This is a genomic window from Streptomyces deserti (assembly GCF_054782695.1).
In genome coordinates this window covers 53161-109497 of the sequence record NZ_BAAGRZ010000017.1, presented here as the reverse complement: position 1 = coordinate 109497, position 56337 = coordinate 53161, and the positions used below count along the sequence as shown (strand labels likewise).

Below are 56337 nucleotides of genomic sequence, written 5' to 3'. Positions count from 1 at the left end.
GCGACCGGCGGCAGCGCGCGCATCAGGTACTCGGTGTAGACGGTCCGGAACGGCGCCCACGTCGGGTGCGAGAACTCGCAGATCACGATGCGTCCGCCGGGCCGGGTCACCCGGTGCATCTCGCGCAGGGCGGCGTCCGTGTCCTGCACGTTGCGCAGCCCGAAGGAGATGGTGACGGCGTCGAAGACGTCGTCCTTGAAGGGCAGCCGGGTCGCGTCGCCCGCCGTGAGGGGCAGCCAGGCGTGCCGCCGCTTGCCGACCTGGAGCATGCCGAGGGAGAAGTCGCAGGGGACGACGTACGCGCCGGTGCGGGCGAAGGGCAGGGAGGACGTCGCCGTACCGGCGGCCAGGTCCAGCACCTTCTGTGCCGGGCGGGCGTCGACCGCCCTGGCGACCTCCTTGCGCCACAACCGGGCCTGCCCCAGGGACAGCACGTCGTTGGTCAGGTCGTACCGGTCCGCCACGTCGTCGAACATCGAGGCGACTTCGTGCGGCTGCTTGTCCAGGGATGCGCGGGTCACGGGCCCATTCTTGCAGCACACCTGGCCGAGGCCGCTCAGCGGCGGCGGTACACCAGGCGGCCGGCGACCACCGTGGCCACACACGTACCGGCGCCCCGCTCCGCCAGCTCGTCCTCGTCCCGTACGTCGAACACGGCGAACCGGGCGGCGGACCCGCGCTCCCTCGGGGCCGCGAACTCCACCGGCCGGCCGGAGGCGTACGGGTCCAGCGCGGGGACGCCGCCGGGACGCCCGAGCCGGCCCACGACCCCCAGGCCGGAGCGGCGCACCGCGTCCCGGACGGCGCGGTTGCGCAGTTCCTCGCAGGCCGCCGCGACCGTGCCGTGCGCCAGCATCCGCTGCACCCCGCGCCGGGCGCTCGCGCCCCAGCGTGCGTCGTCGAGGGCGAGCGCGGCCAGCGCGTCGCCGGTCAGCGGCTCGGTGCCCAGCTCGTCGGCCTCGCGCGGATCCGGGTGGTACGCCTGCTCCAGCAGCTCGTTGCCGTACAGGTTGATGATTCCGGGCGTGAGGATGCCGGGCCACCTGCGCACGCGCGCGTGCGGGTACGCGGCGACGAGGTCGTCCACCAGCCCGGCGCCCACGATCCACTCTCCCTCGACGGCGAGCGCCCGGCCCCTGGAGTCGGCGTGAATCGTCAGCATGGCCGCGTCAGTTGGAGGCGAGCAGCTTCAGCTCGGGGTGTGCCGTGCCGCCCTCGATCGCCGTCGAGGAGATGTGGGAGACCACGCGGTCGTCGACGGGGTCGTTGGCCGGGTCGTCGTGGACGACCAGGTGCTCGTACGTCGTCGAGCGCTGCGCCGGCACTCGCCCCGCCTTGCGGATCAGGTCGATGATCTCCAGCCGGTTGGAGCGGTGCTTGGCGCCGGCCGACGACACGACGTTCTCCTCCAGCATGATCGAACCGAGGTCGTCGGCGCCGTAGTGCAGGGAGAGCTGGCCGACCTCCTTGCCCGTGGTCAGCCAGGAGCCCTGGATGTGGGCCACGTTGTCGAGGAACAGCCGGGCGATCGCGATCATCCGCAGGTACTCGAAGAGGGTGGCCTGGGTGCGGCCCTTCAGGTGGTTGTTCTCGGGCTGGTAGGTGTACGGGATGAAGGCGCGGAAGCCGCCCGTGCGGTCCTGGACGTCGCGGATCATCCGCAGGTGCTCGATGCGCTCGGCGTTGGTCTCACCGGTGCCCATCAGCATGGTGGACGTCGACTCCACGCCCAGCCGGTGCGCGATCTCCATGATCTCCAGCCAGCGCTCGCCGGACTCCTTCAGCGGCGCGATGGCCTTGCGGGGCCGCTCGGGCAGGAGTTCGGCGCCGGCGCCGGCGAAGGAGTCCAGCCCGGCGTCGCGGATGCGGGTGATGGCCTCCTCGACGCTCACGCCGGAGATCCGGGCCATGTGCTCGACCTCGCTCGCCCCCAGGCTGTGGATGACGAGCTGCGGGAACTCCTTCTTGATGGCGGCGAAGTGCTTCTCGTAGTACTCGACGCCGAAGTCCGGGTGGTGGCCGCCCTGGAACATGATCTGGGTGCCGCCCAGCTCGACGGTCTCGGCGCAGCGGCGCAGGATGTCGTCCAGGTCGCGCGTCCAGCCCTTGGCGGTGTCCTTGGGGGCGGCGTAGAAGGCGCAGAACCTGCACGCCGTGACGCACACGTTCGTGTAGTTGATGTTGCGCTCGATGATGTACGTCGCGATGTGCTCGGTGCCCGCGTACCGGCGGCGGCGTACGGCGTCGGCGGCGGCGCCCAGCGCGTGCAGCGGGGCGTCGCGGTAGAGGACGAGAGCCTCTTCGGGGGTGATCCGCCCACCGGCGGCGGCACGGTCGAGGACGGGCTGAAGGTCGGCCTTCTCGGTCACCGGCGTCCCTTTCGCAGGATTCGTCAGGGCTGTGGACGGACCGAACCAGCCTACGCCAGCCGTTTTGCCGTACCGACGCGCGGTCACCGCTCCGGGGTGCGGAACTCCAGTGGGTCGCCGAGTCGCGCGAGTGACCCGGTCGCCCGTCGCAGGGCGGAGACACGCGCGCGTTCGCCGGGAAGCACGAATCCGAGGTCGCCGCTGATCCAGACGTCGGAGACGACGGGGTGTGGCTAGACGCCCGCGTACGCGCCGGCCAGGAGGCCGAGGTAGGCGCCCGCGATGAGGAACGGCCCGAACGGGATGGCCGTCTTGCGCCCGGCCTTGCGGGCGACGACGAGGGCGCCGCCGTACAGCGCCCCGAGCAGGAACCCGGCGAATGTGCCGAGCAGCACCGTCGGCCAGCCGTACCAGCCGAGCACGGCCCCGGCCCCGAGGGCGAGTTTCACGTCGCCGAAGCCCATGCCGGCGGGGTTGATGAGGAACAGCACGAAGTAGCCGGCGCCGAGGGCGAGGGCGCCCAGCAGGGCGGTCGTCCACTGCCCGGCGTGCTCGGGCACGAGCGCGGTGAGGCCGAGCAGGGCGAGCGCGGCGCCGGCGAGCGGGAGGGTCAGAGGGTCGGGCAGCCGTCGTACCCGGAAGTCGACGACCGTCAGCAGCACGCCGACGGGTGCCAGCAGCAGCCAGACGCCCAGTTCGGGCCGGGTTCCGGTGGCGGCGGCGAGGGCCGCGCAGACGAGGGCGGTGGCGGTGGCGAGCGGCCAGGCGCCGGGGCCGTACGCGGATCCCGGTGCCGCGCACCGGTCGCAACGGGCCGGCCCCAACCAGCCCTTGACGGCATGCCCGCCCGGGCACGCGTCCCGCCACGGCTCCCCGGACGGGGCGGAGAAGCGGTAGGCGGCACGGGGCAGCAGCGTGCCCGCCGCCGCGCCCCACAGCGCGGCGGCGACGATCAGCGGCAGGTCGCTCATCCCACGGCCGCGACGCCGTCGCGCCACGTGGGCAGCAGCTCGTCGAGCAGTGCCTCGGTGCGCGGCGGCAGACCGCGGGCCCCGCTGCGGCCGATGAGGTCGGCGGCGAGGGCGGTGAGCCGGGAGGTGTCGCCGGTGGCGTGGGTGGCGCGCAGCAGCTCGTTCCACAGGCGCTCGTCGGCGGGGGCCGTGCGCAGGGCCGCGTCGAGGGCCTCGATGGCCTTCTCCGCGCGGTTCTTCTCCATGTGGAACTCGGCGAGGGCGAGCCCGGTGTCCGCGACGAGCAGCGGGAGCTGGGCGTCGATGATCTCGTGGGTGAGCCACCGGTAGCGGCCCTCGGGCCGGTCGGCGAGCAGCGGCCCGCGGACGAGGACGAGCGCGTCCGTGAGCAACCGCCCCCGCACGGCACGGCTGTCGACGCCCTTGCCCTGGGTGGCCTCGTAGTACAGGGAGCGCAGCACGTCCAGGTCGGAGACGACGGACTTGGCGAGGGTGAGCCGCCCGGTGGCGTCGGCGCGGAGCCGGGGGCTGCCGTCGGGGTCGGTGCCCAGCCAGGCGCGCAGCCGGTCGAGGAGGGCGTCCCGTACGTCGTCGGTGACGCCGCGCGGCCACAGCGCGGAGGACAGCACGCGCGGGTGCACGCCCTCGCGGTGCAGCAGCAGCAGGGCGAGCGCCTCGTGGAGCAGCGCGCTGCGCTCCCCGTCCGGGGTGTCCAGCCCGATGATCTCGTACGGCCCGACCAGGCGGGCGTAGACGGCGGGCCGCCCCTGCTCGCTGATGTCGACGAGGAACGGCGGGGTGTTGACCGGCCCGTCGGGGCCCTGCTCGGGGTCGGCCTGGACGAACAGCTCGACCACGGCCCGCTGTTGGGCGGCGGGCAGCAGCTGGGCGTCGAGCTCCAGCCCGAGCAGGGGCGCGAGCAGCTTGCCCTCGCTGGTGATCTCCATCTCCCAGGCGGCGCCGGGCAGATCGCCGGTCTCGGTGCCGACGAGGTAGCCGATGCCGAGGCGGCTCGCGTCGGCGGCGAGTTCGGCGAGCTTGACGGCGTCCTCGGCGGAGGGCTGGGCGGCGAGCAGGACGAGGTGCGGGGCCCAACGGGTGTGCTGGGCCGGGCCGGTACGCCCGGTGAGCACGGAGTCGTGCCCGGCGGCCCCGAGCGCCCCGCGCCGCTGCCGCGTCTCGGCCTCCATGGTCTCGATGAGGGCCTCGGTGTCCTCCAGGTGCCGGATCCGGTTGGGGGCGAGCGGAGTCAGGTCCTGCCCGAAGCCGACGAGCGTGATGGTCATGCGGTCCGACCAGCCGTTGGTGGCCAACTCGGCGGCTACGGAGGCGAACACGGCGGCCCGGTCGGCCTCGCGCCCGGCGAGGGAGACGATCCCCGGCACCGACTCCAGGTTGAGCAGCAGTCGTGAGTCGTCCATGGTGCCGAGGCTGACGAGCCCGGGATACGGGGCCGCGGTGTCGACGTCCTCGTACCGCTCGGCGTCGGTCTTCGCGAGCATCCAGAACGTCTGGTCCTGGCCGAGCTGCCAGGGCGCGGGCGGCTTTCCGGCGGGCTGGGCGAGCTGGAGGTGCAGGTCGCCGTTGCTCAGCCATGCCGCGTACACGGTCGGCAGCGGCCGTGACTCGGCGGCGAGGGAGGCGGCGAGCCCGCGCAGCGACCGGTCGAGCAGGCGTACGCCCTCGGGGTCGGCGCCGACCAGCAGCGCGTCCTGGACGTCCTGGGCGTCCCCGGTCGGCCTGGGCGGTTCCATCCCGCGCCGGCCACCGCCGAACGACCCGAGCGCCGACTGCCACAGCGCCTGCCGGCGCCGGTGGCCGAGGGCGCCGAGGAGACCGGCGGCCAGCAGGGGCGCGCCGAGGAGGGCCTCGGGCAGCCCGAAGGAGTGGGACTCGCTCTGCTGGGACGTGGCGTGCTGGTGGCCGGTGTCGGGGGCGGGGCGCTGCTCGGGGAGGGAGACGTGGGAGGCGCCTCCGCCGGCGTGCTCGTGGCCGCCGCCGCCCTGGGCGCCGCCACCCTGGGCGCCACCGCCGCCCTGCGCGTGATCCCCGGTCTGGGCGTAGTCGTGGATCTGCTGCTGCACTTCGGGGGACACGTCGGGCGCCTCGTCGGGCATCTCCACGAGTTCCCCGCCGCGCGCGTCGCCCGGCATCTCCATGATCCAGCCGGGCCGGATGAGGCTGGCCTCGGACAGCCGGGACCCGTCCGGCTGGATCCGGTCCTTGTTGAGCTCGAAGATCTCCTTGTACCGGCGCCCGTCACCCAGGTGCCGCTCGGCGATCTCCCACAGGGAGTCGTGGTGGCGGCCCTCGGGCGGCTGGATCCGGTAGTACTTCGTGTCGCCCTTCTTGGCGGTGCTGCCGGCGTCGGCGTGGGCGGCCGCGTGGGAGGCCTGCTCGGCGAGGGCGGCGGCGGTGTCCGCGGCCTGTTCCTGCTGCTGCGCGAACAGGCCCGGGGTCTGCTGGGCCGCGGCGACGGCCGGCTTGTGGTTGGCGTCGTAGCCCTGCCCGAGCTGCGACAGCCCCGGCGCGAAACTGGCGGCCGTGGCGCCGACGAGCAGCAGCGCGGCGACGAGCTGCCGCGCGAGCAGCTGGCTGGGTCCGGCGCCCGGCACCCGCCCCGGCACGCCGACACCGGACAGCGCGGCCTTCATCTCGACGAGCACGCAGGCGGTGAACTGGGCCCAGGCGAACCAGACCACGACCGTGAGGGTGTTCAGGAACGTCTCGACGGTGACGGGCCGCTGGAGCCAGTCGAGACTCGGCGCCCCGCTCGGCAGCGGCCAGCCGATCTGCGTGGCCAGCGCGAGAGGCACACCGACGAGGAGAACGACCAGGGCGACGAAGGCGAGGAACGCCTTCACGAAGTCCCCGAACGAACGCCGCCGCACGCGCACCGGCTGCGGTGTCCGGTTCCTCGGGGCCGTCGTCCCCGTCGTGCTTCCCGTCGAGCTTGACGAGCTTGAGGTGCGGCGTCGCGGCATGGCGGGTGTCCTGGTCGTGTGTGGAGGAAGGTGAGCCGGGTGACTTCAGCGACTTCTGTGAGGGGTGTGCTGAGCCTACAGAGATCTTATTTACTCGTATGGACACCGTCGATGTCGCCCTGGACGCACCGGCTGCGCGGCAGGCGGGGGCCGGCTGGTCTCCGGCAAGTCGATGCAGGTGTCCCGGTAAATGCGCCAACTCCGGGCGCTGCCGCACCCGTTCGCTCACCACCCGCCGGATGAGTCCTCCCGGGACACCGGCCGTACGTCGAACTCGCACCACGACTCCGGCACCTTGATGGGGAGACCCCCGCGCTCGACCGTGAGCGGCTCTATGTGGCGGGCCATGACGCCGGACTCCCCCATCGACTCGATATCCCGTACCGAAACCGATCCGTTGTACGGTGCCGGTCAGCGCAGGAGAGACAGTCGGGGGACGGACAGATGGGCAAGGGCAAGAGCGACCTCTCACTGCCGCTGAGCGAGCTGGAGGGCTTCGGTCGGCGGCTGCGTTCCATCAAGACCCGTCTGAACCACACCAAGAAGATGTTCGAGTCGTACAGGGACGACATCGGTGACGGCAGCGTCAACGACGCCCTCGACGATTTCGAGTCCAACTGGGAGGACGGCCGTGAGGACATCACGCAGCAGCTCGACGCCCTCGCCGACATGTCGGATGCCGTCGTCCGCGAATTCACCAAGCTCGACGACGAACTCACCAAGAAGGTCAACGACGCGATGAAGACCGAGGACAAGCGGGGCGGCAAGGAAAGCAAGGGCGGCGGGAACAAGTGAAAGGCCCCGGATCCGGGGATCCGGGACCTACGGCACGTGTGTGATCAGTGCGTGGCGGCGGCGTGGAGGTGCACGTCCGCCGAGACGCCCGCGGGCGACACGGCGGCGCCGACACCGCCACCGACACAGAGGGCGCCGGCCTCGACGTAGAGACCGGCAGCGGCGGCCGCACCGGCGTCGATGCCGACGGCCCCGCCACCCGCCTGGCCGCCGGAAATGCTGTCCAGGTCAGCGTCGGAGATTTCGGTCGTTTCGACGTTGGGCACGAGGTTCATGGCGCGCCTTTCCCTTCGTATCAATCATTCGCGATGACGGCGGAGTTCACCTGATTCCCGGAAGCGGAATCATGACCGGCGATCTGCGCCCACCGATCAAAGCACGCAGGAGAACAGGCAGCCAGTCGCCCGATGCCCTATTGCGGTCTCCCGCCACCGCTGAATTCATCAGTGTGGAAACGTGGTCACCATCCGGGCCCGTTCCTTCACACGATCTGCCGGATTCGCAGTGCCGCAGAACCGTGGCCGGCGGGTTCCGATGCCGTCCCATCCCCGTACACCGGGCTGCGGACGACCACTCGGTGAACTGTGTGCAGGTCCGCAGGATTTTCCGGGTCGGCCGGGGACTGAACCCTCCTTGCGACCGCCTTCGGCGTCAGTTCGCCGGGGAACCGCGCGGTCGGGCGTCGTCGCTACCGAGCACCAGCACCCAGGGCTGTGCCCAGGGCCGACAGGAACGCGGTTCGGTCACGGGTGGCGATCGTCAGGGCCTCGCCCCGGCGCGTGGCGATGACGACGCTGTCCATGCCCATGGGGACGCTCCAACCTCCACCCACGAGGCGCGGGTTGCCGAGGTCGGTGGCGCGCAGACCCGGGAGCGGTGCGTCGATGGCTCCCGCAGAGGCCGCATAGCGCTGGGCTACGCCCGGTACGGCCTGCTGGGATGCCGCGTGGACGGACGTGGGATCGATGTCCGCGAGGGCAATCCGCTCCCGTCCGACCCGCAGGGTCTGGCTGTCGATCTGGACGCGGTTGAAGAAGTACTTCGACAGCGGGACCGCGTTGAAGGGCAGGTAGACCAAGACGAGGAACATGGCCGACAGGCCGAGCCAGAGACCGAACTCGTCGGGCAGGGTACCGACAGCCATGGCGGCGACACCGGCCACGTAGAGGACGGTCGTGATCGATATCCACCCCTTTGGGATCTTCTCTCCATAGAACATGGAGAAGTGGGTTCCTCTCGGATTCGGTTCAGCGATTCAGCGACTCGGCGTTCAGCGGTTCACCGACTGGATCTCCTGAACCGTCACGTCCTGCGTCGTGCCGAAGGTGCCGTCCGGGAGGTCGCCGCCCTCACCCGTCGTGCTCGTCCAGCTGATCTTCCAGGTGACCGTGGCCTTCAGCGGGTACGCGCCGTCGCCGTCGGTCGAGCGCAGGTAGGTCACCCCGCAGGGCGGGGTCCGGTCGGCCTTGCCCTTCGCGTACGGTTCGCCGATGCTGCCGTCGGCGTTGATCTCGCAGTCTCCGGACGCGGGGTAGGTCTCGGCGTAGCTCGTGCCCGGGTCGATGTGCAGGGAGACCGGCTCGGCGATGGTGGTCGCCGACAGGCCCGTACCGGGCAGGCTCGCCGTCACCGAGAGCTTCTTGAACCTGGCCCTGTCCAGCCAGATCCAGGTGGGCAGGTTGACGGTCGACGTGCCCGTCGGCGCCATCTCGATCTCCGTGTCGGGGACGGGGAGTTCGTCGTAGGCGTACTCGGCGAGCACCTGCGGGGTGAGGGCGAGGGGCTCGTCGGGGGTGTCGCCGTTGTCGACCCAGAAGGGGGGCTTGTCGCAGGAGTTGGCTTCGGGGTCGTCCTTGCGGTTCGGGTTCTTGACCGCTGCCCAGAACATTCCCTCGCCCTGCTTGTCGAGGTTGTAGTTCTTGTACGGGTGCCCGTCCTTGTAGCGGTGGTCCAGTGAGTCCCCGACCATGGCCCCGACTCCGGGCAGAACCCCATCGATACTCCGCAGGAGCTTCACCGTGGTCTCGATCTCCTTGGGGGAGAACGCGGGCTCGTACCAGCAGGCGGGTGGTGTCCAATTGCTGTTCGACGGTGACAGCGTTCCGGACTTGGACGAACGGGAGCCGCCGTCCATGGTGACCCTGACCTTGGTCTCCGCCCTGATGACACCGTCGTCGGCAGAGCCGTTCGCGTCACCCTCGTAGCCGCCGCTCTCCCCGCCGCCGCGTCCGCCACCAGCCGTCGCCGGGGTCGGTACGGCTGCCACGGCGACGGCGAGCGCCGACGCGGTGACGACACGCAGCACAGTCGTACGACGCATCACATGCACCTCTTGGCAGCCTCCGTGGACGTGACACTGGTGGTCTGCCACACGCCCTTGGCGTTCTTCTCCAGGAGGGTGTTGTAGAAGACGTAGTCGCTCGGGGACGCCTTGACCGACCTGTCGACCTTGCCGGTCTTACGGTCCTTCGGGTAGGTCTGCGTCGCGTCCATGCAGTACGTGACCGCGGCGGCACCGTCCTTGAGGAACGTGACCTCGCGGTCGTAGTAGCGGGTCTTGCCGGTGAAGCTTCGGCCGTCGTCGTAGAAGGACTTGATGTACGAGGCCGCCGACAGCAAGGCGTCGTCCTTGGAGTAGAACGCGAGGGCGGGGTGTTTCGGAGCGTCGACGGTGATCGCCTCGTCGATGGAGTTGATGCGCCTCTCGTTGTCGGCCAGGACCGCGTCCTTCTTCGCGTCACCGGTCTGCGTGTCCTCGAAGACGTTCACCACGTCCTTGGGCAGCTTGATCTCCGGCCGTTCAATGGTGTCGGCCGTGGCGGACGTCGACGGCTTGGCGGAGGACGAGCCGGTGTCCGCCCCGGCGATCTTGTCGGAGCCGGAGTCCTGGGAGTCGCCACCACCGCAGCCGGCCAGCAGCAGCGCCACCGCCGCGGTCAGGGCGGCCGTGGCCGCCGTGGTCGTGCGTGTGCGCATGGGGTTGTACCTCCGTGGGGGGAATACGTGCTGAGGGAAAGGGAGGAGAAGAGGGGTCCGGCGTCTCAGCCCACCTCGTTCTCCGCCACCGCCTGCCCGCGAACGACCACGTCCCCGCCGTAGAACATCCCGGTGAACACCGGCGAGTACGTCAGCTGGACCTCGACCTGTACCTGCTGGGCGTTCGCCGCCACGCAGTGGGTTCCCGCGATGTCCGCGCCGGACATGTCCATCTCACGGGCGAAGGCCTTCACCCGGGCGTCGCAGTTCTCGAAGTTGATCGGCGCGGGGCCGTTCTCGTTCTCGTAGAGGTCTTCCCGGTCGATGTCCTGGGCGGCGTACCGGGCCGCCTGTTCCGCGATGTCGGCGGCGCGCTCCCGCTTGGAGATGGACAGGCCGCCGTCGATCACGAACGCCGACAGGGAGAGGAAGACGAGCGCGAAGATGATGACCGCGCCGGCGCCCGAGCCGCGGTCGTCGAGACGGGCCCGGCGGGACTCCAGCCAGGTGCCCAGGACCGCGGCCATGGCAGGCCTTCTCATCTGCCTCACCCGGCCTTCCGCTTGTACGGATCCAGCGGAGCGGTGAACGACCCCGACATCCGCGTCCGGATGTCCAGGCCCAGCATCCCCAGGCCCCGCACCTCGCAGCTCACCTCGACCGTGAAGAGGTCGGCGTCGGCGAAGCCCGCGCTGGTCTTGGTCACGGACACCGGGCCGACGCAGACATCCGTCAAGTTGGCCTCGGCCGCCTTGCGCGCCTCCGCCATGGCGTTGCCGACGTCCCACTGGAGCGATCCGGCCCGGGCCGCGTCGCGTGCCGCGCCGTCGATCGCTCCGCGTCCGTCCACCATCTGGCCGAAGGCGACCAGGACGAGGATGAAGAGGATCATCACCGGGGCGAGGATCACGACCTCGATCGCGGACAGACCCCGGTCGTCGTCCCAGGATCGGCGCGACCGGCCCTCCTTCAACGACCGGCCCTCCTTCAGCGACCGGCGGACCTTCAGTGAGCAGCGGTCCCTCAGCGACCGGCCCTCCTCCAGCGACCGGCCGTCCTGCAACGACCAGCGGTCCCTCGGGAAGGACAGAGACATCAGTTCTCCCCCTCCCTCACGAACCTCTCCACCGGCCCCACCGACTGGGCGTGCACCGTCAGATCCAGCCCGGGGAACACCGTCGGCACCCGTGCCGTGATCTCCACGCCCACCGTGTTCTGCTCCGGCTGGAGCATCGCCACGTCCGGGGCCAGCACCAGCTTGGGGCCGAGCTGGTTGATGTAGCTGTCGACCACGTCCCGTGCCTCGCCCCGCCAGGCGCCCGGGTTCTCGTCGGCCATGGCACGGGCCTTGCGTGCGCCGGCCTGGGCCGCCGCCTGGGCGATGTGGTCGGCGAAGAAGTACAGCGCGAACTGCACCGTGGCGAAGATCATGAAGAACAGGACCGGGGTGAGCAGCACGAACTCGATCGCGGTCATGCCGGAGTCGCCGCGGGCGGCCGCCGCCTTCCGCGCGGCCTCCACCCTGCGGCGTGCCCATCTGCCGACGCCCACGTGCAACCCCGTCAACCCCGTTGTCCGTACGACGCTCAGCAGGTGCCGCTCTGGTTGGCGCCGTTGATGCAGTTCTCGACCTTCTCGGCGCCGCCCTCCAGGGCGCGGTTGATGATCGCGGCCACGACGCCGACGATCGCCACGACGACCGCGGAGATGATGACCCACTCGACCGCGGAGGCACCGCGGTCCAGTTCGCCGGAGCGGGCCCGCTCCACGCGGCCCTGCAGGAAGACGACCAGGAAGTCCACCGCCGGGATGCCGGTGTGGAAGTTCCGTCCGTTCATGGGAGTTGTCCTCTCGACTCAGCTGAGACTCGCTGAAGCGCGCTCAAACACGCTGGATTCTGGGCAGTCGGTACCGGAAGCAGCTGTCACACCTGGAACACCCGCATCGCCGCCGGGTAGATCAGGAACACCAGGAAGCCGGCGCACAGCAGCAGCTGGGCGACGAGCATCGACTGGGACTTCTCGCCCGCGCTGCCCTCGATCTCGGCGAGTTCGCGGTGCCGCATGGTCTCCGCGCGGGAGGCCAGCGACTCGCGGACCTTCGCACCGTCGTCGGCGACCAGGGCCAGGGAGGCGGAGAGGTCCTTGAGCTCCTCGACGCCCAGTTCCTCGCCGAGCTGCCCCAGCGCCTGCCACTGGCTGACGCCGGTGATGCGGGCGTCGGACAGGGCGTTCTTGATCCGCTGGTTCGCCCAGCCGTCGGAGATCTCGGCCGCCGCCATCAGGGCCTCGGGCAGGCCGCGGCCGCCGGCGAGGCTCATCGACACCAGGTCCAGGTACGCGCCGATCACCCGCCGCAGGTCGCGCCGCTTCTCGGCCGCGTCCCGCCGTACCTCCAGGTCGGGCAGGAAGAAGAAGAGGGCCGCGCACACCAGCGCCAGCCACACCGGGATGATCGGGCCGCTGCCGAAGCCCAGCGTCCACACGACCGCGAACAGCAACGGGCCGAAGAACAGGCCCGCCGCGCCCAGCAGCACCTTCGTCGCCAGGAAGTTCTCCCAGCTGCGTTCCAGCACCGCGAGGTCGGCGCGCAGCGAGCGCTGCTCCCAGCCCTGCTGGAGGTAGAACTCGGCGACCCGGGCGCCGACTTCGGCCCGCAGCGAGCCGAAGCGGCCGGTGTCCTTCGCCGTGCGCGCCGACTCGTACGCCGCCCCGCGCGCCCGCATCGCGTCGATACGGGCGACCTGCGCGATCGCGCTGCGCTTGCCGGGCATCAGGGCGCGGACGAGGACGTAGACGCCGAGGCCGATGATGGCGCCGACGACGACCGGCATCGTCAGGTCGTTCACCGTCGTACCCCTTCTTCATGCTGGACCGGCTGGGCCGGCGTACGGGGACGGACGAACCGGACCGCCGCCTCGTCCCGGACCAGGAAACGTTCGGGCGTCTCGATGGTGGACAGCTTGCGCAGCCACCAGAAGCCGAGTGCGAACAGGCCGCAGACACAGGCCAGGACGAGCTGGCCGACGGCGGTGCCGTACGGCTCCACGAACTCCCGGTTGAAGATGGACAGGCCGAGGACGAAGGCGACCGACACCGCGACCACGATCTGGACGGAGCGGCGCGTGGAGGCCCGCTGGGCCATCACGCGCTGGCGCATGTCGACCTCTTCACGCGCCGACTTGGCCAGCGCTCCGAGGACCTGGCGCAGACCCGGGCCACGCAGGCGGGCGTTGAGGATCAGCGCCGCGACGATGATGTCGGCGGACGCGTCGTCGATCTCGTCGGCGAGCTGCTGGAGCGCTTCGGGCAGCGGCGTACGGGCGCGCAGGCGGTCGACCAGGGCGTCCAGGTGCGGGCGCAGGACCGGGGCCGCCGCGCGGGCGGACGCCGGGATGGCCTGCTCCAGGCCCACCGCGCCGGCGATGGTGTCGCGCAGCGACTCCGTCCAGGAGGCCAGGGCCTCCACGCGGCGCATGGCGGCACGCTCCTCCGCGGCGCCGCCGAAGAGCCGGTCCCAGAAGAAGACGAGGACACCGGCCGCGATGCCGGCCACCGCCCAACGGGTGAGGAGCAGGACGACGAGCCCGACGATCGCCGCGAGCGAGCCGCGCTGCCCGGCGAACCGGATGAGCTCGCTCGCCCGCTCGGCCGCCTTCTGCTTCTCGTGCTCGGGCTTGGCCGGCAGGCCGCGTACGGCGACGATGAGCAGGGCGAGCCCGCCGCCCACGGCGACACCGCAGGCGAGCCCGTACAGGACCGTGGTGGAGAACAGGCCGCCCATGGAACCGAGCGAGCCGACCGCGGCGAGTGTCGTGGTCACCGGGTCACCCCCACGTTCCGCTGGGCCGGTAACCGTGTGCCATCAGGTCCTCCAGGCAGGCTAGGGGGGCGTGCGGCACCACCCGGCCGTCGGGCGTCTCCGCGAACACCTCGCTGGACAGCACGCGTCCGTCGACGCCGTTGACCTCGCGTACGGAGGTGACCATGCGCTGGAGGCGGCCGCCGCTCTGGTAGTTGTTGCGCCGCTGGATGAAGACGACGAAGTTCACCGCACCCGCGATCAGCATCTGGCTGGCCTCGATGGGCAGCCGCTCCGCCGCCTGCAGCGCGTACGTCGAAATGCGGTTGAAGACCTCGTGCGAGCTGTTGGCGTGGATCGTGGACAGCGAGCCGTCGTTGCCCTGCGACATCGCGTTCAGCATGGTCACGATCTCGTCGCCGAGCACCTCACCGACGATGACGCGGGAGGGGTTCATACGCAGGGAACGCCGCACCAGCTCCGCCATCGAAATGGCGCCTTGGCCCTCGGAGTTGGGCAGGCGTTCCTCGAAGGCGACGACGTTGGGGTGGAGGTCGGGGAAGGTGTCGAGCCCGAGCTCCAGCGCACGCTCCACGGTGATCAGACGCTCGTGCGGCGGGATCTCGTTGGCGAGGGCGCGGAGCAGGGTCGTCTTACCGGCGTTCGTGGCGCCCGCGATCATGATGTTCTTGCGGGCGCGGACCGCGCAGGCGAGGAAGTGCCCGAGCTCGGGCGTCAGGGTGCCGTTGCCGACGAGGTCGGAGATGAACACCTTGCCCATACGGGCCCGGCGGATGGAGAGCGCCGGTCGCCTGGCGACGTCCATGACGGCCGACAGACGCGAACCGTCCGGCAGCCGCAGGTCCAGCTGGGGGTTGGCGGAGTCGAAGGGCCGGGACGACAGACCCGAGTACGCGCCGAGCACCTGGATGAGCTCGATGAGCTCCTCGTCGGTCTCGGCGACGGGTTCGCCGCGGACCTCACGCCCGTCCGAATAGCCGACGAAGACCTGGTCGCACCCGTTGATGTCGATGTTCTCGACCTCGGGGTCGTCGAGCAGCGGCTGGAGGCGGCCGACCCCGAACAGCGCCGCGTGCACGGCGGCCGCGTACTGCTCCTCGGTCTCGGCGTCGAGGGGCGTACGGCCGGCGTTGATCTCGGCGCGTGCGTACTCCTCGAGTATCTGGGCTATGACGGCCCGCGCGTACTGCCGCTCGTCCTCCGTCGACATCGGCGTGACGCCGTTGACCTGGTCCAGGCGGCGCTGTTCGGCGATGCGGTCGCCGGCCTCCTGGCGGAACCGCTTGACCAGCTGGTGGTCGACAGCGGTCATGCGCCGGCCCCCGCGTGGCCGTTCATGTGGCCCTGCTGGGCCTGCGCGGACATGGTCCAGGCGGCGCCGTACTGCTGGTACAGGTCGGCGGTGACCTTGCGGGCCGAGCGGATGAGCAGCGACTTGTCGAGACGGCCGCGCTTGCGCCCGGCCAACTGGTCGGCGCCGGCGGGGTCGTCGGCGAGGGTGCCCACCACGCGTGCGCCGGTCTGGGCGTGCACGAGCATGTCGTTGACCTGGGAGGCGAGCTTGCCGGCGGTGCCCGGGTCGGCGATCAGGACGACGCCGATGAGCGGGGTCCCGAGGCTCGCGGCGCCGCGCGGGCCGCCGTGCAGCTTGTTGGCGAGCGCGGCGGCACGGTCGCGCACCCGCGCGATGGCCTCCGGCTCGGTACGCGAGATCAGCAGTACGAGGGCGGCGTGCGGGAACAGCTCCACGGCCGGGGTGTCCCCGCTGATGCGGCCGCAGTCGGCGATGACGTCGGCGGGCGCGTGCGGGGAGTCGGCGAGCGAGGCGAAGGCGTGGCCGAGGGTCGGCCACAGCCCGGCGAGCCCGGCGGCCTGCTCGGCGATACCGAGCCCGACGAGCACCTCCAGCCCGCCGCTGAGCGGCTGGACGTGGTCCCACAGCTGGTCGGGCACGAGCCCGCGCCGGGCGGTGGCGGCGATGGACAGCATCCCGGTGTTCGGGTTGAGCGGCCCGCCGTGCGCGGCGGCACTGCGGTAGACGAGGTCACCGCCCGCCGGGTCCGTCTCGGCGAGCAGGACGCGCCGCGGCCAGACCGCCGCGAGGGCGACGGCCGCGGTGGTGACGCCGGGGGAACCCTTGTCGGCGGCGAGAGCGATGAGCGCCATGGGTGTGTGGCTGCCTTCAGTTACTGGTGCCGGAGACGAGGACGATGCTCACTTCGCCGTTGGAGGCGGCCTGGGTCAGCTCGGCGGCCTTGTCGGCGTCGACGGTCAGCGTGATCCCCAGGTTCGTGCTGCTGACGAGCTCGTCGCCCTTCTCCGGCGGCACGTAGCTGACGCGCGCCTGGTCGACGATGAGCGCGTTGCCGCCGGACGCCGAGGAGGAGCTGCTGCCGGAGCTGGAGCCGGAGTTGGAGCTGGAGCCGGAGTCGCTGCTGACGCGGTAGGCGGCGACGACGTCCCCGATCTTCAGCCCGCTCGGGTACTGACCGGCCTTGAGGGAGAGACCGACCGTGGCCTTGCCCGCGGCGACGCCCGCCTCCTCACCGAACATCTCCCCGACGGCGACGGCGCCGGCCGGGATGGTGGTGACGGCCTTCAGCTTCTTCAGGCCCTCCAGCTGGTTCCACTTGATGTAGTGGATGCTGCTGTCCTCGGCGACCATCACCGACGTCACGTTGCTGTCGGTGACCGAACCGCCCACGGGGATCTGCTGTGTGACCTTCACGACCTCGATCCGGTCACCGGCCTGCAGCACGAGCATGGTGGCACCGAGCGCACCGACCAGAATCAGCAGCACCGCCAGCGCGGCCAGTGCCGGTTTGCGCTCGCGAGGCGGTGTGGGAAGCCGGTCACCGACCGACGGCTGAGCCGGAGCGGCGGAACGACCTGCGCCCGCCCCCGTACGCTCTTGGATCTTCACGCAACCGCTCCCCGTACACCCAAGAAATTGTCTGCCAATTGGGACACTTCGCACTTCTCGGTCTGTTCAACACAGCGCCTGAGCTGGCCGGTTAGCCAGCGCCGAAGTGAGTGTCAAGCCATGGCACCGTATCAGCCGCACATAAGCCCCTCAAGACGCGTCGGGCCTCACGGAGCCCGCCGCTCACAGCGTTATTCATCTGCAACTTCCGGGCCTCTCCGCCTCGTTGGAGAGGGCCGTGCAGCGGCCTCCCGACTGTGCGCGAGCGAATCGGCCGCCGGTGCGGCACGGTGCCGCCGGCGCGGTCTTCATCACAGTCCGGTCATGATGCCCGCACGAATCGCCCACGAAGGGGGGCGGTGGCCATGCCATGATCTTCGCTGATCTTCGCTCGGATCAGCGACGGGGACGACCGGGGCACGGGGACACGGGGACACGGGGACACGGGGACACAGGGATACGGGGACACGGGGACACGGGGTGCTTCAGCGGTGACGGGCAGGCGGACGGGACTTCTGCCGGTGAGCGGGGCGGTACTGGCGTCCGACCCGAGGGTCAGGGAGGCGGTCGGCGCGATCGGCGTGCGGTACGGCGCCGACTACACGGACGACGCGGCGGTGACCGCGCTGCTGGAGGAGCGGCGGCGGGCGGTTGAGGCGGTGCAGCGCGGCCCGCTGCAGTGGCTGACCGCGCTGGCGGTGATGGTCGGCGTCGTCCTGCTGATGCCGGTACCCGCGTTCGCCACGCACCGATCCGCGGCGCTGGGCCTCGCAGGAGCGCTCTTCATCGCCGCTGTGGCCCTTGCCCTGCACCTGCGCAACCGCTGGAAGCGCGAGCTGACCCACCCCGCTCTCACCGGTTACCGCCAAGTCCTGGGCACGGCCCGGGCCCACGGCATCTCGCTCACCCACGTACCGGCGTGGCTGGAGGGCCGTTCGGCGAGCGGCGGCGGCAAGGGCGCGACGCCGATTCCGTCGTATCCGGCGGTGGAGCCGGTGCCGCCGGCGGAGCCGCTGCCGGATCAGCAGGTGACCCCCGGGTCCGTACCGCCGAAGCACCCCGTCGCCGCACCGCCGAAGCCCGCCATCGCCGTACCGCCGAAGCCCCCGGCGGTCGACGCCTACGAGCGGATCGCCGACGCAGGCGGCTGGCACGACGAGGCCGGCTGCCTGCTGGTGTTCGCCGGTGCGGGCGGCGCGATCTGGGCCGCGACCTCGGACAACCCCCTGGGCTACGGCACCCTGGTCCTCGTCCCGCTCGCGATCGCCGTCTGGCTGGCGGGCAGCCGCCAGGGCAACGAGAAGGAGCGGCTGCGGGCGGAGGCGGTGGCGTACGTCCGGGCTGTCGCGGACGCTCAGGCGGCCGGGGCTCGGGTGCCCGAACTGCCGCCTGCGCTGAAGCCGTTGGTCGACGAGTAGCCCAGGCGCGGCTTGATCTTCCCCCTTTCGAACCTTTCCGTACGACCCAGGAGCTCCCCATGAAGCGCGCCGCCCTGGCCGCCACCGCCCTGTCCCTGCTGTCCCTCACCACGCTCACCGCGTGCGGCGGCGACGCGGACCCGGACAAGGCGACCGGTGAGCCGAGGCCCACCACTTCCGGGGCGAAACAGGTGACGCCGGCCGAACGGCTGGCGAAGCTCATGATCACGAAGGCCGACCTCTCCGGCCCTGACGTGACTCCCACCTCCAGTGAGGACGACGAGTACGCCTTCGCCAAGTCCCCGGACGACATGACCGTGGACAAGCCCGCCTGCACCCCGCTGGCCTACGCGATGAACCAGTTCCCCCTCGGCGAGTCGCAGGCCGACCTGACCCATTACGCCTCGGAAGGCCTCGGCAACGGGTTCACGTACATCACGCTCGCGACGTACGACGACCCCGGCAAGGCCGAATCGGCGTTCGCCGGACTGTCCGAAGCCGTGGACGCGTGCGGCGGCGGTTTCACCGCGAAGGCGAACGGCACGAGCACGATCGGCTCCGTCACGGCCGAGAAGCCCGTGGCGCCGGCCGGAGACGAGTCCCTCGGCTTCCGCTCCACGCTGACGTCCCGGGGCGTCACCCACGCCATGCACGCCCAGGCCGTTCGCAGCGGTGACGTGGTCGCCGTCTACTTCTCGGTGAACGGCTCGGCCATGGCCGCCGGAAGGCCGAGCGACATGAAGCTGCCGCCGGAGGTGGTGAAGGCGCAGAACGCGAAACTGGGCTGAACCGCCTCCCCTGCCGGTACCAGTCCCTTCCCGCGCTCCCCCACGCCCCATGCGGGGAGCTCTCCAGGTCATCGGCCACGAGGGCGCCCCACCCCGCCGGACGGGCTGTTTCGCACTAGCGAACCGCCAGTAGAGTTCCGCGCGTGACAGCGATGGGAACCACGGGGGTCATACCGGTGAGAGCAGTCATGACACGGGGCGTTCGAGGAGCCCGTCGGCCGTCGGCATACCCGACCCGCTCCCTCCTGGCCCGGCCACCGTCGGCTCAACCACTGCCGGTCCGCCTGCTCCTGACCCTCACCGCCCTGGCCGCCCTCTTCGCAGCCGCCACCCCGGCCCAAGCGGCAGAGCCCTCCACCCAGGCCGCGTACCTCGCCGACCGCCTCCGCGAGAACCCGGTCCACGTCACCGACCAACTCCCGCGCGAGATCCCGAAGTCCACGGCACCGGCTTTCGCGAAGCTGGCCCAGCGCACCGGTGTCCCGACATACGTCCTGGTCCTCCCGGGCCTGAGCGCCCTGGACGGCAAGGAACTCCTCGGCGCGGTCCACGACCGCCTCGACCGGGACGGCCTGTACGTCCTGCTCGACGAATCGACGGTCACGGACGCCGCCGCGTACGGGGTACGCGCCCCGGCCGACGACGCGGCAACCGTCGCCAGGTACGAACTCCCCTACGACGCGGGCCCCCTGCGCAGCTTCGAGCGCTTCGTGGAGGTCGTCGCACTGGGCGAGGGCAAGGCCGCCGAACGCGCGGAGGCGGCCCGCGAGAAGTACCGCGACGACGAGCCCGCCGAGATGTACATCGGCCCGTCCGACCGCGAGAACCAGTCGTTCCTGACGGGCATCCTGTTCACCGGCGTACCGCTGCTGGTCCTGCTCGTGATGAGCCGCGCAAGACGATACGTACGCCGCCGCCGCAGCCACGTACCCGGCACCAACTCCCCTGAGAGAACGGGCCGTCTCGCCCGGCTGATCCCACCGCTTGTCGCACTCGCCACCGCCGCCACGGTCGCCGTCACGGCCTCCCTCGCCTTCGACCAGACGAGGTCGAGCGCCTCTCCCCCGCCCACGCCCGCCGATCTGTCGGCCCGCGTCGAGCGGGTGGTGACGGGCCTGAGGACGGACCCCGTCTACCACGACCCGGAGAGCCCGCGCGTCCTGGACCCACGCCAACTCGCCCGCCTGCACGACCGCATCCAGGCCTTCGCCCGCTCCGGGACTGGCGGCCCGGTGTACGTCACGCTCGTCCCGCAGACCCCCGAGAGCGAGTCCGCCGGCGACTCGGAGCTCTTCGCCGCCGCGGTGCACGCCAAGCTGCGCAGGGACGGCGTGTACGTCGTCGCCGACCCGGACGACGGCTTCATCGACGTCTACAACCACGGCCTGCGCCTGGACTCCTACCACCTGCTGTTCGACCTGCCGGACTCCCTCGCCTACGGCGACGAGAAGGCGGACGACGCCGACGACCACCTGCTGGGCGAGCGCCTCGACGCCCTGATGACCTTCCTCGACGAGGCCCCGCGCACGGCCCGGCCGGAGAGTGTGTCCGCCCCCGCTCCCGCCCCGAACGCGGCCAAGGAGGACGCCCTGCCCCCGCTGTTCTCGGGCGACTTCTGGCCGGGCCTGTTCGTGGGCGCCTTCCTGGTGCTCGTCCTCACCGGCGTGCTGGCCGTCGTACGGAAGTCCGCCGGCGCGCTGCTCCGGCGCCGCACCCCCGAGCCCACGCACCAGCTGCACCTCACGGCCCCCACCGAGCCGTCGACGGCGTACCTGCGCCGCACGGCCCGTACCGAGCTCAGGGCGCTGGCAAGGAACGCCGAAGCAGCCCGCGACAACCCCCACGCCTCGGACTGCCTGGACGCGGCCCTGCTCCTCGCCGGCGGAGACCCCGACGGCATCCGCGACCGCGGACTGGACCCCGCGACCCTGGTCGCCGTCATCGTCCTGGCCCGCGCGGGCCGCGCCGCGCTCGCCGGTGAGCCGAACGACCTGTGCTGCGGCGTGAACCCCCTCCACGGCCCTGCCGTCGGCCGCCACCACGTGCGCGTGGCTCCCAAGAGCCAGAGCAGGCGCCTGCTCCCCGTCTGCGACCCCTGCCGCAACACGGCCATCGCCACCCCACGCTCCATCCCCGACAACATCATGAAGCTCCCCGACCCCGAAGCCGGCAACACCCGCGTTCCGTACACCACACTGGGCGGCCCGCTGAAAGCCGTACCGAACGGAATCCCCCGGCTCATCAACAAGGTGAGAGAGACCGCAGGTGTCCACTGAAGCGAAGCGCCTTCTCACGACCCTGGCCACCCTGATCCTGACGGCCCTCATCGCCACCGCACCGGCTCAGGCGACGGACGCCGACACCCCGCCACCGAGCGCCGGAGAACGCATCGCGAACGCCCTGCGCACCTCCCCCGTCTACGTCGACCAGGCCTACGCCGACGCGGTGCCCCCGCCCCGGCAGCGCCAACTGGCCGCCCAGATCAAGAAGACAGACCTGCCGATCAAGATCGTCCTCACGCCCCTGACGAAGGGCGATGCCTTCAACGGCGACTCCGACGTCCTGGCGGCAGTCATCCGCGACCGCCTCCCCCGACGCGAGCTGATCCTCCTGACAACGGACAGCGACTTCACGGACTCGCTCAACGGCTACGAGTGGCCGAGCGACACCCACCAGACGCGTGACGCCGCGGCCGCCGTCGGCCTCATGGACGAGACGAGGCACGCGGGGCTGGCCGACCTGACGGCGAAGGCCGTGGAACTGGTGGCGGAGGGGAAGGGCACGGAGGCGTACGAGCAGGCGGTACGCGACCTGGACGCCGAAGCCGCGCCCTCCCGCAAGGCACCCGCCCGTGCGGGCAACCCATCATCGACAGCCCCCAATTGGTGGCTCTGGCCACTGATCGCCGTACCGGCCCTGGCCCTGACAGCCGTGACCGCCCGCGCGCTCCTCCGCCGCCCCCGTACGCCCTCCGTCCCACAGGTGGTCTTCGCGACGTCCCGCAAGGCCGACGAGAGGGCACTGCGCCGCCGGGCCGAGGCGGAGGTCCTGGCCCTGGGCGAGGCGACCCGCTCGGCCGACCCGGCGACTGCTGATGTGGACCTCCAGAAGGCCCTCGACGCCTACACCGCCGCCGGCACGGTCCTGGACGCCGCCCGCGGCATCCCGGACCTGGCGGGCGTCCTGGCCCTGACCGCGGAGGGCCACGACGCCCTCACCCCCGGCGAGAGCCTCCCCCTCTGCTTCTTCAACCCCCTGCACGGCCGCGCCACCACCCGCACGACCTGGCGCCCCCTGGGCCGCCGCGACCACCTGCACGTGGCGGCATGCGCCCAGTGCACCGAGTCCGTACGCCTCCGCCGCGCCCCGGAGGTCCTCACCGACAGGACCGCCGACGGCCGCACGGTCCCGTACTTCGAGCTCCCAGCGGAGCGGAGCGTGTGGGCGGCGACGGGGTACGGGTCGCTGGTGCGCGGTGAGACGGAGGGGATCGCCGCGCGGGTGGCACGCGGCGATTTCTCGCGGAGCGGCTCGCGGCCCTGGCGCACAGCGCAGGCACGGAGGAGGAGTTGATGACTGCTCCGCGGGGCGGCACGGTGCGCGAGGCCACGGCCCTGTCATGAACCAGGGCCTTGCGGATCACGGCCGGTGCCACCGCACTCGCCGTATCCCTCGCCCTCACGGTGCTGCTGACCGCGAGCCCCGAATGGTTCGGGCTCTCGACCTCGCCGCAGTTCGTCGAGACAGTCCAGGCCGAGAACCGCGGCGGCGAAGCATTCATCTCCGCCTGGGCCCTGATCGCCCTGCCCGTCGCGGGCCTGCTGCAGACACCGGTGGCGTGGGCAAACGCGGAGCCCGCATCGGCGTGGGCTGGGCTCTGCTGGCCGGCTATTGGCTGTACATCGTTCTGCTGGCGGGGGTGGCCTGGCAGGTACAGGGACTCTTCCCCGCCGACCGATGGCCCGGGCAAGAGCGGGGGTCTGTTCGGCGCGGTGATCGCGCTGATGCTGGGCACTCCGGTCTTCGCCGTCTCCTGGGGTTCGGTGTTCCGGGCACGGGACAAAGCCCTCGGGGGAACAGATCCGCACACATGTCGCGGGCGTGGCCCTGGTCACCTTCGCGTTCAACGGAGCCGTGGCGGGCATGCTGTGCGGCCTGACCTTCGCCTTCCCGGACGCGGGTGCCCCGGCGATGTTCCTGCCGGGCGGCCTGCTGTGCGGCTTCCTCGGAGGCGCCGCCCTGGGAACCCTGATCTGCGCCTCCTCCAGCCTGACCCAGAGGAGCGTCGTACGACGACCGCCACGGCGGCCTCCATGCCCCGCACGGCGACGGCCCTCCTGCTGTGCTGCTTGTGTGTGGCGCAGCTGGGCTGGATCCTGCCCACGTGGGCCGTGGCGCTGCTCGGCATTCCGGCGCCGTTCGTCCTGTTCGCACTGGCTGATCGTCACGAACAGCTGGGCGGTGGGTGGAGTGGCACACATTGGAGGTGCCGAGGGGGGCGTTCGACTGAGGACGGAGGAGGACGCCCCTCTCCGTCCCCCACCTTCCGATCGGCCCCCAGTTCCGCTGCGGCCGCGGCGGGTCGGCGGGCCGCACGGGCATCGGCGGGTTCCGCGTCACGCACGCTGTCCACACGAGGATGGCGAGGAGCATGGCGCCCAGCAGACCGAAGAACAAGCCGAAGCCGAGCGAGAACCACCCGCTGCTGTCCCCACGTCCCAGCTGACGAACACCGGTGACAACCCCGCCCCACACCGATCAGCACCACGGCAGTCCCCACGGCCACGGATCCGGCTCCTCGACCGGCTCGGGCCGCCTGCCTTCGCAGAAGGACGCATACCAGTAACGGGCGCTCCACCACACGAGGAGCCACATGGAGACGGCCCCCGCCCCGAACCCGAGCCGCGCCAGCCACCCGGGGCCTCGATGCTCCCCAGGCATCCGCCGTGACTCAATAACTCCCGCGAAGACAGCAGTGACACCCGGCCCCGGACGCGTGGAAAGAGTCCGTGGCCAAGGGCGCGGCCCCTGGACACGATCAGGGCACAGAACGCTACCGTTTTACGCCAATAAATTCACAATTACCAACCCCCTAGGGACAGTTCCGCCTGGCGAACTCCCCAGCCCCACCGATACCGTCAGTGCTCTCAACTGAACTCATGTCTCACGGGGAGTCCACTGTGAAGCGCCGCACTTTGCCCGTTGCTGTCGCGCTCGCCGCGACCACAGCCTTCCTGCTGACCGCGTGCGGCAGCAGTGACACCGGCTCGAAGGACAACGACAAAATCGCGGGCTCCAACACCGGCGGCTCGAACAAGTCCACGCCAAGCGCAAGCGTCTCGGACTCCGTCGATCGACCCGACATCAAGCTTGCCAGCGGCGTCGAGGACGTCTTCGAGAACTGGGAGACGGGCAACACGACGAAGGACGCCGTCCTGGCAGATGCGGCGCGAGCGCAGACCGCCATCAACGAGGCGATCCTCAAGGGCAAGACGGACACGCCCGGTCTCACCTTCTACTACAAGGGTGAGGCCCTCACCACATCTGTGAAGTGGGTCCAGAAGTGGGTGGACGCCGGTCTCACCTATACCGGCACCACGCGCTATTTCAACCCCAAGATCGAGCTGTTCAACAAGAAGTCCGCAGGAATTTCGTTCTGCGCCGACGAGACCAAGGCGTACAACAAGGACCGCAAGACGGGCAAGGTCGACAAGTCTCCGGCCACTGACGACTCTTACGTCCTGTACAACACGCGTTTGGAGAAGAACGAGCAAGGGGTCTGGCAGACGTCCAGCGGAACCTCTGTGCGAGGGAGCAAGGCATGCGTTCAGTGAACAAGGTCGGATCCGCGGCCACTGTAAGCATGCTGGCCATCGCCTGCACACTGCTCGCCCCCACCGTCGCCTTCGCCAAGGATCCCGGAGGGTCCCAGTTCGATGTCGAAGGTAACAACGACAAGGACGGCGGTCAGACTCTCGAGTCACGCATCGTCTTCAGCGGTTCGACCGGCGAGGCGGGAGCAAAGAAGTCTGGGGGGTTCGCGCCCGTCGGCGATTGGTCTCCACCCGCCTGCTGGTACGAACCGAAGTGGACTCCGGCCGAGTTTGCCAAGGAGTTCGAGAAGCAGTGGAACATTCCGCACGCCAGCGGTGTCGGAGACGCATACAACCGGTCCAAGAACTACTACATCAACGGGCACCCGTACAAAGACTTCAACAAGTCCGAAACCGGCAAGGGTATGTGGTGGGACGCGGTGAGGGACAAGGCTCGGGAGGAGGCAGGAGACCCGGCCGCCTTCGCTTGTGACACGCGGACCTTCTGGGTGGAAAACGGCGAGACCCCGGACGTGGAGAACGCGGTGACCCCCGAGATTCTCGCCCAACTCGCGTACAACCGGATCAAAGTTCCGGACACCGAGGTGACCCTGGCCCCGGCCAATGCCACCAAGGTCAACCTCCCCACCTGGGCCTGGCTCGACCGAGCAAAGTTCAAGAACGTCTCGGTCACCGCCTCGCTCGATGTCGGCGGTGTGCACCTCCAGGCCACCACCACCGCCGAGCCTGTCTCTCTCAAACTTGAACCAGGGACAACGGACGCCGAGACCTACCCCGCTTCCGGTGAGTGCGCCATCAACGACGACGGCTCCATCGGCGAGCCATACGCCAAGGGCAAGGCCGATCAGACCCCGCCCTGCGGGATCCGATACCTGCGTTCCTCCGGCGACGGCGTGTTCAAGCTGCTGGCAACCATCACCTGGAAGGTCACCTGGACCGGCACGGGCGGCGCCGGCGGCGACCTTCCCAACGGCACCTTCGGCACCGAACAGGACGTCACGGTCCAGGAGATCCAAGCCGTCAACCGCTGACAGCGACACTTTCAGCTCAGAAGCACCAGCCCCGCCGGAGTGACCAAGCATGGCGAACGACTCAGACCTCAGGGTGAACGTCGACCTTCTTGTGGAGTCGGAGACCCGTCTCCGAAAAATCAAGAAGGAGTTCAAGAACCTGGGAAACCATCGCGACGACATGCGCGAGCACTGGGGCAGTGGCAACATCACGGATGCCATGGACGAATTTGTGGACAACTGGGATGACTACCGCAAAAGCCTGCTCACGCACATCGACACCGTAGGAAAACTCGTCAAGGCCACCATCGACGGATTCACGGGTTTGGACGCTGAGCTCGCCAAGCAGCTGCGCAAGGAAAAGAAGAAGTGACGACGGCCCCCAAGACCCGGCCCCGCGACTGGCATCCCCTCGCGGAGTCGGACCCGGTACCCGGCGATCCGGACGAGATCCGCGCAGAGGTCAAGCGTATGAAAGGCGTGGCGAGCTCTCTCCGTGAACAGGCCGGGCTGCTCCGCGGCATCGGCGACGACAACGAGCTCAAGGGGAAGTACGCGGGCTCCCTGCGGGACGAGTCCGAAGGGCTGGAGAAGAAGCTGCGTGAGGTGGCGGAGCGCTACGAACACGTACACGGCTATCTGACCAGCTGGGCTGGCGAGCTTGAGGACTTCCAGATACAGGCCGACAAGGTTCTCGCCAACGCGAAGAAGGCCCAGGAAGAGGCGGACGCAGGCAAGAAGAAGGCCACAGTGGACAAGCCCGGTCCCGGAGAACCGAGCCCTTCTCCGAGCGGCACGGACCACGACCCGCTCAGCGAGTACCGGCTGCAGCTCAGCCGGATCACGTCAGAGCGGGACGAGCGCGCCGCGCACTTCGCCGGCAAGATCCGTGACGAGCTCGACGACGTCATCAAGGACAGCTTCTGGGACGACGCCAAGGGATGGCTCCACGACAACGCCGACGTCTTCAAGAAGATCGGCGACTTGGTCGGAGACCTGAGCGGCATCCTCGGCATGCTGGCCATCATCACGATGCCCTTCCCGCCCCTGGGAGCCATCTTCGCCACCGCGGCCGCTGTGACCAGCGGTATCGCACTCCTCAGCCATCTCGCGGCCAAGGCGGGCGGTGCCGATGTCAGCTGGTTCACCATCGGCCTCGAGGCCCTCGGCTCCATCCCGGGCATCACCGCGTTCGCCAAGGGAGTCAAGGTCGCCGACGGCGCGGTCGCGGCGGCGCGCGCGACACAACTCGGCAGAGGAACCCGTGGCGTCACGACCATCGGACGGAACATCGTCGGGATCGGTGACAACGTCGCGGGAGCCGTGAGCTTCACCGTCAAGGGCAAGACCGTCGGGCTGTGGGGTCTCAAGCACGGTGGCCTGATCAAGGCGGAGGGGCTGATGGGACGCATGACCCTGGTCGCCGAGCAGACCGTCCACAACGGCCAGTGGCTCGGTACCCGCGGACTGAGCCTGGCGAGCCGAGGCAGGTGGTCCATCGACCCCATGAGCAACCTGGGCCGTGGCATCGACGCGGGCATCAAGATCGCTCCTAAGCTGGTGTCGATCCCCACGCACATCGGTGAGCTCGTCAACCCCGGCGACCGTTTCCAAGAGGCGGTCGCCTCCTGATGCGAACGGAAAATCCTGTGGACTGGCATCCGGAATCCGGCGAAAGCGAACTGGCCCGCTATCCGGTCTCGTTCGCGACCGGCACCGCTGCATCCGTGGAAGGACGGCGCTCCTTCCGAGACCGCCGGCGCAACGACATCGAGGCCGAGCTGCCTGGCTGGCCGGACGGGCCCGCGTTTGAAGTCCGCCGCCTCCCCGGCAGGATCGGGGTGCATGCGCGAACCGCTGTCACGGGCGTGTTCGCCGTGGTCGGGGGCATCCTCTCCGACCTGCTGGGCGGAAGTACGGTCGGCCCCGAGCCGGGCCGCGGAAGGATGGAGGAGCGGGAGAACGAAGTCGACGACTTCCCGGTCATGTGGGCCGACGCCGGCGACACGGCTCGCTCTCTGCCCTGGCAGCTCGACCCTTCCCGACGTCCGCAGGGCTACGTCACGGAGCTCGTGTTGACCACGCGACGTCTGCTCGTTGTGGGCTCTGGCACGGCGTTGTGGGAAACACCGCGGGAGAACGTCGCCGAGGCGGCGGTCAGGCGATTCAGCATCGGCCGCAAGGACTTCCGGATCGGTTTCCGAGATGGTTCATGGGCTCGGCTGACCACGGGCGTTTCCGCCCACACCACCGAGCTGGTCGGATTGCTCACCGGAACCCATCGCCGACTGGCCGAGTCCGAACTCTCGGCTGAGCAGCGCGAGCGACTCTCCGGCTTTACGAGATCCTTGCCCGCCGGTGCCACGCCCCCCGTCCTCACTCGGCTGCCGAGCGGGCTCGTACGTGTTCAGTCCACGGTTGCCGGCAGCGGACGGGGCGTCGTATCCGAGTCACGGGGCTTCGTGATGAACGAGACCGGCCAGGACGCGGCACCAGGCCCCGGAGACATCAGCCAAGGCAAGGCGTGAACGTGAGCACCACCAGCATGAAGTCGTCCGGGATCCCGACCGTAATCGACGGTCCGGCCATTCCTCCCATGTGGTTCGTCGCACCGGAAGGCTTCCACGCCCTGCCCGTCGACGCGGCCCCGGACGCTCGGATATCCGCCGCCACCGAGTTCGCCCGCGAGCTGTTCCCCGAAGGTGACGCCCACCTCTGGGAGTCGGCGGCCCCCTTCTACGCCGGACTCACCGAGGTCTTCGCGGACTTCGGCCTGGCCTATTCGGCGATGGGTGTGTTCAGCGACGACAACGGCGGCGTCGTGCACTTCTCCTTCACCGTGGGCGCCATCGAGTCCCCGTACGCGACGCCCGACGAGGCCGTTGGCGCGATCGAGCAGGCACTCGGCCGTGATCCGGGCAACGACAGCCGCCGCATCACCCTGCCCTGTGGTCCGGCCGTCTCGAACATCACGGTTCGCGAAGTGACCATAGGTGCGGAGCTCACCGCCAAAGGCGAAGAGGCGAAACTCCTCACCGGTCAGATCCAGGTGTTCGTCCCCTTCCCGGACGCCCCCTTCGTCGCGGTCTTCACACTGGACACGGCCGCCATGGAGTACTGGGGAGAGATCTGCGACATGACCGCGGTCATCCTGCAGACGGTGGCCTTCGGAACACCGCCCAATGACTCGGCCGACGCTGTCGCCGTGAGCTGATCCTTCAGAGCCCCACGAATCCCATGAAGGTGCGCATCTCCGCATTCCGGGCCAGCCCTGGGACGCAGCCGCCCGGCTCAACGGCAAGCTGGCCGGATCGTACGTCCCTGCTACGAGACCAGACGGACGCGCTCGGCACCTTGACCCGCGAGGGTCTCTCACGCACGCGTCCTCTCGTCTTCCTCTTCTGCGTAGGCGTGGTGACGTTCGTCGCCGGGATCGGGCCTGTCATGGGGGTGGATGCCGTCGCCCCGGAGTCGGGCCAAGGCACCGACGCGGTGACGACCATACTGGCCCCTCTGCTGCTCACCGTCCTGGCGTTTCCGGCGCTGCTTGGCCTGTGGGCATTGCGCAGGCGGTCGGCCCAGCGCTTCGCGCTGATGCGGCAGTGGGCGGCCTTCGACCGCGGCCACGAGGCGGAATGTCCCACGCGCTACGGCACACAGCGACATTCGCACGGCCGCTTCGTCTACGCATCCGCTGTGCTGGCCCTGGCCCTCATTCTCACCGTCGCCATCCTCACCGACCAGCCCGACCGGGGCGCCCTGGCGCTACTCCCCTGCCTCGTCGTCGCGGGCCTCTTCGCCTGGAGCACGGTCAGGAAGTACGCGGGGCGGTACGGCTGGGCCACGCGGGAACATGCGATCCGATGCCGGGCGCGTCGGCGGGAGCAGTACCGGGTGCGGTTCACCGCCCAGGAGGCGTCGACCGGAGCCGTGCCTGTCACCTCTCCGTCCGGGTTCCACCTGGCGCTGCTGTGCAGCCCCCTCGTGGCTCCCGCCGTCATCGTCACCCTCGCCTTCGTAGTCGTACGCCCGAAGGAGCCCCTCGGTCTCGGCCTCGCGGGCCTGCTGTCTCTGGCGGTCCTGGTGGTAGGGCTGCCCGTCGTCGTACGCCGACGCCTGCGCGAGCGGGCCGAACTCTCCTCCGCCGGCCGCACACTCGCCTCCGCCATCGCCCCAGGAGTCGGTATCAACCCTGTGCACTACGGCCTGCGCGAGCCGGACGGTCAAGTCGGCGCCCCTGCCGCCGACTGGGATGCCGCCCCTTCCCGCGTCGGCGCGCTCACCGTCGAGTCCGGGAAACTGCGCCTTCGCGGGGTGGACGGTTCTGCCCTCGACCTGCCGCTCGCCGACGTACACAGTGCGGTACTCGTCCCCGGCGGCGTCGCCTGGCTGGCCCCCTCCGTCGATGTGCTGCCCCGCTCCGGGGAGGGCATCGAGGTCCGTTCTCCCCACGCGCAGGCCATTGCTGACGCGCTCGCCCATCACCTGATTCCAGTCGTCTCCCCCACCAGGAGCCATGTGTGATCTCCTTCGACACCGAGGCCGACCCGACCGAGTGGTTTCCCATGCCCCTGCACTGGCCGGATCGGGATGAGGACCAGGACGAGATGGCCAAGTGGTCCGTCATCTGTGCAGAGATCGTCCATCATCGCCACAAGAAGTGGTGGCGGCGCCCCAACCGGCTCGTCATCGCTGACCGCTTTATGCAGCTGGCCGAGGCCCACCCCATTCCTGACGTCCCGGCACATCAGGCTTTTCTCTACGGCGGCGACCCCCGCCGGATCCCGCAACCCTTCTATGCTCTTGTCGTGCAGCCGGAGGGCGAGGACCGGGAGAGCGGTCTCCTTACGATCGTTCAGGCCTCTGAAGAGAACCCGGTCCGCCCGCCCGACGTCGTGGAATTCGATTCCGACCGTATGGGGCGAGGGCTGCGCTGCCTTCGCTACTTCGGCGAGGAAGGCAGTCCCGCCGTCTCCCTCAACTACGGCTGGTGGTCGGAGGAGCACCAGGTCTACGCATCCGTGCGCACAGTTTCGACGGAAATCAACTGGCTGACGGCGAACATCGGCATCTTCGACGGCTTCGCCCGCAGCATCTGGCTCAACACGAACTCGGAGTGATCTCCATGGGCGTGTGGCAGCCCGTACCGGCATGAGTTGCCGGACTGGCCCGACGGCCCTTCCTTAACGGCCCATTCGACGGGCGGTGCGCCGCCTTGAAGTCATTTGCGGGGTGCTGCGACAGCGGCGGGCGGAGCCGTCATGGCTTCCTCAGCTCCGCAGGCGGCAACGTAAGCGGCGGCGGTCCGTACGGCGACGATGGCTTCGACACCCCTGACGACCCTGCCGAGGAGGTCGAGGACTTTCCGGTCATATGGGTCGTACCAAGGACGATCGCCCGCGCCCTGCCGTGGCAACTGGATCCCAGCTGTGCGTATAAGAAGCACTCTTCCACTCACTGATCGTCACCGATCGCAGGCTCGTCATCGTCCATCTGCCCTCGGCAAGAAGGATCTGAAGCTCATTGAGGACGAAGTGATCTGGCAGTGCCCGCGCACTGACATCTTGACTGAGACAGGACTACCGCCCACGCGCCACTCGGGTCTTCCCCTTGCCTTTCTTACGGAGCTTGCGCATGCGAGCTCGCTGCTGCGCTGCTCGGGCCTCGGCTGCCGCAGTGTTCCGTCGGAACAGGAGCCATCCCACAAGAGCGACGCTGATCACAAATGCCAGCAGTGCACTGCCCGTACCCGGGATGTACGCGCACCTCGACTCGTACGACGGGCAGTTCTTCCCGGGGAGAGCGCCCAGGAGATAGAACAAGGGACCGAAGGAGGCCAGCCAGCAGATCCCCGTCCCTGTGGCTCGCAGTGCACGCTGAAGGCTTGTCCGGTCCGATACTTCAAACAGGAACCACAGACCGCTGGCTGCTCCAAAGACTGTGACCAGGCCGAGGGCACCACCGACCGCCCAGGAACCTCCTGGCAGGTCCAAGAGCGCGGGTGCCGTTTCACGCGCGAGCCGCTTCCACAGGCCCGTGACGAGCAACAGCACGGCCAGGGCAGCCGCGACAACCGCAACGCCGCCAGCGAGGCCGAAGCCGTCGCGTAGCTGAAACCGGGTGTCCGCCTGCTTCTCCATCAGTCCGTTCGCTCCCTCGTCACCGGGCGCCGTCTTCGCACCAAGTCAGAAGTCCACGGTCAGCGTCTGCGCGATGCTGTCCGCAGCCTCCTCCAACTCTTCGCCGATTCCCGGAACAGTCCAGGACACGAGGAGCATGATGGCGATCTTGCTGCCGGTCGGCAGGACGCCGAACGTCAGTGTCTCCATCAGAATTCCTGGTCCGCCCGGTGAGGGCTTGTCAGCAGCGAAGTCCTGACGGATACGAACCGCAGGGCCGATCGGCAGCTCGGTGTGCGAGATCTGCGGCGGGCCGAAGTCGTGCGCGCTGAAGGTGTCGGCCAGCCAGTCAAGGGTGATCTCCGGGACCATGTCGTCGGGATGGATCAGATCGATCTCCAAGAGTGCGAGGGCGGTGTCGAAGCCGTCCGGGTAGAAGGCGAAGGCGTACAGAGGGTCGCGGCTGCGGCTGTCTTTGGCCCAAGCCTGCAGGTTTCTCCGCAACGTCACCTTGTCCAGGTCATAGCCAGCCCTGCTGCTGCGCTCGCACAGCTCCGCGGCAGCGCTCTTCGCCCACTTTTTGACATCGTCGGACGGGTCGAGTGGGAGCGGCACCCAGTCCGTGGGACAGACGACGCCGCACGCCTGAATCTCACTCATAGGCACGTTCACCATCCAGCCAAGTCAGCGAGCCGGCCACCGCGTCGAAGAGCTCGATCATCGCGTCGGCGATCTGAACAAGCGGTGTGGAGAAGGTCAAGAGCAGGTGGGCTTTGGTCCCCGGTACCGCCAACTGGTAGTCCAGTGTGACCGACGGAAGCGCCTGATCGGTGTTTCCGGGTACGCCGACGGGGGCCAGCCGACCGGGTTGCCCGGTTGCGCGGCGTACGCGGACTGCCGTACCTGCAGGCAAGTCGACAACCATGACTTCCGTATGCGAGTCGGCCGCGAGGCCATGTGCGAGATCTGCCATGCTCGGCAAAGTTGCGCCAGGTGGCGGTGGCAGCAGCGTGACCAGGAGGGAGGCAGGAATGGTGAGAGGACCCGCTTGCTGGAAGCTCAGGAATAGCTCGATGCCGCCGTCTTGGAAGGCTGCGGCGGCCTGCGCCGAGAGCTCCGTATGCAAGTGCCGCTTGATGTGAGGTGCGTTGTCGACGCCCTCGAACTGGCGGTCCAGCAGCGCATCGATCGAGCGATCACGTCGCTCTGGATCGATCCGCACACGGAACCAACCGTCCGGGAGCAAGAGCCTGTAATCGGCAGGAGGCACGGCGCTCTCGGCGCTGCCCGGGGTTGACGTCACGATGACTCCGGTACGAGGGGCCGGTCGAGCTTGACGCGGCTGACGAGATGATGGCCGATGACTGGGACAAGCTCGGCGGCGATGGTCAGGGCTGCCAGGACGCCCGCCACCTGGGCCATTCCCCGGTCAGAGGCGATTCCGAGCAACGGAAGCAGACTGAACAGCGGCACTACGATTGGTTCGCCACCACCGATGACCGACGAGCGCCAGCTCGTCGCCCGGCGTGCTTCCTTGGCGGTCATAGGTGACATCGTTCTTGCGTCGCCTGCCATGGTGTGATCCCGCCAGCATGGATCCGAGGTCTGCCCAACTCGCGCCTTCTCGTCCGAGACGGGGACGCACAGCGCGGTGACCAGCCGGTTCCAACCTTCGGGTCCAGCCGGTCCCGCAAACCACCACTGCCAGGGAAGAAGGCCCCGTGCAGTGTTCCTCCCGTCTCGGAACTCCACGCCGCACACGGTCCCAGACGAAGGGTCGACCAGACGAACCAACCGTGCCACCCCGTGAGCGCCGCTGCGGGGGATCCACCGTTCCTCTCCCAACGTGTTGGTCAGTACCACGTCGCCGGAGAGGATCCGGACGGCTGCCGTGTCACAGAACCGGCGTGTCGCACCCCTGCTGACTTCGGGAGACGGTGTGACGACCTCGGCGGATTCGAGTGATACCTCACTTCGCCGCCGCCGGGCCCACAGGAGACAGCGCACGATGAGATCCGTTCCCGGGACGATGAACAACCCGGCGGCTGCGATCAGGACTGTCCAACGGCTGCCATGGCCCGTCATCGGAATGACGAGCAGGAAGATGAACCATACGAGGAAGCCGATGCCCCGGATCCAGCTGTGCCAGATGGGCAGTTCTCGCAGCACCGCCCGGTCGGGCCGGGCACCTGAGCCCGTCTCCAACGGCGAGGATCCGCGCGAGCGTGGGCTCTCGTCCAGGGGGATCCCCAACTCCGCTACCAGCGTCCGCAGGCCCGTCCGGTCCAGGCATTCCTTCGGAGTCAGGTCGATCAGTCCTACGTGGCCGGCTTCCGGAAGCCACTCGGCCAGCGGCACCCGCAGAACCACCTTGCGGTCGGCGTCCTGGAAGTCAACCACGCCCCACCGATCGGAGAAAGCCGTCTGCCCTCCGGTCGAGGGATCGGGCGGCGGGACGAACACCGCTCGTACGATCCCTGCCTCTCCGACGGGGTAGGAGCGCTCTCGCAGGTAACGGTCCCGGACGAGCAGCTCTCTGCCACGTCCATAGATGCGTGCGTGACGCACGACGTCCACAGCGTAGGAACGTGTTCCCCGCGGCCGGAGGGCAGGTTCCTGAAGAGCATCCGGTGAGGCGGATCGACTAACCATTGCTCGTTGTCCAAGCGTCCTTGATTCCAGTGGCGGACCACAACCCGTCGTCCAGGGCATCAGTGCCGAGGAGATCTCCAACCTGTGCCGTCAACGGTCCCTTGTCGGCGGCGTCGACGAACGTAGCCACGGCAGTCGTCCCCTGCCAGATGTGGGTCTGGGTCTTGAACGTGTCCATGGCAGCCTTCACCTCATCGACGTTGCGGACTTGCGGAGCAATTTCGTCGATCTTGCGGCTGAGGGTGTCGAGACCGCTGTCACCAATGTTGAATTCCGTTCCGTCCCAGGTGTTACGACTGCCCAATTGTCTCACGTTACTCGGCCCAAGATCCTTGACTCCCTTGAACCCATCCACCCATTCCTTCCCGATGACCTTGGGACTAAATGCCTCCGCAAGACGTCCCGCACCCGGATTCCAGCCCTTCGGAGCGGTCGCCACTGCTTCAGCACCGGCTTTGCCGCGAAGGGCTCCGCCGCTCAGCTGATTCGCCTTCTTCCATGCCTCAGTCTGAGCTCTCTTGTAAGCGGCACTCCCCGGCTTTGCCGTGACACGCGCCATGAACTGCTTGAATGCTGCGGTCCGCGCCGTCGACTTAGCCGCTTCCATCGCACCCTTCGCACCAGCCATGGCACCCCGGCCAATGCCCATGGTGACCAGTCCGACAACATCCGTGGCGACATCGAACCAGCTTCCCTCGCCGGCGAGAGCCAGCAAAGTGTGCCCGATCAGAGAAAAGAGCGTGAACGTCAGGGCGATGGATCCGAGCAGCCCTGCCAACGCCTGTCCGATGACGGGAATCCACCCCACAGCCAAGGCCAAGGTGCCACAGATGGTGGAAATCCACCCGAATACCTCAAGCGTCTCTTTTATCCACCCAGCATTGTCATGGACCCAGTCCTTGAACCTGTCCCACCGGCCGTCCTTCAGCCCGTCGTGGTCAATCGCGTGCCGAATGGCATCACGGGCCCTCTTGGCGGCAGCATCCCGAACGTCCTTCGCCGCCTCGAGGTCCTTCTTCGCCCGCTCCAGTGCCGAAGTCGCTGCCTCCTGGCGCTTCTCCAGCTTCTTTCGGTCCGGGTCGTCGTCGGCCGTGTCCTTGGGGAGCTTGTCGATCGCGCTACTGCTCGCCTGGTGCTCGTCGTGCGCGTCCCGGGCAGCGCGGAGTGCCTTGTCAGCCATCGACTGTGCTCGGTGGAGCTCCGAGGCGTACTCGCTGGAACAGACGCCGTCGATCACCTTCTCGCCAAGGGCGTCAGCAGCGACGTCGTAACGTTTGAAGGCCTTTCGCAGCTTGCCTTCGGCTTCTTCGGCCTCCTTGCGGAACTCCTCGGCCGTCTTGCTCTTCCACTCTTTGACGGACGCGAGCGCCTTGATCTCGTCCGCCTGCTTCCTGATGGCCTCGGCGGTCTTCCGCAACTCGCGGCCGAGCCTTGCGACTTCCTCCGGGTCTCCCGGAATCGGGTCGGACGACTCGCCGATCACCGCCCAATCTTCGGCACGCGGACGCGTCACTTGCCGCCTCCCCCGGTCTTCGGCTTCTTCTTGTCCGTACCGCGCAGGGCCTCGGCAAGTGCGTGATCGATGTCCTCATAGGACTTCGCCACGGTGGAAAGAAGTGTCGAGAGCTTCTCCAGCTCCTCCGTCAGGCGCTCCCGATGGATCTTCCAGTTATCACCGAAGTCGTCGAAGACATTGACCAGGCCTTGGTCGCCGAGCGTGGCCACCCCCAGCCCTTCGGCAGGGTTGGCATTCTTGTCGAACTCTCGGTGGATCTTGGAGAGAGACTTTGCGCTTTCCTTGATACGTTCGATATCGGCAGTCTGATCCGACATCATTACCCCCGTTGAGACACGTCTTAGGAAGCCAGAGGGAGCGGGCCGCCGGGGCCGCCTATCAGCGAGGTTGCCGTGCTGGTCGAACTCCTTGTGGATGCGGAACCGCGCTTCGGAGCATTCCTTGATGAGATGAAGGTCGCTCTCATTCGGTTCACACCTACCACTACCGGTTAACGGATGGGATCTCGTGCACCGGCACATCAGTGGTAGTGGCAAAGGTGCCATTGGGTAGGTCGCCGCCCGTGCCACCCGCGCCTCCCAGGTGATCTCCCAGGTCAGAGTCGCCTTGAGGGGGTAGGAACCCTCGCCCGACGACCTCAGGTACATCGCACCACATGGCGGCGTCTCGTCGGCCTTCACGGCGTACGGCTCTCCGATCGAACCGTCGTCGGCCGCCCCCGCCACCCGGCGCGTCAGGGCTGGCACTTCTGCGCCCCCCGGTCCACGGTAAGGACCCAAATCTGCCAGACATCCGCCTTGTTCTTCTTCCCGCCTGCGTGTAGTAGACGTAGCTGTCGGACGAGGTCTTCGTCCCCTGCAGCTTGTTCGTCTTGCGGCCCTTGAGGTCTGCCTGGCTCTGGTCCACGCAGTACGTCACGGCAGCCGACGTCTTGTCGAACACCGTCACCTGGCGGTCGTAATAGCGAGTTCCTGCCCATCTGATGTTCCTGGCGATGTTGTTCTTGGCGTAGTCGTAGACGCCTGTAAGGGCGGTCCCGGTGCAGTAGAAGCCCATACCAGACTTCTTGAGGTCGCCGTACGCCATCGCCTGCCACACTGTGCTGACGGCCCGGGCGTTGTCCGCGAGAATCGCGTCCTTCCCGGCGTCACCGGTTTGCCGACCCTCGAAGACCATCTTCATATCGTCAGGAAGCTTGATCTCCGGCCGGTTGATCCCGTCAGCCGACGCGGAGACCGAAGGCGAAGCCGATGCCGTGGCCCCCGTGTCGTCACCTGCGATCTTGCCGGAGGACGAGTCGTCGCCTCCCCCGCGCCACAGGCTGTCAGCGACAGAGCCGCGGAGGCGGTCAGCACGGCTGTAGTGAGCCGGGCGGGGCGGTTCACTCTGGACTCCTAGCAAGGTGGGGGGACGGCTCAAGCAAACCAAAGTTATCGGTGCGTTGTTTCGCGCAGTACCGAGGGCCTCGGGAAGTGCCGGGCGTCGTGAGCTGCCCTGTGCTTCGTGTCTGTCGAAGGGCCAGCCGGCCACGCGGCGTGGCACCCGCCAACAGGCGCCACGCCGCTCCGCCGCAGCCGGAGACGCTTACTTGTTCCTGGCCTGCTTGGCCAGTTCCTCATCGATCTGCTCGAACTTGTCCGCCGCCATGGTCAGGTAGTCGCCCATGCCGTCGAGACCGTCCAGCGTGGTCTTCGTGCCCTGCACGAACTCGTCGAAGTTCTCGTCGAACGCCTTGGAGGAGCTCTTCGTGACGTAGCCGGACTGGACCAGGTTGTTGATGTACTTGCGGAGGCCCTCGAGCTTCTCCTGGAGCTTTTCCTTCTCCTTCACGACATGCTTGGCGGCTTCCCGCATGTCCTGATATGTGATGTCAAGGTCCTTGGCCATGAAGCCGCTCCCTCTCAACTCGCCGCAGGGCCAACCCCCGTGGCTCCCTGTACATACGAGGCAGCAGCTTACGGGTGTGACCTGTGGTGTCACATCCTCGCTTTGTGAACAACCGGTCGTGAGCTCGTGCACGCGCCGTTGCCATCGGGAAGGTCACCGACCTCCCGATACCCCGCCGCCACCCAAGCCGATATCGTCGCTTCGACTGTGACCGGCGTTGCCGAAGCAGAGCCGCGTTGCACAAGGGGCCACAGCGGCCACAGCGGCCAGCGGCCACAGGGCCTGGGGAGGACTAGCGTGCGCCTGACTCTGACCGTCGTCGACCCGTACGGCGGTGGCTCCGCCGACGTCGTGCTCGATGCCGATCCTGAGTCCACCGTGGGGGACATCGCGCAGGAGCTGGCCAAGCAGGTGGGTGCCGGTGGCGCCCAGGTCATTCCGTTCGGGCATCAGCGGAGCCTTCCCGCCAACAACGCCCCCCTCATCTACGTCGACGGGTACGCCGTCGACCCCGCCGCCACCGTCGTGGGCTCGCCCTTGCGCGAAGGCGCCGTCGTCAGTCTTCAGGATCCGTCCGGGTGCCTGCCGGGTGAGCCGACCGGGCTGGTGGAGCTGCGGGTCGTCGGCGGGCCGGCCGCCGGGTTCGTGCACCGGCTCGGAGTGGGGCGGTACGACATCGGCAGCGGGGCCGCGAGTTACGTGCGTATCGACGATCCCGAGGTCGACGCCCGCGCGCTCACCCTCTCCGTCGCCACCGACGGGACGTGCCAGGTCACCCTCCACGCGGAGAAAGAACACGTCACCCTCGACGGCAAGCCCATCGACGAGGTCCAGAAGGAGAAGGAGGGGGAGAAGAAGGACACCGGCAAGAAGGACGCCGGCAAGAAGGGTGCGGGCAAGAAGGACGCCGGCAAGAAAGACACCGGCAAGAAGGCCGGCGACCAGCACGAGTGGCCGCTCGGTGCGCAGATCGCCATCGGCAACACCCTTCTGGAGCTGACCCGTTACTCTCCCCCGAACGCCGCCCTCAAGTGGTCCGACGACGGCATAGGCCTCGACTACAACCGGCCTCCCCGCCTCCGTCCCCCGGAGCGGCAGACCCGGTTCCGGCTGCCGTCGGCGCCCCGGGAGTACGAACCCCGGCCGCTGCCCTGGCTGATGGCGCTGACGCCGCTCGTCGGTGCCGTCGTATCAGTGATGATCTTTCAGCGCTGGTACTACCTGATCATGGCGGCTCTGAGTCCCGTCCTGCTCTTCGCCAACTACTTCAACGACAAGAAGCACGGGCGCAAGTCCCATGCCAAGCAGGTCAAGGAGTACGAGGAGCAGAAGGAGAGGATCGAGAAGGACGCGCAGGACGCGCTCGTCGCGGAGCGGAATGATCGGCGGCACGCCATTCCCGATCCCGCCACCGTTCTCTCCCTCGGTACCGGGCCCCGTACCCGGCTGTGGGAGCGGCGGCGTACCGACCGCGATCATCTGCTTCTGCGTGTCGGTACGGGGCAGTTGCCCTCCGAGGTCGTCCTCGACGACCCGGAGCAGGACGACCACCGCCGCGAGGTGACCTGGAAGATCGAGGACGCGCCCGTCGCCCTGTCCCTGCGCCACCTCGGGGTCATCGGCATGGCCGGGCCCGGGGACTCCGCGCGTGCTCTCGGGCGGTGGGCCGTCGCCCAGACCGCCGCGCTGCACAGTCCGATGGACGTGCAGTTCTACGTCCTGAGTGAGAACTCCGCCCAGGAGTCCTGGGACTGGGTGCGGTGGCTGCCGCACGCCCGGCCCTCCGGCGGGCAGGACGTCAACGTCCTCATCGGCACCGACGCCGAGACCGTCGGGGCCCGGATCGGCGAGCTGACGCAGATCCTCGACGCGCGCAAGAAGGCCGCCCAGGAGAAGGGGTCGCAGGGGGTCTCGTTCAGCGATCCGGACATCGTGGTCGTGTGGGACGGGTCGCGGCGGCTGCGGTCCCTGCCGGGTGTGGTGCGGCTGCTGCGCGAGGGGCCGTCCGTGTCGATGTTCGCGCTCTGCCTCGACACCGAGGAGCGGTTCCTGCCCGGCGAGTGCCAGGCGTTCGTCGTCGCCGAGCCCAAGGCCGAGGAGTACGAGCAGACCCAGCAGGCCGAGCCACAGCAGGTCGCCGGCGGCTTCCCCTCCTTCCAGGCCTGGCACTCCACCGCCACCGAGCCCAGCCGCCCCAACGAGCCCGACAAGCTGCGGCTGCGCGTCGAGGAGGCCGGTGCCGAGCGCATCAAGGACGTACGGCCCGACTTCGTCTCCGCCGCCTGGTGTCTGCGGCTGGCCCGGTCCCTGTCGCCGCTGCGCGACATCAGCGGCGAGACCGAGGACTCGGCACTGCCCGGCTCCAGCCGCCTCCTCGACGTCCTCCAGCTCGAGCCGCCGACGCCCGACGCGATCGCCGCCCGCTGGCGCATGGGCGGGCAATCGACGCTCGCCGTCATCGGTGAGTCGTACGACGGGCCGTTCGGCATCGACATCCGCAAGGACGGTCCGCACGGTCTGATCGCCGGTACGACCGGTTCGGGTAAGTCGGAGCTGCTGCAGACCATCGTGGCGGCGCTGGCGGTGGCGAACACGCCCGAGAACATGACGTTCGTGCTCGTCGACTACAAGGGTGGAGCGGCCTTCAAGGACTGTGTCCATCTGCCGCACACCGTCGGCATGGTGACCGACCTCGACGCCCATCTCGTCGAGCGCGCGCTGGAGTCGCTGGGCGCCGAGCTGCACCGGCGCGAGCACATCCTGGCCGCCGCCGACGCCAAGGACATCGAGGACTACCAGGATCTGGTGCGCCGGGATCCGTCGCACCGGCCACTGCCCCGGCTGCTCATCGTCATCGACGAGTTCGCGTCGATGGTGCGGGATCTGCCCGACTTCGTCACGGGACTGGTGAACATCGCCCAGCGAGGGCGGTCCCTCGGTATTCATCTGCTGCTGGCCACGCAGCGGCCCAGCGGTGTCGTGTCGCCGGAGATCCGGGCCAACACCAACCTGCGGATCGCGCTGCGCGTGACGGACAGCGGCGAGTCGACGGACGTCATCGACTCGCCCGAGGCCGGGCAGATCTCGAAGAGCACCCCCGGTCGTGCGTACGCCCGCCTCGGCCACGCCTCCCTCGTTCCGTTCCAGTCCGGACGCGTCGGTGGCCGCCGCCCGGGCGCCGCGGACCCCGCCGCCCTCGCCCCCTGGGTCGGCCCGCTGACCTGGGAGGATCTCGGCCGGGCCGCCCTGGCCAAGCCCAAGGCCGAGACCCGTGAGGACGACGAGATCACCGACCTCAAGGTCCTGGTCGACGCCATCCGGGACGCCAACCAGTCCCTCGGCATCCCGGCCCAGCACAGCCCGTGGCTGCCCGCCCTCGACGAGACGCTGCTGCTCGACGACATCGAGGTCCCGGCCGCCACCACGGCTCCGGGCAAGCTGCCGCCGGTTCCGTACGGCGTCGAGGACCTGCCCGCACTGCAGTCCCGCCGCCCGGTCGTGGTCGACTTCGGCTCCTTCGGCCACCTGATGATCGGCGGTGCGCCGCGCAGCGGCCGCTCGCAGGTGTTGCGCACCATCGCGGGCTCCATCGCCCGTACGCACTCGGTCGCCGACGTCCACCTGTACGGCATCGACTGCGGCAACGGCGCGCTCAACGCGCTGACCCGGCTGCCGCACTGCGGCGCGGTCGTCGGCCGTAACCAGACCGAGCGCGTGGTCCGGCTGGTCAACCGCCTCAAGGGCGAAATGGCCCGCCGCCAGGACCTGTTGGCGGACAAGGGCTTCGCCGACATCGGCGAGCAGCGGGCCGCGGTCGCCGAGGACGAGCGGCTGCCGCACATCGTGGTCATGCTGGACCGCTGGGAGGGCTGGGTGCCCACCCTCGGCGAGATCGACCACGGCTCGCTGACCGACGAGCTGCAGACGATGATGCGCGAGGGCGCCAGCGTCGGCATCCACCTGATCCTCACCGGCGACCGCACCCTCCTCGTCGGCCGGATCGCCACCCTCACCGAGGACAAGTACGGTCTGCGCCTGGCCGACCGCAGCGACTTCTCGGCGCTCGGCATCCCGGTCCGCAAGGTGCCCGAGGAGATCCCGCCGGGCCGCGCCTTCCGCAACGAGTCCGGTACGGAGACGCAGTTCGCGCTGCTCGCCGAGGACACCACCGGTCAGGGGCAGGCGGCCGCGCTGGCCGCGATCGGCGAGGCGGCCGCCGCCCGCGACGCCGCCGTACCGCGCTCGCACCGCCCGTTCCGCGTCGACAGCCTGCCCAGCCGGATCTCCTTCCCGGAGGCGTGGGAGCTGCGCGACCCGGAGGCCTCCCGCTCCCGACTGTTCGGCCTGGCCGGCATCGGCGGCGACGAGATCGTCGGCTTCGGGCCCGACCTCGCCCAGGGGGTACCGGCGTTCGTCATCGCGGGTCCGGCGAAGTCGGGCCGCTCGACGGTCCTGATGAACTTCGCGCAGTCCTTCCTCGCCCAGGGCACCCGCCTGGTCGTCGCGGCACCGCGCCAGTCGCCGCTGCGCCAACTGGACGGCGCGGAAGGGGTCCTGAAGGTCTTCACCGGCGACGACATCGACGAGGACGACTTCGAGGAGCTCATCGACCAGGCGTCGCTGGAGGAGCCGATCGCCGTGCTCATCGACGACGGCGAGATCCTCGAGGACTGCGACGCCGAGAGCCAGCTGAAGAAGCTCGTCTCGCGCGGCGCCGAACGCGGCCTCGCCCTCGTCATCGCCGGTGACGAGGAGGACGTCTGCAGCGGCTTCTCCGGCTGGCAGGTCGACGCCAAGAAGGCCCGCCGCGGCATCCTGCTCTCCCCGCAGGAGTCCTCCAGCGGCGACCTCATCGGCGTACGCCTGTCCCGGAGCATGGTCGGCGGCCAGGTCGCCCCCGGCAAGGGCATGCTGCACCTCGGGGACGGGGAGCTGCGGACGGTCGTCGTTCCGGGGTGAGGCATTGACGGTGACCGGAGGATCGACGAAGCCGAAGCGGAGGAAGGCGGCGGGGCCCGCCCTGCGGTACGCGCACCGGCAGGGCAGGCCGGTGGCCGACGAGCCCAAGGAACGGGACTCGAGCTGCGGTGCGGGGTGTCTGATCCTACTCGCGGTGATGGCGCTCATCGTGGCCCAGGCCATGGCCGAGCAGGTCTGGGCCGAGGAGGTGTGGGGCGGGCTCGCCCTCTCCTGGCCGGGCGGCGGGTACGGCTTCGCCGCCGCCGTCGGTGTCCTGGCGCCGTGGGCCCTCGCTTCCTTCGTGGCCCCGCTGACCCGCATCAGCTCGAAGGAGAGCAGGGTTCGTTCGCTGGGCTGGGCCCTCGCCGCTCTGCCGGGGCTGGCCGCCTGCTGGCTGCTCTCGGCCGTGATCCTCTCGACCTTCCGGCCCCAGCACCGCAGTGACTGGGGATCCGACTGCTACAGCCAAGGCGGTCCCTGCTGGGTGCATGAGCAGTTCCCGTTCCTGTGGGCCGTGGGCGTGGCCGCGACCGTCGCCGGCGCGGTGCTCCTGGTCGCCCTGCTCGTCATGTACGACCGCGGGCGCGCCGGCCGCGCCGCTACCTGACCTTCGACATCCGCGCCTCCGGCCGCCCCGACTCCGCGCTCTCCGACCGGTACTGGAGGTCGTCGCCGACGGGCGTGAGGCGGACGGTCGTGGCCGCGGGGTTGCAGCCGTCGTGGTTCTCCTTCGCGCCGACGGACGTCGCGACGAGCTGCTTGTCCGTCACCTGTTTCAGGGTCAGTACGTCGACACAGACGACGCCGAGCTGGTCCGTCTGCCGGAGTCGGCCCAACTCCTCTCCGACCTCGGCCCGTTGGACGGTGATACGGAAGGTGCCCAGGGGCAGCTTGCCGCCGAGGGCGCTGCCCTGGCCCTCCCAGGTGCCGAGGTAGCGGGCGGGGACGGTGGCGGACGGGGCGCTGTCGGCCGCGCTGGAGCCGGCGCTCGCGGACGGGGGGCCGGCGGCGGAGCCTCCGGAGTCGTCGTCGGACCTGCCCGGCAGCAGGTCGAACACGAACACCGAGCCGATCGTCACGGCCGCCATCGCCCCAGCGACCGCGAGGGCCACGGTGCAGCTCACCCTCCGCCCCCGACCATCCCCCTCCGGGGCGGACGTCGCCGCCACGCTGACGGAGACCCTGCCGGGGCGGCGGCCGACGGAGGGTGCGGTGTCCTGGGCGTTGTGGGCGTTGTCGGCGTTGTGAGGGGGGTGGGAGTTGTGCGGGTCGTGGACATCGCGCCCGTCGTGCGCATCGTGCCCGTCGTGCGCATCGTGCCCGTCGTGCGCATCGTGTCCGTCCCGCGGCTGAGGCAGGGACGGCCCCACCGCGGGTACCGGCATCACCGGCGGCGGCCCGAACTCTCCGGCACCCGACGCCGCCACCGACGACCCGAACCCTCCAGCATCCGAAGCCGCCACCGACGACCCGAAACCCCCAACACCCGTCCCCGGAACCGACGCCCCAAACCCCCCAATCCCCGGTACCCCAGTCCCCTCCCCGTCCTCCCGCTCATCCCCCACCACCCCGACCGCCCCGCCCGCCTCCCCCACCGACGGACGACTGAACCCCACCGGCCCCGACGCACCTCCGGAAGCATCCCCCTGCCCCGCCTCCAGGTTCAGCAGTTGCACAGCGCTCCGGCTGACCTGCTCCACCAGTGCCCCGGGGAGCCACCCGGCCGTGACCAGCCGGGCCGTGCCCTCGGGTGCCAGGCGCCGGGCGACCTCGGCGGGGGCCGGCCGGGCTCCCGGGTCCTTGGCCAGGCACGCCTGGGTCAGCTCCCGTATCTCCCCGTCCAGCGCGCCGAGTTCCGGTTCCTCGTGCACGACCTTGTACAGCAGCGCCGCCGAGGAGTCCCCGGGGAACGGCGGTTCCCCGGTCGCCGCGTACGCCAGGACCGCGCCCAGTGAGAAGACGTCCGTCGCGCCCGTGACGCCCTTGCCGAGGATCTGCTCGGGCGACATGTAGCCGGGCGAGCCGATCGAGACGCCGGTGGACGTCAGGGACGCCGTGCCGTCGGTGGCCCGGGCGATCCCGAAGTCGATGAGCAGCGGGCCGTCCAGGGTGAGCAGCACGTTCGACGGCTTCACGTCCCGGTGCACCAGGCCCAGTTCGTGCACGGCCGCCAGCGCCTCGGCGAGCCCCGCCCCCAGCACCCTCACCGTGGGGGCGGGCAGCGGGCCGCCGTCCGCGACGGCCGCCGCCAGGGAGGGGCCCGCCGCGTACGCCGTGGCGACCCACGGCACCGAGGCCTCCGGGTCCGCGTCCAGGACGGTCGCCGTCCAGGCGCCGCCGACCCGGCGCGCGGCCTCGACCTCGCGCCGGAAACGGGCCCGGAACTCCTCGTCGAGCGCGAAGTGCGGGTGCACGATCTTCACCGCGACCGTGCGGCCCCCGGCGCTGCGGCCCAGATAGACCCGGCCCATGCCACCCGAGCCGAGCCGGCCGAGCAGCCGGTAGGGCCCCACGGCCGTAGGTTCGTCGGCTTCCAGTGGCCGCATGGCGTCACCCTCCCCCGGTAAGCCCCGTGATCCCGTAAGCCCCCGTGATCCCGTTAGCCCCCGTGAACCCCGTAAGCCCTCGGGATCGCCGTGATCTCCCGTGATCCCACGTAAACCCCCGTGATCCACGAAAACCCCCGTAGGGCCCGTGCCCCCCGTACGCCTGCCCCTCCAGCAGGGTAGTGCCGAAGCCCGCCGTGCCTTACGGCTCCAGCAGATCCACCTTCACGTCCGCCGGGAATCCGGTCGTCGGCCCCACGCGGCGGGCGAACTCCGCCACCGCCTCCAACTGCGGGCCGCCGAAGCGGAAGTCGAGGGTGGTGAAGTAGTGCGCGAGGGTCTGCTCGTCGAAGGCCTCCCAGCGGGCCGCCTGCTCGGCGACCTTGGCGACCTCCTCCAGGGAGAGGTTGCGGGAGGCGAGGAAGGCCTCGTGCACCTTGCGGGTGATGAACGGCTCGCGCTCGGCGTAGTCGCGGCGCGCCGCCCAGACCGCGAAGACGAACGGCAGTCCCGTCCACTCCTTCCACAGCGCGCCGAGGTCGTGCACCTCCAGGCCGAAGCGCGGCCCGTCGTGCAGGTTGGCCCGCAGCGCCGCGTCCCCGATCAGCACGGCCGCCTCGGCCTCCCGCATCATCAGGCCGAGGTCGGGTGGGCAGGTGTAGTAGTCGGGCTGGACGCCGTAGCGCTCGGACAGGAGCAGCTGGGCCAGGCGGACGGAGGTGCGCGAGGTCGAGCCGAGGGCGACCCGGGCGCCGTCCAGGCGGTCCAGCGGGCCCTGCGAGACGATCACGCACGACATCACCGGGCCGTCGCAGCCGACCGCGATGTCGGGGAAGGCGACGAGCTCGTCGGCGTGCTTGAGGAACTCGACCAGGGTGATCGGCCCGATGTCGAGCTCGCCGTGCACCAGCTTCTCGCTGAGCTTCTCCGGGGTGTCCTTCGTCAGCTCGAAGTCGAGGAGCGTGCCCGTTCTCGCAAGCCCCCAGTACAGAGGCAGACAGTTCAGGAACTGGATGTGGCCGACGCGCGGCCGGGTGCGAGGATTGTCCACATCGTGAGGCTAGCCCTCGGGCGGCACGTACCGGTCTCCGGCCCCGCAGTCTCCGGTACGGGGGGAGGTTCAAACATTCGGGTGACGTGATCTTGACCTCTATTGCATTCGGCGGCCCGCGTGCTAGGCTCGTTCGCAAGTTGCAGTTTGGTTTCCCTTGCAGTACAGAGCCTGCGGAGCATGTGACCGCGGGCTCTCGTCGTTCTCAGACATAAGCAGTTGTGCAGAACTCAATCTTCACACTTGCTGGTTCTGGAGCAGGGCAACCCTTTTGAGCCCAAGGAGGGCTTATGGCTACCGGAACCGTTAAGTGGTTCAACGCCGAAAAGGGCTTTGGTTTCATCGCCCAAGAGGGCGGCGGCCCCGACGTCTTCGTCCACTACTCCGCGATCAATGCGACCGGCTTCCGGTCCCTCGAGGAGAACCAGCAGGTGTCCTTCGACGTCACCCAGGGCCCGAAGGGTCCGCAGGCGGAGAACGTCACCCCTGTCTGATTGAGCGCAGTACCCAAGGAGCCCCGCGCCACCCGGCGACGGGGCTCCTGCCTTTCGCGGCCCGCCCGGCCGGGGAATTCCCTGGCCGGGAGGTGAATTCCCGGAGAATTCTCAGGTCGCCTGGACGGTGTCACACGTGCTGCATGATCAGCACGAACGTCGTTCCGGGCGCGAGTGCTTCGTAGGAATGCGGCACATCCCCTCGATAGGTCATGTAGTCCCCGGGGCCCAGCTCGGCCTCCTGGCCGCTCGGTCCCGCCTTCACCCGTCCCGTGCTGACGACGAGATGTTCGACCGTGCCGGGGATGTGCGGCTCCGACTCCCGGGCCGCGCCGGGCTCCGCCCGCAGGTGGTAGATGTCCCGGCGGGCGCCGGGCGGGCTGGCGGAGAGCAGGGTGGCGACGTAGTTCGCCTGCTCGGACGCCACGGCGGGGCCCTCACCGGCCCGGATCACCTGGACGGCGGGGGCGGGCGGCTCGACCAGCGCGCTGAAGGGCACGCCCAGCGCCACGCCCAGCGCCCACAGCGTCTCCACGCTCGGGTTCCCGGTCGCCGCCTCCAGCTGGGACAGCGTGGACTTGGCGATTCCGGCCCGCTTGGCGAGCTCGGACAGCGACAGCCCGGCCCGGGTGCGTTCGCGCCGCAGGGCGGCGGCGATCCAGTCGAGGGGGAGGCGGGGCGGTACGGGATCGGCCATGGTGTTCGCTCCATCGATACGATTGTTCGCGTTGACGAACAGGGCAGCTACTGTCCATTCTAGAAAACATGCGTTCGGTAAGGCGAACAGCCTCACTCCTTCTCCCCGACCCGGAACTGCTCCGGGACGTCTCCCTCGTCTGCCTGGCCGGCGGCATCGTCGGAGTGTCGTTCGGGGCGATCGCCGTCGCCGGCGGGCTGCCGGTGTGGGTGCCGGTGGTGATGTCGCTCGTGGTGTACGCGGGGTCCGCCCAGTTCAGCGCGGTGGGTGTGCTGCTGGCCGGGGGCGGCCCGGTCGCCGCGGCGGCCACGGGCCTGCTGCTCAACACACGCACGGCGGCCTTCAGCCTGGCCGTCGCGGAGACCCTGGGCCGGGGCCGGCTCGCCCGCTTCGTGGGGGCGCACCTGGTCACCGACGAGACGGTGGCCTTCACGCTCGCCCAGGCCGATCCCGGACGGCGGCGGGTGGCGTTCTGGGTGTCCGGGCTCGGACTGTTCGCCGTGTGGAACGCGGGTGTGCTGGTGGGCGCGCTGGCCGGCAGTGCCCTGGGGGACACGGCGCGGTACGGCCTGGACGCCGCCTTCCCCGCCGTCCTGGCCGCCCTGGTCCTGCCCGCCCTGCGCCAGGACGCGGGCCTGCGGCGCGCAGCCCTCCCCGGCGCCGCGCTGGCCCTGGCGGTGACCCCGGCCGTCCCGGCGGGAGTACCGGTACTGCTGGCACTGGCGGGGCTGGCTCTGTACGGGCGGGGGCGGTCGGCGTGACGGCGAACCTGCCTGGTGCCCGGTCGGTGCCCGCGAGGGGCCGGTCACGCGAGGAGCGGTCGATATGAACGAGACGGTCGCCATGATCCTGGCCCTCGCGGTCGGCACGTACGCCTTCCGCCTGGTCGGCCCGGTCCTGCACGGCCGGGTCACCCTCCCGGCCCGTGCCCAGGAGCTGCTGTCCGCCGGGGCGGTCGTGCTGCTGGTGGCCCTGCTGGCGACGGGCGCCCTCACCGAGGGCGGCTCCTTCGCGGGGTGGGCCCGCCCGGCCGGGGTCCTGGCGGGCGGCGTACTGGCCTGGCGCCGGGCGCCGTTCGCGGTGGTCGTCCTGGGCGCGGCGGGGACGACGGCGGTGTTGCGCGCGGTGGGGGTCGGCTGAAACGCGCCGGGCTGTCAATGGGCCCGAACAGAGGTCGGCTGAAACGCGCCGGGCTGTCAGTGGGCCGGGCTAGGGTCCCGGCCATGACCGACGCCGACTTCGTGACCAGCACCCGCACCTTCTACGACGCCATCGCCGAGGACTACGCCGACCTGTTCCGGGGCGCGCTCGCGGCGATGCCGCTGGACCGGGCGCTGCTGTCCGGGTTCGCCGAGCTCGTCGAGGACGGCGGTCAGGTGGCCGATCTGGGGTGCGGGCCGGGGTGGGTGACGGCGTATCTGGCCTCCCGGGGGCTGGCCGTGTTCGGCGTCGACCTGTCCGAGTCGATGCTCGCGATCGCGCGCCGGGAGAACCCGGGGCTGCGGTTCGAGCAGGGCTCGATGCTGGAGCTCGGCCTGCCGGACGGCGCCCTCGCGGGTGCCGTGTCCTGGTTCTCGATCATCCACACCCCACTGGACCGGCTGCCCGCCCTGTTCGCCGAGTTCCGCAGGGTCCTGGCGCCGGGCGGCCCGCTGCTGGTCGCCTTCCAGACGGGCGACGAGCCCCGGCGCCACGACCGCCCGTTCGGCCACCCGGTCTCCCTGGCCTTCGAGCGGCGGCGGCCGGAGCTCATCGCCGGGCTGCTGGAGGACGCCGGTTTCAGCCTCCTGAGCCGGACGCTGCGCGAACCGGACGACCGGTTCGGGGAGTCGACTCCGCAGGCGTGCCTGATCGCCCGCCGGACCGGGTGAGCTCGGGCAGCAGGGTGGCCAGGCCCAGGACGGCCAGGGCGGCGCCGAGCCAGAGGGGTGCGCGCAGGCCCCACGCGTCGATCGCCACGGCGCCGAGGGAGGAGCCGAGGATGACGCCGAGGGTGATGAAGGAGGAGTGGACGGTGTTGACCAGCGGGCCGGCGTTGCCGGTGCGTTGGACGCGGGTGACCATGGCCGGGTTCATGGTGACGCCGACCAGGCCGATGCCCAGCATGCAGACGACGGCGGGTACGGGCAGGCCGGCGAGGACCGCGAACCCCGTGAGGAACACCGCGTTGAGCAGCAGGCCGACGGCCAGAACGGGCACGGTGCGGCGGTCGGCGAGGCGGCCGACGACCGTGTTGCCGACGACCGTGGCGACACCGTAGGCGGTCAGGAGCACGGGCACGGTGGCGGTGGAGAAGCCGGTGACCTCGGTGAGGATCGGGTTGAAGTAGCTGAACGCGGAGAAGGTGGCGCCGATGATGAGCGTGCTGGTGGACAGCACCCGCCACAGCGTCGGGTTCCGGAAGACACCGGCCTGTGCGCGCAGGCCGCCGCCGCTTCCGGCGCGCTCCAGACGGGGGACGCCCACCAGGGTCACCGCGGCGGCCAGGAGCGTGAGCGCCGAGATGGCCCAGAACGCCGCCCGCCAGCCGAACCGCTCGCCGACCAGCGTGGACAGGGGGAGCCCGAGCAGCGTGCCGAGCATCAGGCCGTTCATGACGACCGCGATCGCCCGGCCCCGTATCTCCGGGCGGGCGAGCTGGACGCACAGCGAGATGCCGACACCGAAGAAGGCCTGGGAGGCGATGCCGGTGATGATCCGGGCGGCCAGCATCACGCCGTAGCCGGTCGCGACGGCGGCGAGGACGTTACCGGCCAGGAAGACGGCGAACAGCACCATCAGCGCGGTACGGGGTGGCAGTCTCATCACCGCCACGGTCAGGAACGGCCCGCCGGCCGCCATGGCCACCGCGAACGCGGTGATCAGGTACCCGATCTGCGGGACCGTGGCGTTCAGGCCGTCGGCCATCTGCGGCATCAGGCCAGCGACCACGAACTCGCTGGTCACCATGGCGAATATGCCGAGCGCCAGGACGTACACGGCACGGGGCACGGTCGTCTCCTCTGCTGTCGTTCGTGTATCGAGCGCTTGTGTATCGAGCGCTTGTGTATCGAGCGCTTGTGTATCGATCGCTTGCGTATCGATCGTTTGGGCGTTGATCGTCGGGTGCCGAGCGTTGGGCGCCGAGTGTTATGTATCGTTCAGTTCAAAACTTGCCCGCGCGAAAGCCCCCCACCAGGGGCATGCGCTCAGGGCGTCAGCGCGTCCAGGGCCGTCTCGGCGATCGCCTCCAGGGCGGCCCGGTCGGCACCGCCCTGGCTGGAGACGCGCAGGCCGGCGACCGTCGCGTTGAGGAAACGGGCCAGGGCGTCGGGGTCACGCGCGGAGGTGATGCTGCCGTCGCGCCGGCCCGCCTCCATCACGGCCCGGAAGGCGGCGAGGCGCCGCGCGGTGTCACGCTCCAGCAGCGCGGCCGCCCGGGGGTCGCGCGCGGCCAGCTCCACGACGGTGTTGACGCCCAGGCAGCCCAGCGCCCGCCCGGCGGTCACCCGGCACTCCGCCTCACTCTCGACGATGCGGGCGAGCAGCGCCCGGACCCGCTCGACGGCCGGCCGCTCCAGGCCGTCCAGGACAGCGAGTTGAGCTTCCGTCATGGCGTCCAGGTAGCGGGCTAGGGCCCGTTCGAACAGGTCGTGCTTGCTCTTGAAGGTGTTGTAGATGCTGCTGCGCCCCAGACCGGTTGCCTCGCACAGGTCCTGCGTGGAGGTGGCCTCGTAGCCCTTCTCCCAGAACGTGCGCATCGCCGCTTCCAGAGCCCGCTCCTCGTCGAACGTCCTCGGTCGGGCCATGGCAGGACTCTAGCACGGTTTTGGATCGGTGGTTCCAATACGCGGGCCGTGGGCCGGGGCCCTCGGGCCGCCGATCACGGTGAGGCAGTCCTGCCAGGGAGGCGGGCTCAGCAGGGGCCGGTGGGAGCGGCCGGTGAAGCGGTCGGGGAAGGGGGCGTCGGGGTCGGCGAGGGGCGGGTAAGTGGCCGTACGGTCGCAGCTCGCGTAGCGGTGGACGATCACCTCGGCCTCGGGGCCGATCACCGCCGCGAGGTCGGCGCGGCGGTCGAGGGCCAGCAGGGCGGCGGGGAAGCCGTCGCCCAACTCCACGTCCCCGACTGGGACACCGCGCTGCTGCCGGCCGAACTGGGGCTGGGCAGGGCTGTCGTGCCCGCGTTGCCGGGTCACGCGGTCCCGCGTGACGACGGCCCCCCGCGACTGGTCTCCCTGCGGGCCCTGCCTCCCCTGTCCGTCGGCTGGGCCGTGCGCCGCTGGGACGCGCTGACCCCGCCGACCCGCGCGTTCGCGGACACCGTGGCGGACAGCTGCCGCCGCAACGCGCCCGCCGCGCCGGGTGGTTGAGGAGGTCGGTCTACTTCAGGCCGATCGCCGCGCAGTCCGCCTCGTACGCCGGGGTGCAGATCTGCCGGACGGTGTAGACGCCGTCCTTGATCACCGTGTCCTTGATGTTGTCCTTCGTGAGGGCGACCACCGGCACCAGCATCGACGGGATCTTCTTCTGCGTGGGGCTGTCGACCTGGTCGCGGGTCAGCGCGTCGAACTCGATGTCGCGGCCCTGGACCTTGGCCACCGCCATCTTCGCGGCGTTGGTCGCCTCCAGCAGGAACGACTTGTAGACCGTCATGTACTGCTCCCCCGAGACGATCCGCTGCACCGCGTCCAGGTTCGCGTCCTGCCCCGTCACCGGCGGGAGGTCGGTGGCGCCCGCCTCCTCGAGCGCCTCGATGACGGCGCCCGCCATGCCGTCGTTGGCCGAGTAGACGGCGGCGATGCCGGTCAGCCCGACGGACCCGATCGCCTTCTTCATGTTCGCCTTGGCGATCTCGGGGGACCACTTCGCGGTGTCGTACTGCTTGACGATGTTCACCTTGCCCCGGAGCTCGCCGAGCGCGCCCTTCTTGAACAGGGCCGTGTTGGGGTCGGCGGGGTCGCCGTTCATCATGACGACCTTGCCGGCCGACGCCTGCGGGCCGAGCGCCTCGACGAGGGAGCGGCCCTGCACCTCGCCGACGAGCTCGTTGTCGTGGGAGACGTACGCGTCGATCGGGCCCTCGGCCAGCCGGTCGTAGGCGATGACCGGGATGCCGGCGTCCTTGGCCTTCGCCACGTCCGACGCGATGGCCTTGGCGTCCAGCGCGTCCACCAGGACGACGTCCACCTCGGCGTCGATCATCTGCTGGAACTGCTCGCTCTGCCGGGCCGCGCTCGCCTCGGCGTTGGCGTAGCGGACCGTGCCCTTGCCGTCGGTGAGGGCGGCGACCTCCTTCTTGATGAGGGGGTAGTCGAACTTCTCGAAGCGCGCCGTGTCCCGGTCGGGCAGCAGCAGCCCCACGGTGATGTCGTCGCCCTTCTCCGGGGCCGCGGAGCTGTCGCTCCCGTCGACGCCGCCGAGGACGCCGCACGCGGCGAGGGAGAGGGCGGCCGCGGAGGCCGCCAGGGGTATGGCGATACGACGCACAGCGGTCCGACGGGTGATACGCGGGTTCACTTCAGGTGCCTTCCGGACAGGGAGCAACATCGCGACCGAGGTGCCTGAAAGCCAACGGGGCGACAGTGGGCGGAGTCAAGAAGTTCGGGTAAAGAGACGGCAACAGCACCTCGCGGACGGCGCCCTACCGCGCGTACAGCCCTTCTACCTCAGCGGCGAAGTCCCGCATGACCGCCTCCCGGCGCAGCTTCATCGACGGTGTCAGATGCCCTGCCTCCTCCGTGAAGTCCACGGGCAGGATCGCGAACCGGCGGATCGACTCCGGGCGGGAGACCAGCTTGTTGGCCTCGTCCACCGCCCGCTGCAGCACGGCCCTCAACTCGGCGTCGTCGACGAGGAGTTTCGGCGGCACCGGGTGCTTGCCGTTCATCCGGCGCCAGTGGGTGATGCCCTCGGGGTCCAGGGTGATCAGGGCCGTGACGTACGGGCGGCCGTCGCCCAGCACCATGCAGTGCGAGATCAGGGGGTGGGAGCGGAGCCAGTTCTCCAGCGGGGCCGGTGCCACGCTCTTGCCGCCCGCGGTGATCAGCATCTCCTTCTTGCGGCCGGTGATCGTCAGGTACCCCTCGTCGTCCAGCTCGCCGAGGTCGCCCGTGGGGAGCCAGCCGTCGGGGGTCGCGGGGACCACCCCGCCCGCCGCCGGGTCCCAGTAGCCGCGCAGGACGTGGTCCCCGGCGACCAGGATCTCGCCGTCGGCGGCTATGCGGATCCGGGTGCCGGGCAGCGGCCAGCCGACCGTGCCCAGGCGGGGTTTCAGCGGGGGCGTGACCGTGGACGCGCCCGTGGTCTCCGTCAGGCCGTAGCCCTCGAAGACCTCGATGCCGGCGCCGGCGTAGAACGCGGCCAGGCTGCGGCCCAGCGGGGAGCCGCCGCAGATGGCGTACTTCACCCGGCCGCCCATGGCGTTGCGCAGACGGCGGTAGACGAGGGGGTCGTAGAAGGCGCGGGCCGTCTTCAGGGACCGGGAGGGGCCCGGGCCCGTGCCGGTCTGGGCCGCCTCCATCGCCTCGCCGTAGCGCCGTGCCACGGACACCGCGCGGTCGAACGACGTCACCCGGCCCGCGGCTTCGGCCTTGGCGCGGGCGACGTTGAACACCTTCTCCAGCATGTACGGGATGGCCAGCAGGCAGGTCGGCCGGAAGCTCGCCAGATCCGGGAGCAGGTCGGCCGACTTGATGCTGGGCGCGTGGCCCAGCCGTACCCGGGCCCGGATGCAGGCGATGGCCACCATGCGGCCGAAGACGTGCGACATGGGCAGGAAGAGCAGGACCGACGCCTCCTCTTTCGTCCGCGCCCGGAAGACCGGGTAGAGCAGCTCGATCGCGTTGTCCACCTCGGCGAAGAAGTTGCCGTGGGTGAGGGCACAGCCCTTGGGGCGGCCGGTCGTGCCCGAGGTGTAGACGAGGGTGGCGAGCGTGTCGGGGGCCAGCATCCCGCGCCGTACCTCGACCTCCGGGTCCGGCACGTGCGCGCCGGCCTCCGCGAGGCGCTCCACGTGGCCCTTCTCGACGACCCACACGTGCCGCAGGTCGGGCAGGCGTTCGCGCTCGGGGCCGAGGGCCGCGGCCTGCGCGACCGTCTCGGTGACGAGGGCGACCGCGCCGGAGTCCTGGAGGATCCAGCGGGCCTGGAAGACGGAGGCCGTGGGGTAGATGGGGACGGTGACCAGGCCGGCCGCCCACGCGGCGAAGTCGAGGAGCGTCCACTCGTAGATCGTGCGGGCCATCACGGCGACCCGGTCGCCGGGCATCAGCCCCTCGGCGATCAGGCCCTTCGCCACGGCCAGCACCTCGTCGGCGAACCGTGCCGCCGTCACGTCCGCCCACCGCCCGTCCGCCGTCTTGCGGCTGAGCACCACGGCGTCCGCGGCCGCGCCCGCGTTGTCGAACGGCAGGTCGGCGAGCGACCCGTGCCGCACGGGCTGCGCGAGGGGCGGTACGGAGGCCTCCCGCACGGCCCCGTCCAGCCGCCGTGTCTCGGGCTCGACGAGGACGGGACCGCCGTACACGTCGTCGAAGGCGGAGGAGGGAAACGCAGTGGACACGGGCGGCTCCTGGGGCGTGCAGCGAAGAACTGCTTGCTGCATGACGTACGTGCCTCGCACGCCGAGGCGCTCAACCGGCAGGACCCGGAGAAATGGGTCACTGCCGGCAGGTAGGGGAGCGTACGGGGCTCACGTGGCGGGTTTGTGCGGGTCCGGGGGTGGTCCGGAGCCAGGCCTGTGCAGTATCGGGGGTTACGTGAGGGTCTTTCACCTTCGCGTCCGCAGCACCTTCACGCCCGCTCCAGGATCGCCGTCACCCCCTGCCCGCCCGCCGCGCACACCGAGATCAATCCTCGTCCGGGGGCGTCCCGTTCGGCGAGGAGTGCGGCGAGGGTCGCGACGATACGGGCGCCGGTGGCGGCGAAGGGGTGACCGGTCGCCAGCGACGAGCCCGCCACGTTCAGACGGGCGCGGTCCACCGGGCCCAGCCCGCGTTTCTCCCAGGCCGCGAGCGTCGCCAGCACCTGGGACGCGAACGCCTCGTGGATCTCGATCAGGTCGAAGTCGTCCAGCCCCAGTCCCGCTCGCTCCAGCATGCGCGGGACCGCGTACGCCGGGGCCATCAGCAGGCCGTCCTCGCCGCCGGCCGCATCGCCGCGCACGAAGTCGACGGCCGCCGTCTCGTACGCCGTCAGATACGCCAGCGGCTCCAGGCCGCGCGCCCGCGCCCACTCCTCGGAGGCCAGCAGCACGACCGCCGCCCCGTCCGTCAGCGGCGTCGAATTGCCCGCGGTCATCGTCGGGTCGGGCTGGTCCAGGCCGAACACCGGCTTCAGGGCGGCCAGTTTCTCCACCGTCGAGCCGGGGCGCAGGTTCTGGTCGCGGGCCAGGCCGCGGAAGGGGACGACCAGGTCCTGGAAGAAGCCGCGTTCGTACGCCGCCGCCAGCCGCTGGTGACTGGCCGCGGCCAACTCGTCCTGCGCCTGGCGGCCGATGCCCCAGGCGCGGGCGGTGACGGCGGCGTGTTCGCCCATCGACAGGCCGGT

Annotated in this window: 53 protein-coding genes and 2 pseudogenes (2 of these 55 cut by a window edge); 20 read left to right on the top strand and 35 right to left on the bottom strand. The window is 69.9% G+C overall.

The features are described 5' to 3' along the window. The 6 genes from ACYVMZ_RS25590 to ACYVMZ_RS25565 form a co-directional block, all read right to left on the bottom strand. Nucleotides 1-521: the 5' portion of a demethylmenaquinone methyltransferase gene (locus tag ACYVMZ_RS25590; protein WP_461083507.1), read on the bottom strand. Its footprint begins 175 nt before the window's first position; the window shows 521 of its 696 coding nt (coding positions 1-521); the start codon lies at nt 519-521; its stop codon lies beyond the left edge, outside the window. Between the two features lie 35 nt (nt 522-556). Further along, nucleotides 557-1162, bottom strand: coding sequence for a hypothetical protein (locus ACYVMZ_RS25585; protein ID WP_461083505.1), 606 nt, complete (start codon nt 1160-1162; stop codon nt 557-559). 7 nt (nt 1163-1169) lie between these two features. Continuing rightward, on the bottom strand, nt 1170-2369 hold the full coding sequence (mqnC, locus tag ACYVMZ_RS25580; protein WP_461083503.1) for a cyclic dehypoxanthinyl futalosine synthase: 1200 nt from the start codon (nt 2367-2369) through the stop codon (nt 1170-1172). Nucleotides 2370-2602: 233 nt separating this feature from the next. Continuing rightward, nucleotides 2603-3340, bottom strand: a complete 738-nt coding sequence (locus tag ACYVMZ_RS25575) for a prepilin peptidase (RefSeq protein WP_461083501.1) — start codon at nt 3338-3340, stop codon at nt 2603-2605. Next, nucleotides 3337-6324: a BTAD domain-containing putative transcriptional regulator gene (locus tag ACYVMZ_RS25570; protein ID WP_461083499.1), complete on the bottom strand. Its 2988-nt coding sequence runs from the start codon at nt 6322-6324 to the stop codon at nt 3337-3339. The genes ACYVMZ_RS25575 and ACYVMZ_RS25570 overlap by 4 nt, the downstream gene beginning before the upstream one ends. A 225-nt stretch (nt 6325-6549) precedes the next feature. Continuing rightward, nucleotides 6550-6672 carry a hypothetical protein gene (locus ACYVMZ_RS25565; RefSeq protein ID WP_461083625.1) on the bottom strand — a complete coding sequence of 41 codons (123 nt, stop codon included), beginning with the start codon at nt 6670-6672 and terminating at the stop codon, nt 6550-6552. Nucleotides 6673-6768: 96 nt separating this feature from the next. On the opposite strand from ACYVMZ_RS25565, the gene ACYVMZ_RS25560 reads away from it, so the two are divergent. Beyond that, entirely contained in the window at nt 6769-7119 is a 351-nt protein-coding gene (locus ACYVMZ_RS25560) for a hypothetical protein (RefSeq protein ID WP_461083497.1), read from the top strand. 44 nt (nt 7120-7163) lie between these two features. Here the strand turns inward: ACYVMZ_RS25560 and ACYVMZ_RS25555 are convergent, their stop codons facing one another. From ACYVMZ_RS25555 to ACYVMZ_RS25495, 13 genes are all read right to left on the bottom strand, one after another. Continuing rightward, the gene (locus ACYVMZ_RS25555; RefSeq protein ID WP_461083495.1) at nt 7164-7394 is read right to left on the bottom strand and encodes a hypothetical protein; all 231 of its coding nucleotides are present in this window, start codon (nt 7392-7394) and stop codon (nt 7164-7166) included. A gap of 413 nt (nt 7395-7807) precedes the next feature. Beyond that, complete coding sequence (locus ACYVMZ_RS25550) at nt 7808-8263, bottom strand: hypothetical protein (RefSeq protein ID WP_461083493.1); 456 nt, start codon at nt 8261-8263, stop codon at nt 7808-7810. Between the two features lie 126 nt (nt 8264-8389). Next, nucleotides 8390-9439, bottom strand: a complete 1050-nt coding sequence (locus ACYVMZ_RS25545; RefSeq protein WP_461083491.1) for a hypothetical protein — start codon at nt 9437-9439, stop codon at nt 8390-8392. Next, nucleotides 9439-10095, bottom strand: coding sequence for a hypothetical protein (locus ACYVMZ_RS25540; protein ID WP_461083489.1), 657 nt, complete (start codon nt 10093-10095; stop codon nt 9439-9441). Before ACYVMZ_RS25540 ends, ACYVMZ_RS25545 begins: the two co-directional genes overlap by 1 nt. A 65-nt stretch (nt 10096-10160) precedes the next feature. Further along, on the bottom strand, nt 10161-10622 hold the full coding sequence (locus ACYVMZ_RS25535) for a TadE/TadG family type IV pilus assembly protein (protein WP_461083487.1): 462 nt from the start codon (nt 10620-10622) through the stop codon (nt 10161-10163). Nucleotides 10623-10642: 20 nt separating this feature from the next. Continuing rightward, the gene (locus ACYVMZ_RS25530; RefSeq protein ID WP_461083619.1) at nt 10643-11068 is read right to left on the bottom strand and encodes a TadE/TadG family type IV pilus assembly protein; all 426 of its coding nucleotides are present in this window, start codon (nt 11066-11068) and stop codon (nt 10643-10645) included. A 122-nt stretch (nt 11069-11190) separates the two neighbouring features. Further along, nucleotides 11191-11652 (bottom strand): TadE family protein, encoded by a 462-nt coding sequence (locus tag ACYVMZ_RS25525; RefSeq protein ID WP_461083617.1) that lies wholly within the window; start codon nt 11650-11652, stop codon nt 11191-11193. Nucleotides 11653-11681: 29 nt separating this feature from the next. Beyond that, entirely contained in the window at nt 11682-11933 is a 252-nt protein-coding gene (locus tag ACYVMZ_RS25520) for a hypothetical protein (protein WP_086600464.1), read from the bottom strand. Nucleotides 11934-12019: 86 nt separating this feature from the next. Further along, the gene (locus ACYVMZ_RS25515) at nt 12020-12928 is read right to left on the bottom strand and encodes a type II secretion system F family protein (RefSeq protein ID WP_461083615.1); all 909 of its coding nucleotides are present in this window, start codon (nt 12926-12928) and stop codon (nt 12020-12022) included. An 11-nt stretch (nt 12929-12939) separates the two neighbouring features. Then, nucleotides 12940-13878: a type II secretion system F family protein gene (locus ACYVMZ_RS25510; protein WP_461083613.1), complete on the bottom strand. Its 939-nt coding sequence runs from the start codon at nt 13876-13878 to the stop codon at nt 12940-12942. 43 nt (nt 13879-13921) lie between these two features. Then, nucleotides 13922-15229, bottom strand: coding sequence for a CpaF family protein (locus tag ACYVMZ_RS25505; protein ID WP_461083485.1), 1308 nt, complete (start codon nt 15227-15229; stop codon nt 13922-13924). Beyond that, the gene (locus ACYVMZ_RS25500; protein ID WP_461083483.1) at nt 15226-16083 is read right to left on the bottom strand and encodes a hypothetical protein; all 858 of its coding nucleotides are present in this window, start codon (nt 16081-16083) and stop codon (nt 15226-15228) included. Before ACYVMZ_RS25500 ends, ACYVMZ_RS25505 begins: the two co-directional genes overlap by 4 nt. Before the next feature lie 16 nt (nt 16084-16099). Beyond that, a complete protein-coding gene (locus tag ACYVMZ_RS25495; RefSeq protein WP_461083481.1) occupies nt 16100-16840 on the bottom strand; it encodes a hypothetical protein in 741 nt (246 codons plus the stop codon). Between the two features lie 521 nt (nt 16841-17361). On the opposite strand from ACYVMZ_RS25495, the gene ACYVMZ_RS25490 reads away from it, so the two are divergent. The 12 genes from ACYVMZ_RS25490 (at nt 17362) to ACYVMZ_RS25435 (ending at nt 31010) form a co-directional block, all read left to right on the top strand. After that, the gene (locus tag ACYVMZ_RS25490; RefSeq protein WP_461083479.1) at nt 17362-18258 is read left to right on the top strand and encodes a hypothetical protein; all 897 of its coding nucleotides are present in this window, start codon (nt 17362-17364) and stop codon (nt 18256-18258) included. A gap of 59 nt (nt 18259-18317) precedes the next feature. Beyond that, nucleotides 18318-19046: a hypothetical protein gene (locus ACYVMZ_RS25485; protein WP_461083477.1), complete on the top strand. Its 729-nt coding sequence runs from the start codon at nt 18318-18320 to the stop codon at nt 19044-19046. Nucleotides 19047-19234: 188 nt separating this feature from the next. Next, nucleotides 19235-21322: a hypothetical protein gene (locus ACYVMZ_RS25480; protein WP_461083475.1), complete on the top strand. Its 2088-nt coding sequence runs from the start codon at nt 19235-19237 to the stop codon at nt 21320-21322. Continuing rightward, a complete protein-coding gene (locus ACYVMZ_RS25475; RefSeq protein ID WP_461083473.1) occupies nt 21312-22619 on the top strand; it encodes a hypothetical protein in 1308 nt (435 codons plus the stop codon). The genes ACYVMZ_RS25480 and ACYVMZ_RS25475 overlap by 11 nt, the downstream gene beginning before the upstream one ends. Nucleotides 22620-24226: 1607 nt before the next feature. Then, nucleotides 24227-24880, top strand: a complete 654-nt coding sequence (locus tag ACYVMZ_RS25470; RefSeq protein WP_461083471.1) for a hypothetical protein — start codon at nt 24227-24229, stop codon at nt 24878-24880. Beyond that, nucleotides 24868-25911, top strand: coding sequence for a hypothetical protein (locus ACYVMZ_RS25465; RefSeq protein ID WP_461083469.1), 1044 nt, complete (start codon nt 24868-24870; stop codon nt 25909-25911). The genes ACYVMZ_RS25470 and ACYVMZ_RS25465 overlap by 13 nt, the downstream gene beginning before the upstream one ends. 49 nt (nt 25912-25960) lie before the next feature. Further along, nucleotides 25961-26263, top strand: a complete 303-nt coding sequence (locus ACYVMZ_RS25460; RefSeq protein WP_461083467.1) for a hypothetical protein — start codon at nt 25961-25963, stop codon at nt 26261-26263. Then, the gene (locus ACYVMZ_RS25455; protein WP_461083465.1) at nt 26260-27522 is read left to right on the top strand and encodes a putative T7SS-secreted protein; all 1263 of its coding nucleotides are present in this window, start codon (nt 26260-26262) and stop codon (nt 27520-27522) included. The genes ACYVMZ_RS25460 and ACYVMZ_RS25455 overlap by 4 nt, the downstream gene beginning before the upstream one ends. 17 nt (nt 27523-27539) lie before the next feature. Beyond that, complete coding sequence (locus ACYVMZ_RS25450; protein ID WP_461083463.1) at nt 27540-28418, top strand: hypothetical protein; 879 nt, start codon at nt 27540-27542, stop codon at nt 28416-28418. Nucleotides 28419-28420: 2 nt separating this feature from the next. Then, entirely contained in the window at nt 28421-29104 is a 684-nt protein-coding gene (locus ACYVMZ_RS25445) for a hypothetical protein (RefSeq protein WP_461083461.1), read from the top strand. 278 nt (nt 29105-29382) lie between these two features. Continuing rightward, nucleotides 29383-30414 (top strand): hypothetical protein, encoded by a 1032-nt coding sequence (locus ACYVMZ_RS25440; RefSeq protein WP_461083459.1) that lies wholly within the window; start codon nt 29383-29385, stop codon nt 30412-30414. After that, the gene (locus tag ACYVMZ_RS25435; protein ID WP_461083457.1) at nt 30411-31010 is read left to right on the top strand and encodes a hypothetical protein; all 600 of its coding nucleotides are present in this window, start codon (nt 30411-30413) and stop codon (nt 31008-31010) included. The genes ACYVMZ_RS25440 and ACYVMZ_RS25435 overlap by 4 nt, the downstream gene beginning before the upstream one ends. Before the next feature lie 1065 nt (nt 31011-32075). On the opposite strand, the gene ACYVMZ_RS25430 is transcribed toward ACYVMZ_RS25435, so the two are convergent. The 7 genes and pseudogenes from ACYVMZ_RS25430 to ACYVMZ_RS25400 all read right to left on the bottom strand — a co-directional run bounded on the left by ACYVMZ_RS25430 (nt 32076) and on the right by ACYVMZ_RS25400 (nt 38064). Then, nucleotides 32076-32669 (bottom strand): hypothetical protein, encoded by a 594-nt coding sequence (locus tag ACYVMZ_RS25430; RefSeq protein WP_461083455.1) that lies wholly within the window; start codon nt 32667-32669, stop codon nt 32076-32078. After that, a complete protein-coding gene (locus ACYVMZ_RS25425; protein ID WP_461083453.1) occupies nt 32662-33231 on the bottom strand; it encodes a hypothetical protein in 570 nt (189 codons plus the stop codon). The genes ACYVMZ_RS25430 and ACYVMZ_RS25425 overlap by 8 nt, the downstream gene beginning before the upstream one ends. 77 nt (nt 33232-33308) lie before the next feature. Continuing rightward, nucleotides 33309-34472 (bottom strand): hypothetical protein, encoded by a 1164-nt coding sequence (locus tag ACYVMZ_RS25420; protein WP_461083451.1) that lies wholly within the window; start codon nt 34470-34472, stop codon nt 33309-33311. 181 nt (nt 34473-34653) lie between these two features. Beyond that, a complete protein-coding gene (locus ACYVMZ_RS25415) occupies nt 34654-36144 on the bottom strand; it encodes a putative T7SS-secreted protein (protein WP_461083449.1) in 1491 nt (496 codons plus the stop codon). Nucleotides 36145-36170: 26 nt separating this feature from the next. Continuing rightward, on the bottom strand, nt 36171-36497 hold the full coding sequence (locus ACYVMZ_RS25410) for a hypothetical protein (protein ID WP_461083447.1): 327 nt from the start codon (nt 36495-36497) through the stop codon (nt 36171-36173). A gap of 163 nt (nt 36498-36660) precedes the next feature. Next, a pseudogene (locus ACYVMZ_RS25405) lies at nt 36661-36887 on the bottom strand (hypothetical protein); the annotation flags it as partial. An 874-nt stretch (nt 36888-37761) separates the two neighbouring features. After that, entirely contained in the window at nt 37762-38064 is a 303-nt protein-coding gene (locus tag ACYVMZ_RS25400; protein ID WP_461083445.1) for a WXG100 family type VII secretion target, read from the bottom strand. Between the two features lie 297 nt (nt 38065-38361). On the opposite strand from ACYVMZ_RS25400, the gene ACYVMZ_RS25395 reads away from it, so the two are divergent. Together ACYVMZ_RS25395 and ACYVMZ_RS25390 are read left to right on the top strand one after the other, a co-directional pair. Further along, nucleotides 38362-43023: an FtsK/SpoIIIE domain-containing protein gene (locus tag ACYVMZ_RS25395; protein WP_461083443.1), complete on the top strand. Its 4662-nt coding sequence runs from the start codon at nt 38362-38364 to the stop codon at nt 43021-43023. 10 nt (nt 43024-43033) lie between these two features. Beyond that, a complete protein-coding gene (locus ACYVMZ_RS25390) occupies nt 43034-43630 on the top strand; it encodes a hypothetical protein (RefSeq protein WP_461083441.1) in 597 nt (198 codons plus the stop codon). On the opposite strand, the gene ACYVMZ_RS25385 is transcribed toward ACYVMZ_RS25390, so the two are convergent. Together ACYVMZ_RS25385 and ACYVMZ_RS25380 are read right to left on the bottom strand one after the other, a co-directional pair. Beyond that, on the bottom strand, nt 43623-45569 hold the full coding sequence (locus ACYVMZ_RS25385) for a protein kinase domain-containing protein (protein ID WP_461083439.1): 1947 nt from the start codon (nt 45567-45569) through the stop codon (nt 43623-43625). The two genes, ACYVMZ_RS25390 and ACYVMZ_RS25385, sit on opposite strands and share 8 nt — an antisense overlap. Nucleotides 45570-45771: 202 nt before the next feature. Beyond that, a complete protein-coding gene (locus tag ACYVMZ_RS25380; protein ID WP_461083437.1) occupies nt 45772-46620 on the bottom strand; it encodes a menaquinone biosynthetic enzyme MqnA/MqnD family protein in 849 nt (282 codons plus the stop codon). Between the two features lie 290 nt (nt 46621-46910). Here ACYVMZ_RS25380 and ACYVMZ_RS25375 point away from each other — a divergent pair, with 290 nt between their 5' ends. Next, nucleotides 46911-47114 carry a cold-shock protein gene (locus tag ACYVMZ_RS25375; protein WP_004984723.1) on the top strand — a complete coding sequence of 68 codons (204 nt, stop codon included), beginning with the start codon at nt 46911-46913 and terminating at the stop codon, nt 47112-47114. Between the two features lie 130 nt (nt 47115-47244). On the opposite strand, the gene ACYVMZ_RS25370 is transcribed toward ACYVMZ_RS25375, so the two are convergent. Beyond that, nucleotides 47245-47811, bottom strand: coding sequence for a helix-turn-helix domain-containing protein (locus tag ACYVMZ_RS25370; RefSeq protein ID WP_461083434.1), 567 nt, complete (start codon nt 47809-47811; stop codon nt 47245-47247). A 68-nt stretch (nt 47812-47879) separates the two neighbouring features. On the opposite strand from ACYVMZ_RS25370, the gene ACYVMZ_RS25365 reads away from it, so the two are divergent. From ACYVMZ_RS25365 to ACYVMZ_RS25355, 3 genes are all read left to right on the top strand, one after another. Continuing rightward, nucleotides 47880-48572, top strand: coding sequence for an AzlC family ABC transporter permease (locus ACYVMZ_RS25365; protein ID WP_461083433.1), 693 nt, complete (start codon nt 47880-47882; stop codon nt 48570-48572). 64 nt (nt 48573-48636) lie between these two features. After that, nucleotides 48637-48951 carry an AzlD domain-containing protein gene (locus tag ACYVMZ_RS25360; RefSeq protein ID WP_461083430.1) on the top strand — a complete coding sequence of 105 codons (315 nt, stop codon included), beginning with the start codon at nt 48637-48639 and terminating at the stop codon, nt 48949-48951. Nucleotides 48952-49034: 83 nt separating this feature from the next. Further along, nucleotides 49035-49682: a class I SAM-dependent methyltransferase gene (locus ACYVMZ_RS25355; protein ID WP_461083428.1), complete on the top strand. Its 648-nt coding sequence runs from the start codon at nt 49035-49037 to the stop codon at nt 49680-49682. Here the strand turns inward: ACYVMZ_RS25355 and ACYVMZ_RS25350 are convergent. The 3 genes from ACYVMZ_RS25350 to ACYVMZ_RS25340 all read right to left on the bottom strand — a co-directional run bounded on the left by ACYVMZ_RS25350 (nt 49591) and on the right by ACYVMZ_RS25340 (nt 51908). Beyond that, on the bottom strand, nt 49591-50802 hold the full coding sequence (locus ACYVMZ_RS25350; protein ID WP_461083426.1) for an MFS transporter: 1212 nt from the start codon (nt 50800-50802) through the stop codon (nt 49591-49593). The two genes, ACYVMZ_RS25355 and ACYVMZ_RS25350, sit on opposite strands and share 92 nt — an antisense overlap. A gap of 197 nt (nt 50803-50999) precedes the next feature. Beyond that, nucleotides 51000-51599 (bottom strand): TetR/AcrR family transcriptional regulator, encoded by a 600-nt coding sequence (locus ACYVMZ_RS25345; RefSeq protein ID WP_461083424.1) that lies wholly within the window; start codon nt 51597-51599, stop codon nt 51000-51002. A 9-nt stretch (nt 51600-51608) separates the two neighbouring features. Next, nucleotides 51609-51908, bottom strand: coding sequence for a DUF6817 domain-containing protein (locus tag ACYVMZ_RS25340; RefSeq protein WP_461083422.1), 300 nt, complete (start codon nt 51906-51908; stop codon nt 51609-51611). On the opposite strand from ACYVMZ_RS25340, the pseudogene ACYVMZ_RS25335 reads away from it, so the two are divergent. Continuing rightward, a pseudogene (locus tag ACYVMZ_RS25335) lies at nt 51909-52160 on the top strand (LysR family transcriptional regulator); the annotation flags it as partial. Between the two features lie 10 nt (nt 52161-52170). On the opposite strand, the gene ACYVMZ_RS25330 reads toward ACYVMZ_RS25335, so the two are convergent. The 3 genes from ACYVMZ_RS25330 to ACYVMZ_RS25320 all read right to left on the bottom strand — a co-directional run. After that, on the bottom strand, nt 52171-53337 hold the full coding sequence (locus ACYVMZ_RS25330; RefSeq protein WP_461083420.1) for a sugar ABC transporter substrate-binding protein: 1167 nt from the start codon (nt 53335-53337) through the stop codon (nt 52171-52173). 94 nt (nt 53338-53431) lie between these two features. Next, complete coding sequence (locus tag ACYVMZ_RS25325; RefSeq protein ID WP_461083418.1) at nt 53432-55393, bottom strand: AMP-dependent synthetase/ligase; 1962 nt, start codon at nt 55391-55393, stop codon at nt 53432-53434. A 188-nt stretch (nt 55394-55581) separates the two neighbouring features. Next, a protein-coding gene (locus ACYVMZ_RS25320; protein ID WP_461083416.1) for an acetyl-CoA C-acetyltransferase crosses the window boundary here: on the bottom strand, nt 55582-56337 show its 3' portion. Its footprint extends 546 nt past the window's final position; the window shows 756 of its 1302 coding nt (coding positions 547-1302); its start codon lies beyond the right edge, outside the window; it ends in the stop codon at nt 55582-55584.

Excerpts from the sequence above, each read along its gene's own strand:
- ACYVMZ_RS25550 (WP_461083493.1), bottom strand. The coding sequence starts at position 8,263 with ATGGCTGTCGGTACCCTGCCCGACGAGTTCGGTCTCTGGCTCGGCCTG.
- ACYVMZ_RS25410 (WP_461083447.1), bottom strand. The coding sequence starts at position 36,497 with ATGATGTCGGATCAGACTGCCGATATCGAACGTATCAAGGAAAGCGCA.
- ACYVMZ_RS25430 (WP_461083455.1), bottom strand. The coding sequence starts at position 32,669 with ATGAGTGAGATTCAGGCGTGCGGCGTCGTCTGTCCCACGGACTGGGTG.
- ACYVMZ_RS25555 (WP_461083495.1), bottom strand. The coding sequence starts at position 7,394 with ATGAACCTCGTGCCCAACGTCGAAACGACCGAAATCTCCGACGCTGAC.
- ACYVMZ_RS25400 (WP_461083445.1), bottom strand. The coding sequence starts at position 38,064 with ATGGCCAAGGACCTTGACATCACATATCAGGACATGCGGGAAGCCGCC.
- ACYVMZ_RS25375 (WP_004984723.1), top strand. The coding sequence starts at position 46,911 with ATGGCTACCGGAACCGTTAAGTGGTTCAACGCCGAAAAGGGCTTTGGT.
- ACYVMZ_RS25360 (WP_461083430.1), top strand. The coding sequence starts at position 48,637 with ATGAACGAGACGGTCGCCATGATCCTGGCCCTCGCGGTCGGCACGTAC.
- ACYVMZ_RS25355 (WP_461083428.1), top strand. The coding sequence starts at position 49,035 with ATGACCGACGCCGACTTCGTGACCAGCACCCGCACCTTCTACGACGCC.
- ACYVMZ_RS25505 (WP_461083485.1), bottom strand. The coding sequence starts at position 15,229 with ATGACCGCTGTCGACCACCAGCTGGTCAAGCGGTTCCGCCAGGAGGCC.
- ACYVMZ_RS25535 (WP_461083487.1), bottom strand. The coding sequence starts at position 10,622 with ATGGCCGCGGTCCTGGGCACCTGGCTGGAGTCCCGCCGGGCCCGTCTC.
- ACYVMZ_RS25575 (WP_461083501.1), bottom strand. The coding sequence starts at position 3,340 with ATGAGCGACCTGCCGCTGATCGTCGCCGCCGCGCTGTGGGGCGCGGCG.
- ACYVMZ_RS25570 (WP_461083499.1), bottom strand. The coding sequence starts at position 6,324 with ATGCCGCGACGCCGCACCTCAAGCTCGTCAAGCTCGACGGGAAGCACG.
- ACYVMZ_RS25520 (WP_086600464.1), bottom strand. The coding sequence starts at position 11,933 with ATGAACGGACGGAACTTCCACACCGGCATCCCGGCGGTGGACTTCCTG.
- ACYVMZ_RS25500 (WP_461083483.1), bottom strand. The coding sequence starts at position 16,083 with ATGGCGCTCATCGCTCTCGCCGCCGACAAGGGTTCCCCCGGCGTCACC.
- ACYVMZ_RS25515 (WP_461083615.1), bottom strand. The coding sequence starts at position 12,928 with ATGCCGGTCGTCGTCGGCGCCATCATCGGCCTCGGCGTCTACGTCCTC.
- ACYVMZ_RS25545 (WP_461083491.1), bottom strand. The coding sequence starts at position 9,439 with ATGCGTCGTACGACTGTGCTGCGTGTCGTCACCGCGTCGGCGCTCGCC.
- ACYVMZ_RS25480 (WP_461083475.1), top strand. The coding sequence starts at position 19,235 with ATGACACGGGGCGTTCGAGGAGCCCGTCGGCCGTCGGCATACCCGACC.
- ACYVMZ_RS25365 (WP_461083433.1), top strand. The coding sequence starts at position 47,880 with ATGCGTTCGGTAAGGCGAACAGCCTCACTCCTTCTCCCCGACCCGGAA.
- ACYVMZ_RS25560 (WP_461083497.1), top strand. The coding sequence starts at position 6,769 with ATGGGCAAGGGCAAGAGCGACCTCTCACTGCCGCTGAGCGAGCTGGAG.
- ACYVMZ_RS25485 (WP_461083477.1), top strand. The coding sequence starts at position 18,318 with ATGAAGCGCGCCGCCCTGGCCGCCACCGCCCTGTCCCTGCTGTCCCTC.
- ACYVMZ_RS25460 (WP_461083467.1), top strand. The coding sequence starts at position 25,961 with ATGGCGAACGACTCAGACCTCAGGGTGAACGTCGACCTTCTTGTGGAG.
- ACYVMZ_RS25330 (WP_461083420.1), bottom strand. The coding sequence starts at position 53,337 with ATGTTGCTCCCTGTCCGGAAGGCACCTGAAGTGAACCCGCGTATCACC.
- ACYVMZ_RS25370 (WP_461083434.1), bottom strand. The coding sequence starts at position 47,811 with ATGGCCGATCCCGTACCGCCCCGCCTCCCCCTCGACTGGATCGCCGCC.
- ACYVMZ_RS25385 (WP_461083439.1), bottom strand. The coding sequence starts at position 45,569 with ATGCGGCCACTGGAAGCCGACGAACCTACGGCCGTGGGGCCCTACCGG.
- ACYVMZ_RS25540 (WP_461083489.1), bottom strand. The coding sequence starts at position 10,095 with ATGCGCACACGCACGACCACGGCGGCCACGGCCGCCCTGACCGCGGCG.
- ACYVMZ_RS25565 (WP_461083625.1), bottom strand. The coding sequence starts at position 6,672 with ATGGCCCGCCACATAGAGCCGCTCACGGTCGAGCGCGGGGGTCTCCCC.
- ACYVMZ_RS25325 (WP_461083418.1), bottom strand. The coding sequence starts at position 55,393 with ATGCAGCAAGCAGTTCTTCGCTGCACGCCCCAGGAGCCGCCCGTGTCC.
- ACYVMZ_RS25510 (WP_461083613.1), bottom strand. The coding sequence starts at position 13,878 with ATGGGCGGCCTGTTCTCCACCACGGTCCTGTACGGGCTCGCCTGCGGT.
- ACYVMZ_RS25585 (WP_461083505.1), bottom strand. The coding sequence starts at position 1,162 with ATGCTGACGATTCACGCCGACTCCAGGGGCCGGGCGCTCGCCGTCGAG.
- ACYVMZ_RS25465 (WP_461083469.1), top strand. The coding sequence starts at position 24,868 with ATGCGTTCAGTGAACAAGGTCGGATCCGCGGCCACTGTAAGCATGCTG.
- ACYVMZ_RS25345 (WP_461083424.1), bottom strand. The coding sequence starts at position 51,599 with ATGGCCCGACCGAGGACGTTCGACGAGGAGCGGGCTCTGGAAGCGGCG.